The following is a 55,052-nucleotide window of genomic DNA, read 5'->3' as shown; positions in this document are numbered from 1 at the left end:
GCCGATGCGAACGTGAAACTGAAGTCGCTGTTGTCGACAGCCGGCGCGTAGGCGGGTAGGCGCAACGCCCGATGAAAAACAGCCCGCGGCCTTTCGGCACGCGGGCTGTATTGCTTCGTCGATGCGGCGGGCCGCGTCAGTGCGGCACGTGCAGTTGCAGATAGAGCACGGCTGCGAGCGAGCCGCCGATCAGCGGGCCGACCACCGGAATCCACGCATAGCGCCAGTCGCTGTCGCGCTTGCCGGGAATCGGCAGCAGTGCATGCATGAGGCGCGGCCCGAGGTCGCGCGCGGGGCTCATCGCGTAGCCGGTCGGGCCGCCGAGGGAGATGCCGATGCCGAGCACGAGCAGGCCGACGGGCAGCGCGTCGAGCGCGCCGAGGCCGACCTGCGGCGACGCGAGATACAGCACGCCGAGGATCAGCACGAACGTGCAGATCGCCTCGGTCAGCACGTTGTGCCGGACGCTGCGGATCGCGGGCGCCGTGCAGAACACCGCGAGCTTCAGGTCCGCATCGGCTTCCTTCGCGAAGTGCTGGCGATACGTGAGCCATACGAGCAGCGCGCCCGCCATCCCGCCGAGCATCTGCGCGAGGATATAGCCGCCGACCTTCGACCACGCGAACTTGCCCGCGAGCGCGAGGCTGATCGTCACGATCGGGTTCAGGTGCGCGCCGCTGAACGATGCGGTCACGTAGACGGCGACGAATACGGCCATCGCCCAGCCCCACACGATCACGATCAGGTCCGCGCCCTTGCCCTTGGTCTTCGCAAGCAGCACGTTTGCAACCGCGCCGTTGCCGAGCAGCACGAGGATCGCTGTGCCGATGAATTCTGCAATATAAGGTGACATGGTTGTCTCTCGAATGTCGCGGCGGACTCGCGCGCTGCGCGGTCCGCCGGTGTTGTTGTATTTCGTCCGGAGGGCTGACGATTACTGGGTGTCGTCGGCCCACGACTTCGCGGCGCGCACCGCACGCTGCCAGCCGGCCATGCAGCGTTCGACCTGCTCCTTCGGCATCGACGGCGAGAAGCGGCGGTCGAGCTGCCACTGGTCGCGCACTTCGTCGAGGTTCTTCCAGTAGCCGATCGCGAGGCCAGCGAGGTAGGCCGCGCCGAGCGCGGTCGTCTCGGTGATCTGCGGACGCACCGCGTCGACGCCGAGCAAGTCGGCCTGGAACTGCATCAGCAGGTCGTTCGCGCTCGCGCCGCCGTCGACGCGCAGCTCGCCGATGCTGATGCCCGAATCGGCTTCCATCGCGGCCAGCACGTCGAGCGACTGGTAAGCGATCGCATCGAGCGCCGCGCGCGCGAGGTGCGCGGACGTCGTGCCGCGCGTGACGCCGAACACCGAACCGCGCGCCCGCGCGTTCCAGTGCGGTGCGCCGAGGCCGGCGAACGCAGGCACGAGATAGACGCCGTCGGTGTGCGGCACGCTCGCGGCGAGCGCTTCGATTTCCGCGGCCGTCTTGATGATGCCGACGCCGTCGCGAAGCCACTGCACCACTGCGCCCGCGATGAAGATGCTGCCTTCGAACGCGTACTGCACGTCGTCGCCGATCTGCCATGCGATCGTCGTGACGAGGTTGTTCTTCGACTCGATCGGCTTGTTGCCGGTGTTCATCATCAGGAAGCAACCGGTGCCGTAGGTGTTCTTCACCATGCCCGACGTGGTGCACATCTGGCCGAACAGCGCGGCCTGCTGGTCGCCCGCGATGCCCGCGAGCGGGATCTTCGATGCGAACACGGTCGTCTTCGTGTAGCCGTAGATTTCCGACGACGCCTTCACTTCCGGCAGCATGCTGCGCGGGATGTCGAGCAGTTCGAGCAGCTCGTTGTCCCACTCGCGCGTATGGATGTTGAACAGCATCGTGCGCGATGCGTTCGTCACGTCGGTCACATGCAGTTCGTGCTTCGTGAAGTTCCACACGAGCCAGCTGTCGACGGTGCCGAATGCGAGCTTGCCCTGGCGTGCCTTGTCGCGCGCGCCCGGTACGTTGTCGAGGATCCAGCGGATCTTCGTCGCGGAGAAGTACGAGTCGATCGGCAGGCCGGTCTTCGCGCGCACCTTCGCTTCGAGACCCTGCTGCTTCAGCGAGTCGCAGAAATCGGCCGTGCGGCGATCCTGCCAGACGATCGCGTTGTAGACGGGCTGGCCCGTCTCGCGATCCCAGACGATCGTCGTCTCGCGCTGGTTGGTGATGCCGATCGCTGCGATCGACGTACCGTTCAGGCCCGTGCGCGTGACGGCTTCCGCGGCGACGCCGGCTTGCGTCGACCAGATTTCCTGCGGGTCGTGCTCGACCCAGCCGGGTTGCGGGTAGATCTGCTCGAATTCCTTCTGCGCGATCGACACGATATTGCCCTGGCGATCGAACAGCATCGCGCGGGAACTTGTGGTGCCCTGGTCAAGCGCGAGGATGTACTGTTCCTGCATGTCTCTCATCTCCATCCGTGGATTGGCTTAGTTGTGATGCGCGCCGCATGTGGAGCGGCGCGTCGGTGAGTCAACGTCGGTAAGACAACTGCAACTGCATTCGGATCAGGCGTGCGGCGCGTGCGCGGCGGCGAACCACGCGTCGACCGCGGCCGTCACGGCATCGAGCGTGCCCGGCGTGACGTGCAGGCCGAGCTTCGAGCGGCGCCACAGCACGTCCTGCGCGCAGGTCGCCCATTCGGCGTCGCGCAGGTAGCGCAGTTCGGCGTCGTGGATGCCCGGCGCGATTTCGGTGCCGAGATCGGCGAGCGACTTCGCGCCATCGACCACGCGTTCCGCGCGCGTGCCGTAGGCGCGCGCATAACGACGGGCGAGTGCGGCCGGCAGCCACGGATGACGTTTCGCGAACGTGTCGGCGAACACGTCGAACTTTGCGTTCGCGATGTCGCCGCCCGGCAGCGCGACGCCGGCCGTCCAGGTTGTCGCGTCGTTGCCGAGCGCGCGGCACAGCATGTCGCCGGCTTCTTCCGCGAGCTTGCGGAACGTCGTGATCTTGCCGCCGAACACCGACAGCAGCGGCGCGCCGGCGCCGTCGTCCAGCTCGAGGCGGTAGTCGCGCGTGACGGCCGATGCGTTCGCCGCGTTCTCGTCTTCCAGCAGCGGGCGCACGCCCGAATAGGTCCAGTGAACGTCGGCCGGCGAGATCTTGCGCTTGAAGTAGCGGTTGATCGAATCGCACAGGTACTGCGTCTCGTCGCGATCGATCGCGACCTTCGCGGGATCGTTCGTGTATTCGACGTCGGTCGTGCCGATCAGCGTGAAGTCGTGTTCGTACGGAATCGCGAAGATGATCCGCTTGTCCGGGTTCTGGAAGATGTACGCGTGATCGTGATCGAACAGGCGGCGCGTGATGATGTGGCTGCCCTTCACGAGCCGCACGCTGTGCTGCGCGCCGCGGCCGAGCGCGCCGTGCAGCACGTCACCGACCCACGGGCCGGCCGCGTTCGCGATCGCGCGCGCATGCACGACGCGGATCGAACCGTCGGCGTGCTGCAGCCGCGCTTCCCATTCGTCGCCGCGGCGTTCGGCGGATACCAGCTTAGTGCGCGTGAGGATCTCGGCGCCGCGCTCCTTCGCATCCATTGCGTTCAGCACCACGAGGCGCGCGTCGTCGACCCAGCCGTCCGAATACACGAAGCCGCGCTTGATCGAGTCGATCAGCGGCGCGCCGGCCGCATGGCGGCGCATGTCGATGCCGCGCGAGCCGGGCAGCAATTCGCGTTTCGCGAGGTGATCGTAGAGGAACAGGCCGATGCGGATCAGCCAGGCCGGCCGCAGGTTCGGCATGTGCGGCATCACGAAGCGCAGCGGCCACATGATGTGCGGCGCCGCGCGCAGCAGCGTCTCGCGCTCCTGCAGCGCCTTGCGTACGAGCCCGAACTCGTTGTACTCGAGATAGCGCAGGCCGCCGTGAATCAGCTTCGTGCTGGACGACGACGTGTGCGACGCGAGATCGTCCTGCTCGCAGAGCATGACCGACAGGCCACGGCCGGCCGCATCGCGCGCGATCCCCGCGCCGTTGATGCCGCCGCCGACGACGAGCAGATCGTAGCGATTCGGTTGGGTCACCTGCTGTCCTTATCGTCTGATGGAAATGGTTGAACACAAAATGTTCGAATTCGAAATTTAACGAACGAAATCGAAAAAGTAAAGTTCGATAAAGCGGGGCCAGTAGCGCGCGACGAGATCCCGGACGATACTGGCGAAATCGACCGTTTCGCGAGGTGAATCATGCGTATTGGGATGTGGGCCGGCTTATGCGCCGTCCTTCTGGCGGGGTGCAGCGCCGGCACGCCGCCGCTCGCCGGCAACTGGCGGGCGCCGTCGTTCGCCGACCTGCAGGCGTCGTGCGGCGGCACCGCGCGCGACTGGGGCGCGGATGCGCAGCCGGTCTACTCGACGCTGTACGACGCGTACGTGGCGAAACGGTATCGCGGGCTGACCGAAGCGAACTATTGCACGTTCGTAAACGAACTTTCGACGCACTATGCGGCGCCCGACGCGGCGGCGCGCGCCGGCTGGATCGCGTATTTCAACGGTGCGCGCGCGCAGGCCATCAGTTGGCGGGCGGCGGTCGATCCGACGCTGCGCGGCGGCTGAAGCCGGCTGCGGCGAACGGACGGGGAAGCGAAAACGACCGTGCGGCCGGGAGTCCGGCCGCACGGTCAGGTCAGGAACAACGGGCCGGGAATCCGGCCGCGCGGTCAGGTCAGGAACAACGGGGCTTCAGGAATAGCGGTACTTGATGGATCGCAGTGCGGCGTCGCCGGTCTCGGTCACGCAGTATTTGCGCCCCGAGCCGAGCCCTTCCAGGCGGACGAGCTGCTGTTCGAGCAGGATGTCCAGTTCATCCCGATCCATATCGCGCTGGTCAGGCGCGTCCTTCACAAGCAATAGCGTGGCGAATTCATGCGGACTCAGCATCGTTCTCTCCATGGCATCCGGTCTGCCCGCGCGGCCGGCGCAAACGCCGACGCACGATACCCCGGGGGGTATGGCTTGGGGGGAAAGCTGTATTCGCCGGCCCTGAAGTGTTCGCTCACGCCCTGGCACAGGCGGTCGGGCAAACGGACCGGGGAACTGGAGTCTAGTCGAGCACGCAGGCAACGACAAATCGTGCCCCGTTAATTTTCCGTTTGACAGAAGAATGCACCGCAAGCGGTCCGCTCGCGGCGCCAACTTCTTGATTTCACTTGAAGTTTCGGGTGCGGTGCAGCATCGCTGCCGTCATTCCGCGACGTACACCTGGGTGCCGGCGGCCGCCACCGTGTCGGCCATCTCCGGCGGCAGCGGCTTGTCGGTGAAGAGCGCGTGCACCTGGCTCAGGTGGCCCTGGCGCACCAGCGCCGGGCGGCCGACCTTCGAATGGTCGGCCACGAGGTAGACCGTGCGCGCATGCTGCATGATCGCCTCGGCGACGCGCACCTCGCGCGTGTCGAAGTCGCGCAGCGTGCCGTCGGCCTCGATCGCCGACGTGCCGATGATCGCGTAGTCGACCTTGAACTGGCGGATGAAGTCGATCGCGAGCTCGCCGACGATGCCCTTGTCCCACGGCCGCACGATGCCGCCCGTGATCAGCACTTCGCAGTCGGGGTAGCCGCTCATCATCGACGCGACGTTCAGGTTGTTCGTGATCACGTGCAGCCCGTGGTGGCGGTTCAGTGCGCGCGCGACTTCCTCGGTCGTCGTGCCGAGGTTGATGAACAGCGACGCCTGGTCGGGGATGTGCGACGCCGCGAGCGCCGCGATGCGCCGCTTCTCGTCGTGGAACATCCGCTGGCGCGCCGTGTACGACACGTTCTCCGAGCTGGTCGGCAGGCTCGCGCCGCCGTGGTAGCGGCGCAGCAGGTTCAGGTCGGCGAGCCAGTTCACGTCGCGGCGGATCGTCTGCGGCGTCACTGCGAAGTGCGCGGCGAGATCGTCGACGGTCACGAAGCCGTCGCGCTGCACCCATTCGAGCAGTTCCTGCTGGCGCGCGTTGAGGGTGAGGCGGGGATCTCGGGTCATGGCTCGATGGTCGTGTCGTGAGACGGAGCGGGTATTGTAAGGGCGGCAACGGCGTTCGGCCGGCCTGGCCGGCACGGTCGCCTGGAATTCATGCGGAAATCGCATGGATTCATGTGACAAATGAATTTGTACGATTGCGCTGATCGCGCTGCAATGGCGGACTGCCTGCGCAAGCGGGCGCGCGTTCATTTCAGCTTTCGACGAGGTGGCACCGATGACTGGCTTCAACTGGCACAACCCGTATCCGACGACCCGCATCCCGGTATTCGCGCGCAACGTCGTGTCGACGTCGCACCCGCTCGCCGCGCAGGCCGGGCTGCGGATGCTGTGGAAAGGCGGCAACGCGGTCGACGCGGCGCTGGCCGCCGCGGCCGCGATCACCGTCGTCGAACCCGTGTCGTGCGGGCTCGGCGGCGACGCATTCGCGCTCGTATGGGACGGCGAGCGGCTGTCCGGGCTGAACGCGTCGGGCGTCGCGCCGGCCGCGTGGAACGTCGACTATTTCCGCAAGCGCCACGGCGAGGACGCGCACGGCATCGCGAACAAGCCGACGCGCGGCTGGGATACCGTCACCGTGCCGGGCGTGATCGCGGGCTGGGAAGCGCTGCACGCGAAGTTCGGCTCGCTGCCGTTCGCGGACCTGCTCGAGCCGGCGATCGAGATCGCGGAGCGCGGTTATGCGGTGCCGCCGATCGTCGCGCACAAGTGGGCGGCGGCGGTGCCCGCGCTGCAGGGCCTGCCGGGCTTCGCGGAGACCTTCATGCCGCGCGGCCGCGCACCGCTCGTCGGCGAACGCATGTGCCTGCCGGGCCATGCGCAGACGCTGCGCACGCTCGCGAAGGACGGCGCCCGTGCGTTCTATGAAGGCGCGCTCGCCGAGCGCATCGCGGCGTTCGCCCGCGAAGGCGGCGGCGCGCTGACCGAAGCCGACCTGCGCGCATACCGGCCGGAATGGGTCGAGCCGATCGGCAAGCGCTTCGGCCGTCACACGATTCACGAGATCCCGCCGAACGGGCAGGGCATCGCCGCGCTGATCGCGCTCGGGATCGCCGAGCATGCGGGCGTGACCGAGTGGCCGGTCGATTCGGTCGACTCGCAGCATCTGCAGATCGAGGCGATGAAGCTCGCATTCGCGGATGTCTATCGTTACGTCGCCGATCCGCGCGCGATGGAAGTCACGCCCGAGCAGATGCTCGACGATGCGTATCTCGCCGAACGCGCGAAGCAGATCGATCCCGCGCGTGCGACGCACTTCGGCGCGGGCCGTCCGCATTCGGGCGGCACGATCTACCTGTCGGCGGCCGACGAGCGCGGGATGATGGTGAGCTTCATCCAGTCGAACTACATGGGCTTCGGTTCGGGGCTCGTGGTGCCCGGCACCGGCATTGCGCTGCAGAACCGCGGGCACGGCTTCTCGATGGATCCGGCTTCGCCGAACGTCGTCGCGGGCGGCAAGCGGCCGTTCCACACGATCATCCCGGCGTTCGTCACCGAGGAGGTCGACGGCCGCACCGAGGCCGTGATGAGCTTCGGCGTGATGGGCGGCGACATGCAGCCGCAGGGCCACCTGCAGACCGTCGTGCGGATGCTCGGCTACGGGCAGCAGCCGCAGGCCGCATGCGATGCGCCGCGCTGGAAGGTCAACCGCGACTTCACGCTCGACGTCGAAGCGACGATGAATCGCGCGACCGTCGACGCGCTGGCCGCACGCGGCCATACGATCAAGTCGATCGACGATCCTTACATGGATTTCGGTTCGGGGCAGTTCATCTGGCGTCTCGATCGCGACGATCGCGAGCGCGGTTACGTCGCCGCGAGCGACAGCCGGCGCGACGGTCTGGCGGCCGGTTTCTGACGGTTCGCCTCCATTCCATGCGCTCGACGGGCGGCCGAACGGCCGCCCTTTTCGTTTGGTGCGGCCCGTACCATCGCACGGCTGCAAGCGGTTCGAAGGACTCGTCTAACGAACGGCAACAGACCGCGTGGAACTGCGCTTGCCGGCCATGGTCAGTCCTCTGGAGCACGAACATCAAAGTCCGGCTAAGATGCCAGGATGGTTCGGCCGGACCGACTCACTATAAACGCAAGTAAAACGCCGCCTGCGGGACGGCTGGCGCCTGTGCCGAAGGCATGGGCCGGCCCCCGTGCGACGACTGGGAGCGCACCACCATGGACACCAAAACGACGCATGTGATGCCGTGGCGAATCGAGGACATCGACCTGAACCGGATCGATCGTCAGCGTGCCGCCGCGAACGAGGATCTGCTGCTGCTGCTGTGCGCGTCGTCGTTCATCGAAAGCGGCTCGGATCTCTACACGAGCAATCTGAGCCAGTTCTTCAACGACGATCCGGAAGTCTCCGCATGGCTCAACAATGCATGGGAGCACGAAGAATTGCAGCACGGCCGCGCGCTGAAGGCGTACATCGCGCACGTGTGGCCCGAGTTCGACTGGGATACCGCGTTCGCGAATTTCTTCGCCGAGTATTCGAAGACCTGCAAGGTCGAGGCATTCGAGAAGACCCGCGCGCTCGAGATGGTCGCGCGCTGCGTCGTCGAGACGGGTACGGCCACGCTCTACCGCGCGATCAACGAATGCTCCGACGAGCCCGTGCTGAAGGAAATCACCGACCACATCCGCACGGACGAAGTGCGTCACTACAAGCACTTCTTCAAATTCTTCAAGAAGTACAACCAGCTCGAAGGCAATGGCCGGCTCGCGGTGCTCGGCGCGCTGGCGCGCCGCGTGATGGAAATCAAGAACGAGGATTCCGAGATCGCGCTGCGCCACGTGTTCGCGGTCCGCTATCCGGATCGCGTCGGCGACAGCCAGTACAACCGCGAGCGCGCCGCGCGCATCAGTACGCTCGTGCGGCGCAACCTGTCGGCCGACATGTGCGTGAAGATGCTGCTCAAGCCGCTCGACCTGCCCGCGAAGATCCAGCCGGGCGTCCACTATCCGCTCACGAAGATCACGCGGCACGTATTCCTGCGCTGATCGCCGCGGCCCGGCCGGTCGCGCGTATGCTTGCCGCATCGTCTCCGATCCGCACCAGGGCCACGCCACCATGACCGATACCCATCGCCACGCGCTCGAACAATGGACGTTCGACGCGTGGCCGCCGGCCGTCGTATCGCTGTTCGACGGCACCGCGCTCGAGCGTCATGCCGATATCGCCGCATCGCTGATCGTCGCGACCGACGACGGCCAGTTGCGCACGACGCTGCTCGGCGTCGGCGAGATCTATGCGCACGATGCGCGCACGCTGCTGCTGGCGCTATGGCCGCAATCGCGTGCGGCGCGCGCGCTCGCGCAACGGCGCACGGCCGCGCTGACGCTCGTCGCGGACGGCGCGTTCTTTCAGGCGCAATTGAGGATCGAGCCGCTCGAAGGCGACTTCGGCGGACTGGCCGGATTCGCTGCGACGATCGCGCACGGCGATGCGCAGCGGGTCGGTTATGCGCGTCTCGCGACAGGCGTCACGTTCACGCTGGAGGGGGAGCGCGCCGCGGTGCTCGCGCGCTGGCAACGCCAGGTCGAGCACCTGCGGCGCGCGGCCGCGCGGCTTCAGTGACCGCGCTGGCCGCTGCGCGACGAACGATTGCGGTTCGGGTGCGCGGCGTTGCCGCTCGCCGGGCGCGCGCTGTTGCCGCCGCCCGCCGGGCGTCCGCCGCTGCCGCCGGCGCCGCCTTGCGTGCGCGGCTTCGCGGCCTTCGGCTGCGCCGCTTTCGGTTGCGCGTTGCCTTCGCGTTTCGCGGCCGGCTGGCCTGAGCCGCCCGCGCGCGGCTGGCGATTGCCGCCGCCACCGCCACCGCCACCGCCACCGCCACCACTGCGCGGCTGTTGCTGCCCGCGGCGCTGCTGGATCGGCTCCGGCTTCGCATTCGGATCGGGTTCGAAGCCCGCGATCACTTCCTGCGGAATCTCGCGCTTGATCAGCCGCTCGATGTCGCGCAGCAGCAGCTTCTCGTCGACGCACACGAGCGACACGGCTTCGCCGGTCGCGCCCGCGCGGCCCGTGCGGCCGATCCGGTGCACGTAATCCTCGGGCACGTTCGGCAGGTCGAAGTTGACGACGTGCGGCAACTGGTCGATGTCGATCCCGCGCGCGGCGATATCGGTCGCGACGAGCACCTGCAGCGTGCTGTTCTTGAACTCCGCGAGCGCGCGCGTGCGTGCCGACTGGCTCTTGTTGCCGTGGATCGCCATCGCGCTGATGCCGTCCTTCGTCAACTGTTCGGCGAGCCGGTTCGCGCCGTGCTTGGTGCGCGTGAACACGAGCACCTGGAACCAGTTGTGTTCGCGGATCAGGTGCGTGAGCAGCTCGCGCTTGCGGTCGCGGTCGACCGGGTGGATCTTCTGCGCGACGCTCTCGGCGGTCGTGTTGCGGCGCGCGACTTCGATCAGCGCGGGCGAGTCGAGCAGGCTGTCGGCGAGCGCCTTGATCTCGTCGGAGAAGGTCGCCGAGAACAGCAGGTTCTGGCGCTGCGGCGGCAGCTTCGCGAGCACGCGCTTGATGTCGTGGATGAAGCCCATGTCGAGCATCCGGTCGGCTTCGTCGAGCACGAGGATGTCGAGATCCGACAGGTCGATCGTCTTCTGCTGCATGTGGTCGAGCAGGCGCCCCGGCGTCGCGACGACGATGTCGACACCGCGCTTGAGCGCATCGATCTGCGGATTGATGCTGACGCCGCCGAACATCACGGTCGAGCGCAGCTTCAGGTACTTGCTGTAGGCGCGGACGCTTTCCTCGACCTGGGCGGCGAGTTCGCGCGTCGGCGTGAGGATCAGCGCGCGCACCGCGCGCTTCGCGCCGCGATGCTCGGCATAGAACGTATGCAGGCGCTGCAGGATCGGCAGCGTGAAGCCGGCGGTCTTGCCGGTGCCCGTTTGTGCGCCGGCGAGCAGGTCGCCGCCGCCGAGGACGGCAGGGATCGCCTGCTGCTGGATCGGAGTCGGCGACGTGTAGCCGAGCTCGTTGACCGCCTTGACCAGCGGTTCGGCCAGGCCGAGAGATTCGAAAGACATAGATACCACTCTTGAGTTTTATGATCGGCGACACCTCGCGCGGCCCGCGCGGGGACTGGCGTCGCAAAAAGCAAAGGGGCGCGGCTGCGGTTTCCCGCAGCCGCGCCCCGTTTGCGTCACGCGTTATTTAGTCAAGCGGCGCGGAACGCAGGTCACTCACCTGTTGTGGCGAGATCGGCGTACCGTTGTTGCCCCACGACATCCGGATATACGTTACCACTGCTGCGACTTCCTGGTTCGACAGCGACTGCGCGAACGGCGGCATGCCGTACGGACGCGGGTTCTTGAACGTGCTCGGCGGATAGCCACCATTCAGCACCATGCGGATCGGGTTGACCGCCGATTCCATCATGATCGAGTGGTTGCCCGCGAGCGGCGGGTAGGCCGGCGGCTTGCCCGCGCCGGTTTCGGCGTGGCAGGTCGCGCAGTTGTCGGCGTAGATCTTCTTGCCCTGATCGAACAGCGCATTGCCGAACTGCTTCGACGGCTCGTACTGCATGTTCTTCGGCGCTTCGGCCTTCTGCGGGATCGACTTCAGGTACGTCGACATCGCGCGCGTATCTTCGTCGGTCATGTACTGCAGGCTGTTGTGGACCACGTCCGCCATCGGGCCGAATACCGCGCCCTTTTGCGACACGCCGGCCTGCAGCAGGTCGGACAGCTCCTGCACGTGCCAGTCGCCGAGGCCGAGTTCCTTGTCGTTCGTCAGCGACGGCGCATACCAGTTCTGCAGCGGGATCAGGCCGCCGGCGAACGCCGACGAGCTCACCGGGCCGCCCATCATGTTGATCGACGTGTGGCACATCGAGCAGTGGCCGAGGCCTTCGACGAGGTAGGCGCCGCGGTTCCATTCGACCGACTTCGTCGGATCCGGCTTGTACTCGCCTTCCTTGAAGAACAGCGTGCGCCAGCCGATCAGCAGGTTGCGGTTGTTGAACGGGAACTTCAGTTCGTGCGGACGGCTCGGCACCGACACCGGCGCGACCGAGCGCAGGTACGCGAAGATCGCGTCCGAATCCGCGCGCGTGACCTTCGTGTAGCTCGCGAACGGGAAGCCCGGGTAGAGCAGGCTGCCGTCCTTCGAGCGACCCGTGTGCATCGCGCGGTAGAAGTCGTCCGACGTCCACTTGCCGATGCCATCCTTGTCGTCCGGCGTGATGTTCGGCGTGTACATCGTGCCGAACGGCGTCGCCATCGGCAGGCCGCCCGCGAACGACTTGCCGCCGCGCACGGTGTGGCACGCAATACAGTCGCCGACGCGCGCGAGGTATTCGCCCTTCTTGATCAGCGCGGCCTGGTCGGCCGGCGTGGCCGCGACGGCGGCAGCGCCGTGCAGCGTGTCGTTGCCCGGCCACAGGACCGGCACGAGGGCGGCAGCCGCGACGATCGCGACAGCCGAGAGTGCAAACAGGGACTTGCGTTTCATTGTGTCTGTCTCCCTTGCCTTATTGCGGTTCGCTGCCGCAGGCGAGCGGAGTCTTCATCGAGCGCGCCGGGGCCGGCACGGGGTTGGCGGGCGCCGGTTGCGCGGCGAGCCATGCGGTCACGGCCGTCACGTCTTCGTCGGAAAGCTTCGCCGCGATGTCGTGCATGCAATCCGGTGCCTTCGCGTGGCGGTTGCCCGAGCGCCAGGCGCCGAGCTGTGCGCTCAGGTAATCGGCGTGCAGGCCGACGAGGCCCGGGATCGCCGGCTGCATGCCGGTCAGCGTCGCGCCGTGGCAGGCCACGCAGGCCGGCAGCTTGCGGGACGGGTCGCCTTGCGTGACGAGCTGCTTGCCGCGCGCGAGCGTCGCGGCCGGCAGCGTCGGCTTCGCCGGCGTCGGGTACGGCGGGCGTTCGGCCGAGAAGTGCTCGGCGATTTCGCGCAGGTAGTCGTCGTTCAGGTACGTCAGCAGATAGTTCATCGGCGGGTACTTGCGCCGGCCATCACGGAAGTTGACGAGCTGGTTGTACAGGTACTCGGCCGGCTTGCCGGCAAGACGCGGGAAGTAGTCGTTGTCCGTGCCCTGGCCGTGGACGCCGTGGCATGCGGTACAGCCGCGCACGCGCTCGGCCATCGTATCGGGTGCCTTGAGCGGCGCCTGCTGGGCGTGCGCTTGCTCCGTGGGCTTGGTCTGCGCTTGGGCAGCGCTCATAAGGCCCGCTCCGCCGATCAACAGAACGGCGAGCAGCGGACGGAAGAGGCGTCTTGAAGACACACGAGACTCCATGATTATTCGTCGGGGACCTTGTCCGGGCTACGATCGGCTCGGCGCATGGACGGCAGGACAGCCGGGCTGCTGCGACGCGGCATTCTATCATCGATGGGTAATGACGGCTATTTGGCAAAAGGACGTCGGTTCCTGTCTGTTTGCGACTTGCGACAATTTGACGCGTATTGCACAGCAGCGAAGTGAACCGGCGTGCGCTTTCACCATCGAAGACCGTACACTCGCGGGTCGCGCGGCGCCGCCTCCGCCGCAGGTCCAGTCATTTCTCCCGTTTCCGGATTCATCGATGACGCTTTCTACCGTGCAGTTGCCTCGTTCCCGCTGTTTGTCCCGTTGCCGTCGCGCTGCCGGCCGGCCGTTTCCGGGAGGGTGCGCGCAATGAAGTTCGACAGCTTGTGGATCGGGCAGGTCGCGCTCGCGGCGCTGATGGACGCCGCGTTCGCGATGGCGGTCGGCTCGGCGCTGCTCAAGGCGTGGCTCGGCAAGGACGGCGCGCGGCCGGTCGTCTCGCCTTCGCATCCCGCGTGGCTGCGCGCGCAACATTCGCTGGTCGCGGCGGCGCTGGCGCTCGTGCTCGCGGATCTCGGCTGGCTGGTCTACGAAGCCGCGACGATGAGCGGCGCAGGGCTTGGCGGCGCGTTCGCCGCGATCCCGACCGTGCTGATGCAGACGCACGCGGGCTTCGCATGGAGCGTCGCGTTCGCCGGTGCAGTGGTGCTCGCGATCGTCGCGCTCGGCAAGCCGGACGGCCCGGTCGCGCACGCGGTGCTATGGCTCGCGGTGATCGTGGTCGCGGCCGGCAAGGCATCGCTCGGCCATGCGGCCGATACGGGCGCGCTGTCCGCGGCGGTCGGCGTGCAGACGCTGCACCTGCTCGCGACGGCCGTGTGGGGCGGCCTCGTGCTCGCGGGCGGGCTCGCGGTGCTGCCGGTACTCGGTTCGTCGGTCGCACGCGGCGCGCTGATCCGCATCGGCCAGCACCTGTCGCGGACGTCGATCGTCGCGGTCGTATTCGTGCTCGGGGCGGGCGTGCTCAATGCGCTGCGCGGGCTCGGCGGTTCGCTCGCGCCGCTCGACGGCAGCACGTGGGGGCGCGTGTTGCTGCTGAAGCTGCTGCTCGTCGCGCTCGCGCTCGTGCTCGGCGGCCTGAACCGCTGCTCGGCGCTGCCGCGCTTGCGGCGCACCGCGTCGACCGAGGATGCGCACACGTTCCGCAACATCCTGCATCTCGAGGCGATGACGATGATCGGCGTGTTCGTCGCGGCCGCCGTGCTGTCGTCCAGCGTGCCGGGATTCGCGGCGCTCGGTTGACGGCGGGTTCCGCGCGGCGCGACGCAAGGTCGCCGGCGCGTGCCCGGCACGTGCCGCTCGTCGCGCCGCTCACGTAAAAACGGCCGCCTGTCGGGCGGCCGTTCTGAAGTCGATGCGTACCGCGCGGGCCGCAGCCGCGCGCGATGCGCATCGCGCTCACCACTCGGCGACGCTGCCGTCCGCGTGGCGCCACACCGGGTTGCGCCAGCGATGACCTGTCTTCGCCATCTCGCGCACCTTCTCCTCGTTGACGTCGATGCCGAGCCCCGGGCCCTGCGGGATCGCGACGAAGCCGTCCTCGTAGCGGAACACGTCGGGGTTGTGCAGGTAGTCGAGCAGGTCGTTGCCCTGGTTGTAGTGGATGCCGAGGCTCTGCTCCTGGATGAACGCGTTGTAGCTGACCGCATCGAGCTGCAGGCACGCGGCGAGCGCGATCGGGCCGAGCGGGCAGTGCAGCGCGAGCGCGACGTCGTAGCTTTCCGCGAGCGTCGCGATCTTGCGGCACTCGGTGATGCCGCCCGCGTGCGACGCGTCGGGCTGGATGATGTCCACGTAACCGCCCGCGAGGATGTGCTTGAAGTCCCAGCGCGAGTACAGCCGTTCGCCGAGCGCGATCGGCGTGTTGGTCTGGTTGACGATGTCGCGCAGTGCCTCGGCGTTCTCCGACAGCACGGGCTCCTCGATGAACATCAGCTTGTACGGGTCGAGCTCCTTCGCGAGCACCTTCGCCATCGGCTTGTGCACGCGGCCGTGGAAGTCGACGCCGATCCCGACATGCGGGCCGACCGCATCGCGCACGGCCGCGACGTTCGCGATCACCTGCTCGACCTTGTCGTAGGTATCGACGATCTGCAGTTCCTCGGAGCCGTTCATCTTCACGGCCTTGAAGCCGCGCTCGACGACCGCGCGCGCATTGTTCGCGACGTCGCTCGGCCGGTCGCCGCCGATCCACGAATACACCTTGATGCGATCGCGCACCTGGCCGCCCAGCAGCGCGTGCACCGGCACGCCGTGGTGCTTGCCCTTGATGTCCCACAGCGCCTGGTCGACGCCCGCGATCGCGCTCATCATGATCGGGCCGCCGCGGTAGAAGCCCGCGCGGTACATCACCTGCCAGTGATCCTCGATCAGCAGCGGGTCGCGGCCGACGAGGTAGTCGGCCAGCTCCTGCACCGCGGCCTCGACCGTGTGCGCGCGGCCTTCGACGATCGGCTCGCCCCAGCCGACGATACCCTCGTCGGTTTCGATCTTGAGGAACAGCCAGCGCGGCGGGACGACGAAAGTTTCGAGGCGGGTGATTTTCACGATGCGAGTCTCCATGGTTGGCCGGCGCGGGCACTCGGGCGCGGCGCACGGTCGCGTGCTTTCATTGTTATCCTAGCGTAGCCCGATAAAAAATAGTATTAATAGCACTATTGTGCAGATAGTGGGCAGCCGGCACGCCGGCCCAACGGAGAACGATCATTCAACACGACCTGCATGGACAGACGGCCTTCCGGCTTGCGACGGCGATCCTGCGCGGCGACTATCCGCCCGAATCGCTGCTGCCGAGGGAGCCCGACCTGATGGAGATGCACGGCGTGAGCCGCACGGTGATGCGCGAGGCGCTGCGCACGCTGACGTCGAAGGGGCTGGTCGAATCGCGGCCGAAGGTCGGCACGCGCGTGCGGCCGCGCCACGCGTGGAACCTGCTCGACGCCGACCTGCTCGACTGGTACGCGCGCGTCGCGCCGCCGCTCGCGTTCGCGCTGAAGCTGCAGGAGATGCGCGAGATGATCGAGCCGTACGCGGCCGCGCTTGCCGCGCGCGCGCATACGCCGGAAGCGTTCGACGCGATCGACGACGCGGCGCGCGCGATGGCTGCCGCGCGCAACGTCGACGAATGGGTGCGCGCCGACCTGCGCTTTCACCTGAGCGTGCTCGCGGCCGGCGGCAACGAACTGCTGGTGCCGCTCGGCGCGCTGATCGATCGCACGCTCGAGGCGCAACTGCATCTGAATGCGCGCCGCGCGGACGTGTACAACGCGTCGCTTGCCGAGCATACGGCCGTCAGCGACGCGATCCGCGTGCGCGACGAGGACGGCGCGCGCCGCGCGATGGCGGCGCTGCTCGCGGTGACGCGCGCGCGGATCGAGATGTCGTGACGGAAAGGGGCGGGCGGTGCGGCGTCGTCAGGCGTTCGCGCAGCCGCCCGGCTTGTGGATGCGTTCCGTCGATGCCGGGTACTTCGCGAGCAGGCTCGCCGGCCGCCGCGGGCGCATGACCAGGTCGCCGCCGCAGTTCGGGCAGCGGCCTTTCAGCACGTCGTCGGCGCAGGTCGCGCAGAACGTGCATTCGAACGTGCAGATGCGCGCATCCGCCGAATCGGGCGGCAGGTCCTTGTCGCAGCATTCGCAGCCGGGGCGCAGTTCGAGCATGACGGTTTTCCTTGGTTGGGGAGGGTCGGGGCGGGCGCCGCCGGACATTGCGTGCAGCGCATGTGCGCGCTACTGTACCTGCTTGAATCGGCCTGGCCAACGGTGTCCCGTCCGGGCGCCGCCGATGCGCGCGGGCCGCACCGGGAGACGACCATGCTTTATCGCGGAAGCTGTCACTGTGGAGACGTGAAGTTCGAGGTGGAAGGCGACCTGCAGGGCGTGATGGCGTGCAACTGCTCGATCTGTCAGCGCAAGGGCGCGCTGATGTGGTTCGTGCCGCGCGACCACATGAAGCTCCTCACGCCCGACGAGAATCTCGCGACCTACCTGTTCAACAAGCACGTGATCAAGCATCGCTTCTGCAAGCGCTGCGGGATTCATCCGTTCGGCGAGGGCGTTCATCCGAACGGCACCGCGATGGCCGCGATCAACGTGCGCTGCCTCGAGGATGTCGACCTCGACGCACTGCCGGTCACGCACTACGACGGCCGCTCGCACTGAGCGGCGTGTCATCGATTGAACATACGCGCCGCGGTCAGGACGGTTGCGCCGCGGCGGCGCCCGGCGCGGGTGCTTCTGCCTGCGGCGTAGGGCCCGCGGTGCGCGTGCCGGTGCCGGTCGGGCGTTCGATCAGCGGTGCGAGCGCCGGCGCCATCGACTTCAGCAACTGCACGGCCATCGCGCTCGTGAAGTCGTAGCGCGCCGCATACGGTTCGTGTGCGGTCGCCGTCAGGACCCCGAAGAACCGGTCGCCGAGCACGAACACGAACGTGCCGCTGCGATTCACCTTGCGCGACTCGATCAGCCGCGCGCCGCGCGCGTAGACGTTGAAGCGCTGGTCGCCCGTCCCCGTCTTGCCGTATACCTCGAGCGTCTTGCCGTCGGGTAGCGTGAAGCCGCCCGCGAGGCGACGCGCGGTGCCGCTGAGCACGACGTCGCGCAGCAGCGTGCGCGCGACGTTGACGATCTCCGGCGACAGCATCGGCTGCGGCTGCGCGGCCGCGCGCACGAAGCGCGTCTCGTACGGCGTGCCCTTCGCGAAGTCGAGCCGCGTGATCGTCTCGGTCGGCGCTTTCTGGCCGCCGTTCGCGATCAGCCCGATCAGTTTCGCGAGCGCGTCGGGCTGGTCGCCCGATGCGCCGATCGCCGCCGCGTAGGATGGCGTGACTTCCGCGAACGGGTAGCCGAGCGCGCGCCACGACTTCGTGATCTCCGCGTATGCGCGCAGCTCGACCATGCGGCGGATGCGCCGGTCCTGGGTCGCGTGGTAGCGCGTCTTGTACAGCCACGAGTACGTGTAGAAACGCGCATCGCGGCTGTCGCGCTGGACATCGCCGAGCGACGCGGTCGGGTGCGCGCGCAGGTAGTTGAGCGTCCACAGCGCGAGCGGGTGCACGCTCGCGATATAGCCGCGATCGTTGAGGTTGAAGCGGTCGATCGCGTACTTCGCGTAGAGCGCGGCGAGATCGTCGTCGGACAGCGTCGCGGCCGGCGTGCCTTTCAGTTGCGCGCGCATCTGCGCATCGAACCACGCGAGCGACTCGTTCGGCGCGACGCTGCGCAGCACCGTCGCGATCTTCGGCGGCGACTTGCGCACATCCTTCAGCATCAGCGCCAGCGCGACGTCGGGCGCCTTGCCCGCATAACGCGTGTAGTAGCGCTTCACGTAGACCTGGCTTTCACCGTCGACGAACTGCTGCAGGTAATGCCGGCGCTGCTCGGGATCGCCGAGCCACGACGACGACGGGCCGGCCACCTGCAGCGTCTCGTAGTGGACGATGTCGCGCATCAGCCGCACGAACACGAGGTTGACCGAATGCTCGAACGCCGCGTGCAGCGTCAGGATGCGGCCGTTGTCCGACTTCTCGAAGTTCGAGAACACCTGCGCGCCGCCGCCCGTGTAGAACACGTCGGGGCTTGCCGAATACTTGCGTTCGACGGCCGCGTCGAGCATCGCCTGCAGCGAGCGGTCGCGCGTATGCGACAGATAGTCGAGCGCCCAGTGCGACAGCCCGTCGGCCGGGTCGGGCTTCACGCGGGCGAGCTCCGCGTTCGACAGGTTCGCATAGCGCGCATGCAGGTCGGAAACGATCTGCAGGTACGTGATCAGCGTGCGCAGCTTCGCGGTCGAGCCGAGGTTGATACGGCCGCCGCGATTCACGTCGAACGGCTCGTTCACGCTGTCGGTCTGCACGCGCAGCATGTTCGCGCCGTTGCGACGTTCGTACAGCGTGAAGCTGTACGTGAGATGCGACGGGTCGTCCTTCGGTGCGAGCATCTCGTAGCCGTAGAGGCCGGCGGCCTGCGCGCCGTCGCGCGTCGACGCCTTCGCGAGCCGTTCGGCGACGGCCCGCTGCACGCCGTTGTCGAGCGTGCTGGTCGCCTCCAGGTCGAACTGGTCGAGCTGGTACACGTCGCTGATGCCGAGGGCCGACAGCAGCGACGCGCGCGCCGACGTCACGGCCTTGCGCGACACGAACGACTGCACCTGCGCGGCGGCGGGCGGCGCGCTGCGTTCGATCTGCGCGGACAGCGCGGCGTCGCGCAATGCAGGCGAGATCACGCCGCCGTTCGACAGCAGCCGCAGGTAGCTGTCGGTCAGCCGCTGCAGTGCCGGATAGCCGTGGTTGAGGAAGTACGACGGCGCGCGCTGCGCGATGATCAGCGACAGCACCTCGCGGAACGTCTTGCCCTGTTCGTCGACGTTGTCGCCGGTCGTCGGCGCGGACAGGATCCGGTTCACGTCGTTGAAGTCGCGGCCGTACCAGGCGGCGAGACCGTCGCCGATGCCGGTGATTTCGCCGATATGCGGCCGCGCGGCGAGCGGCACCGAGTTCAGGTAATGCACGACGATCGTGCGGCGCGCGAGCATCGTCTGCGGGCCGTTCAGGTACGCGCGGATCGACGCCGACGCGATCTGCCGCAGCTTCTCGGGCGGCGTCGCGGTGCGGCCCTCCGGCGAATGGCGGAATTTCTCGATCTGCGTCGCGAGCGTGCTGCCGCCCGGGCGCGCCTGGTGACGGTTGACGACGTGCAGCGCCTGGTCGGCGACCGCGCGGCTGAAGCGCCCCCAGTCGATCGCCGGGTTGCGGTTCGGTTCGTTCACGTCGAGCAGGTAGCGATCCTCGATGAACAGCAGCGAATCGACGACCACGCGCGGCACCGTGTCGAAGTCGGCGTAGACGCGCTGCGGGAACACCGTCGAAAACAGCGGCGCGCCGGTCGAGTCGAACAGCATCAGGCCCGCCTGGTCCTTCTCTTCATAAGGGAGGAACAACCCGCGATCGCCGAGCGACAGCATCCGCTGCGAATCGCGCGCCTGCTTGCCGACGACGAAGCCGCGTGCGAGCAGCCGCTCCTGGAACGACGGAATCATCGCGTAGCCGAGGCGCTGGTCGTACGGGCCGTTCGCGGGAAAGCGGATGTGATCGCTCGCGCCCGTTTCGACCGTGTAGCCGACATCGCGGGTGAGCTCGGACAGATAGTGCGCCTGCAGCCGGGACGTTTCGATCTCGGTCTGCACGAGTCGCGCAACGATCGCCACCGCGATCACCAGCGCGGCCAGCAAAGACCACTTGATCCACGTCCAGACCGATGCAAGACCGGTCACACGCGGCAGGATACGATTCAGCGGCCGATTCATGGCGGCGTCTCCCTGAAGGCGCGGGCTCCGGCCGCACCCCATTAAGAATTAGTGTAGTCCTCAACCGCGGGCTGCCAAGGGTGGTTCACTACCGAGATGCGCCGACGCAACGCACGTGCCTGTGACGCGCGGCAACCGGCGTTGCGGTGCGGCGGCGCGCGCCGTCGCGGGCTAACGTTTGCGCGTTCCGCGCCGAAGCGTCCGCGTGACAAGGGTGTCGGCGGACAGGCTCGGGCGGCCGGGCAGGCGGTCGATGCACCGGTTTCGTGCGCTGCGGTATCGCGGCAATTCGGGCCGGATCCTGTTCGTGAAATCGTGGGTGGCGCGCGACGACGCTACGGTTTTCCGCGATAGCCGCGCGCGCCGGCCGCGGGTACGATCGCCGGATCTGCGGCGCATTTCCGCTTTCGCCGGGGGGGCCATGCCGATCCATCCCGTCGCGCTCGTTTGTACGGCCATCCTCGGGCTGCTGCTGTTCGGGCTCGGGCTCGTCGTGTCCGTCACGCGCTTTCGGTGCACCACCGGATCCGGGTGTGCGCCAGATCCGACGAACGGGTTGCACAAGGTCGTGCGCGCGCACGGCAACACGGCCGAATACACGCCGTTTCTCGCGGTGCTGTTTCTCTATTTCGGCGCACATGATCCGTCGCGCGCGATCCTGTCGCTGATCGTCGCGGCGACCGCATGCCGCTGCCTGCTCGTGATCGGATTGCTTGCGTGGCCGACGATGGCCAGGCCGAATCCCGTGCGTTTCATCGGTGCGCTCGGCACGTATCTGTGCGGCGCCGCGCTGTGCATTGCGCTGTTCGTCTGAACCGTCGCGACGGCGCGACGGTTCACGCGGTCGCGGCAGGGCTCGATGACTTCCTGTCGAAGCGCACGGACGTGTATCTGACCGCCGTCTGCCAGCGCGCGTCGGGCACCGACTCGACCGCCGTCAGACGCTGCCTTCCGCCTCGATCACGAGGATGCGCGCTTCGCCGAGCGGATGCGCGACGTGCTCGGTGCCGACCGTCGCGTGGAAGACGTCGCCGGTTTCGAGCACCGTTGCGTGCTCGATGCCTGCTACGCGGTAGCGCATCTCGACGCGGCCGTCGAGCACCGCGAACACTTCCTCGCCGTCGTTCACATGCCATCGATACGGCTGGTCGGTCCAGTGCAGCCGGACCGTGATGCCGTTCAGGTTCGCGATGTCGAGCGCGCCCCACGGGCGGTCCGCGGTGAATGCGGCGCTGCGGATGATGTTCATCGATATGTTCTCCGGCGCGAATGCGCGTCGTCTTCCAGTCAATTTCCCCGCGCCCGCATTCAGTGAGACATCGCGCGCAGCGCCTGCTCGATCGCCTGCTTGCGCTTCGCGAAGCTGGCCGCCGAACGTTCGGTGGCAAGCTTCACGACCGATGCCGGTGCGGTGTCGGGCGAGCCGGCGTCGAACGGCGGCGCGGGTGCGTATTCGAGCTGAAGCTGGATCGCCTGCGCTTCTTCATTGCCGGCCAGTTCCGCGGCGATCGTCAGCGCGAAGTCGATGCCGGCCGTCACGCCGCCACCGGTGATCAGGTTGCCGTCGCGCACGACGCGCTCGTGCACGGGCACCGCACCCAGCGGTTCGAGCAGCGCGTGGAACGCCCAGTGCGTCGTCGCGCGCCGCCCGCGCAGCAGGCCGGCCACGCCGAGCAGCAACGCGCCCGTGCAGACCGACGTCACGTAGCGGGCAGTGGCCGCGCGCTGCTGCACGAACGCGGTCGTTTCGGCATCGAGCAGCAGTTCGTTGATCCCGATGCCGCCCGGAATGCAGATCACGTCGAGCGGCGGGCAGTCGTCGAACGTGCAGGTCGGCGCGAGCGCAAGGCCGCTGCTCGACGCGACGGTGTCGCGCGACTTCCAGACCAGATGGACGGTCGCGTCGGGCAGCAACGCGAGCACGTCGTGCGGGCCGGTGAGATCGAGTTGCTGGACGCCGGGAAACACGAGAAGGCCGATATGCAGGGTCATGCGAAGACTCCGGGTGGAAGAGGAACGCGCCGTTGCCGGTACACGATGGACAGATCGATTCTAGGCGCGTAGTGTTTGGCGAAATTGCCATATCACCCACGTTTTCAGCCAATCGCCATGCCTGCCGCCCCGCGCTCGATCCTGATCCTCGCATTCCCTCGCGCGCAATTGCTCGACGTGTCGGGGCCGCTGCAGGTGTTCGCGTCCGTCAACGAACTCGCGCTGGAGCGCGGGCAGCCGGCGCCTTATGCGCCGCGCGTCGTCGCGGCCGACGCCGGGCCCATCGAGACGTCGTCGGGCCTCGTCGTGATGGCCGAGTCGCTGCGCTCGGCCGCGCGCCGTCCCGATACGGTGATCGTTGCGGGCGGCAAGGGCGTGCACGCGGCATCGCAGGATGCCCGGCTGGTGCGCTGGGTGCGGCAGCAGGCGGCGCGCGCGCGGCGCGTTGCGTCGGTCTGCACCGGCGCGTTCCTGCTCGCCGAGGCCGGCCTGCTCGACGGACGGCGCGCGGTCACGCACTGGGCGCGCTGCGACGAATTCGCGGCACGCTACCCGAACGTGCGCGTCGAAGCCGATCCGATCTTCATCCGCGAAGGCGCGCTGTGGACGTCGGCCGGCGTGACGGCAGGCATCGATCTTGCGCTCGCGCTGGTCGAGGAGGATCTCGGGCGCGCGACCGCGCTCGACGCCGCGCGCGAACTCGTCGTGTTCCTGAAGCGTCCGGGCGGACAGGCGCAGTTCAGCGCGATGCTGTCGATGCAGCGCACCGACGACCGGTTCGGCGAACTGCATGCGTGGATGGCCGAGCACCTGGCGGCCGACCTGTCGGTGCCCGCGCTGGCCGAGCGCGTGCGCATGAGCGAGCGCAGCTTCGTGCGCCACTATCGCGCGGGAACCGGCCGCACGCCCGCGCGCGCGGTCGAGCAGATCCGCGTCGAGGCCGCGCAGCGCCTGCTCGGCGAAACGACATGGCCCGTCAAGCGGATCGCCGCGCGATGCGGATTCGGTTCGGAGGAGACGTTGCGGCGCAGCTTCGTGCGTGTGCTGGGCGTGTCGCCGCAGGCGTATCGGGAGCGGTTCGTGCGGTAGGGGCGTGCGATAACGCGCGGCGCGCGATCGGGGCCGGAGCGGTTGTCGTCTGGAGCTGAACGAAAACCGATCATTTTCCAGCGCGAAATGCCGAGACTATTCAGGGTTGGAGAACAATGGGTGGGGGCTTGTGCCGCGCCCGCCGCGCGCTCTATTCTGTCCTGTTGGCGATTCGAAGGGGGGCAGCATGGACCGAATCCAGGCAATGGAAGTTTTTACCCGTGTGGTCGACGCGAACAGCTTTACGCGCGCGGCCGACACGCTCGCGATGCCGCGCGCGTCGGTCACGACCATCATCCAGAATCTCGAGGCGCTGCTCGGCGTGCGCCTGATGCACCGGACGACGCGCCGGCTGTCGCTGACGCCGGAAGGCGCCGCGTACTACGAGCATTGCATGAAGATCATCGCGGAGATCGCGGAAGCCGACGCGAGCTTCCAGACCGGCAACCGCAAGCCGAGCGGCGTGCTGCGCGTCCACATGCCGAGCTCGCTCGGGCGGCGCATCGTGCTGCCGTCGCTGTCGATTTTCCGGCAGCGCTATCCGGACATCACGCTCGAGCTGGGGCTTTCCGATCGCTACGTGGATCCGGTCGAGGAGGGCATCGACTGCATGATCCGGGTCGGGCCGCTCGAGGATTCGTCGATGGTCGCGCGGCGCATCGGGATGCTGAAGCGCGTGACCTGCGCGTCGCCCGATTACGTCGCGCGTCACGGCGAGCCGCACGAGATTGCGGATCTCGCCGACCATCATGCGGTGAATTTTCGTGCGAGCCACGGCGCGCGTGCGATTCCGTGGGTGTTCATGATCGACGGCAAGCCGGTCGAGGTACGGATGAGCGGCGAAGTCACGGTCAACGATTCGGATGCCTACGTGACGTGCGGGCTCGAAGGGTTCGGGATGATCCAGCCGACGCTGTTCATGGTGCTGCCGAACCTGCTCGACGGGTCGCTGGTCGAGGTGCTGCCCGACTGCAATCCGAAGCCGAAGCCGATCTCGATCGTCTATCCGCACAACCGCCATTTGTCGCAGAAGGTGCGCGTGTTCGCCGACTGGATCGCGGAGGTGTTCGAGTCGACACCGGCGCTGGAGGGCGGCGAGAACTGGCGCGGGAAGGTGCTTGCGCATGCGGCGAAGCTGGAGAGAGGGTCGGTGGCGGCGTGATGGGGCGGTGCGGCCTGGTTGTCGGCTGCGCCGGTTTCATAGGAATCATCAAACGCGGTCGATGGGTTTGCCTTACGGCAGAAGCGCTGTGAGTTCCATGCCCGGCATTTCCAGGGTTTCGCCGTCTTTGACTTGCCGCAGGTCTTCGATTCATGAGAATCGCTGAGGGACGTCGTACGATGCCGACCGTGACCGGGAGCGTTTTGCGGAGAGAAGTACTTTGAGGCGCAAAGAAAAAGGGCCCAGCTTGCGCTGGGCCCTTTTTGCATTTGGTGGCGAATCAGGGATTCGAACCCCGGACCTGCGGATTATGATTCCGTCGCTCTAACCGACTGAGCTAATTCGCCGAAGAAATAAATTATGCCGATGAGGCTTCTGGCTGTCAACAGCTTTTTTCATCTTCCGTGAAAAAAGTTGCCGGCAGCCGGTGCCGGCCTCGTCGCGGAGCCGGATGCCGGTCACCGGGGCACGCCCGGCTACCGCCGCCAGCCCGCGCGTCGACATCAATCCTGCGCGTAGATGTTCGAGTCCTTCGTCTCCTTGACGAACAGCAGGCCGATCACGAACGTGGCCAGCGCGATGATGATCGGATACCAGAGCCCCGAATAGATGTTGCCCTTCGCCGCAACGATCGCGAACGCGGTTGCCGGCAGGAAGCCGCCGAACCAGCCGTTGCCGATGTGATACGGCAGCGACATCGACGTATAGCGGATCCGCGTCGGGAACATCTCGACCAGCATCGCGGCGATCGGCCCGTAGACCATCGTCACGTAGATCACGAGGATCGTCAGGATCACGATCGTCATCGGCCAGTTGAGCTGCGCGGGGTCGGCCTTCGCCGGATAGCCCGCCGACTTCAGCGTGGTCGCGAGCGTCTTGTCGAACGCTGCCCCCTTCGCCTTTGCGTCAGCCCCCTTGGCGTCGTACGCGTCGATCACGGTGTCGCCCACCTTGATCTGCGCGGTCGTGCCGGCCGGTGCCGCGACGTTCTCGTAGTTCAGGCCGGCCTTCGCGAGCGCGCTCTTCGCGATGTCGCACGAATCGGTGAACTTCGACGTGCCGACCGGGTTGAACTGGAACGAGCAGGTGGCCGGATCGGCGACGACGGTGATCGGCGCCTTCTGCGTGGCGATCTCGAGCTGCGGGTTCGCGTAGTGCGTGAGCGCCTTGAACAGCGGGAAGTAGGTCAGCGCCGCGATCAGGCAGCCCGCGAGGATGATCGGCTTGCGGCCGATCTTGTCCGACAGCGAACCGAAGAACAGGAAGAACGGCGTGCCGATCAGGAGCGCGATCGCGATCAGGATGTTCGCGCTTGCACCGTCGACCTTCAGCGTCTGCGTGAGGAAGAACAGCGCGTAGAACTGGCCCGTGTACCACACGACGGCCTGGCCGGCCGTCAGGCCGACGAGCGCGATGATCACGATCTTCAGGTTCTTCCACTGGCCGAACGCTTCGGTCAGCGGTGCCTTCGACGTCTTGCCTTCCGCCTTGATGCGCAGGAACACCGGCGATTCGTTCAGCTGCAGCCGGATCCACACCGACACCGCGAGCAGTGCGATCGATGCGACGAACGGCACGCGCCAGCCCCAGCTGCCGAACGCTTCCTCGCCGATGAACGTGCGCACGCCGAGGATCACGAGCAGCGACAGGAACAGCCCGAGCGTCGCGGTCGTCTGGATCCACGCGGTGTAGAAGCCGCGACGGTTCGCCGGCGCATGCTCGGCGACGTAGGTCGCCGCACCGCCGTACTCGCCGCCGAGCGCGAGGCCCTGCAACAGCCGCATCGCGATGAAGATCACGGGTGCGGCGATGCCGATCGACGCGTAGCCGGGCAGGAACCCGACCACGAACGTCGAGATGCCCATGATCACGATCGTCACGAGGAACGTGTGCTTGCGTCCCACCATGTCTCCGAGCCGGCCGAACACGATCGCGCCGAACGGCCGCACCGCGAAGCCGGCCGCGAAGCCGAGCAGCGTGAAGATGAATGCGGCGGTCGGATTGACGCCGGAGAAGAAGCTCTTGCTGATGTAGGCCGCGAGTGAGCCGGCCAGGTAAAAGTCGTACCACTCGAACACGGTCCCGAGCGACGACGCGAAGATCACCTTCTTTTCTTCGCCCGTCATCGGCGCGTGCGAAATTTGCCCGCCTAACGTTGCCATGAATCGTCTCCAAGTCCCTTGATATAGATGTGCGGCCGCCTTGGGTGGGCGGGCCTGTCGACGATTATTGGCACGGAAACTTACGGCGCACTGACTTGCACGGATAAAACGACTGCGTGTTAACCCGCGGCGAATCGGGTGCTTCGCGCGTCGATTGTGGCGCGAACGTCCGGCAAATCGCCGGTTTCGGCGCGATTGCGGCGCGTTGCTGCGGTGCGTGTCAGGGTAAATCCGGGGCGGCTTCCGCCAGCGGCAGGCTGACGCGCACGAGCGTGCCGGCGAGGCGGGGCGCCTGCTGGTAGACGTGATCGTCGAGCGTCAGCGTGCCGCCGTGCTGCGTGGCGATCTCGCGCACGATCGCGAGCCCGAGGCCGCTGCCGTCGCCTTCGCGGCCGAGGATCCGGTAAAAACGCTCGACGACGCGCTCGCGCTCGGCGGCCGGGATGCCGGGGCCCGTGTCCTCGACTTCGAGATGCACGAGCCGCGCCGCGGGCTCGGCATGCGCGCGCACGGTGATGCGGCCGCCCGCCGGCGTGTAGCGGATCGCGTTGTCGATCAGGTTGCCGAGCATCTCGCGCAGCATCACCGGGTTGCCGTCGACGTCGAGCGGCGCGTCGTCCGGCGGGCCTTCGTAACCGAGATCCATCCGCTTCGCGAGCGCGGCCTGCACCCAGTCGCGCACCGCGCGCCGCGCGAGCGCGGCGATCTCGACCGGCTCGAACGTGAGCCCGCTCGCGCGGTTCTCGGCGCGCGCGAGCGCAAGCAGTTGCGTGACGAGCCGCGCGGCCTGCTCGGAGCTCGTCGCGATCTGTTCGAGCGAGCGCTGCACGTCGGGCGGGACCGGGTGGCGCAGCGCGAACTCGGCCTGCGTGCGCAGGCCCGCGAGCGGCGTCTTCATCTGGTGCGCGGCATCGGCGATGAAGCGCTTTTGCAGCGCCATGTTCTGTTCGAGACGCGCGAGCAGGTCGTTGAACGACGTGACGAGCGGTTCGATCTCGGGCGGCGCGCGCTGCGCCTCGACGGGCGACAGGTCGTCGGGCCGCCGCGCGCGGATGTGCGCCTGCAGCGCATTGAGCGGCGCGAGCCCGCGCGACAGCCCGAACCAGACGAGCAGGATCGCGAGCGGCAGGATCACGAACTGCGGCAGGATCACGCCCTTGATGATGTCGTTCGCGAGCGCGTTGCGCTTGTCGAGGGTCTCGCCGACCTGCACGAGCACGGGCTGCACGCCGCTCGCTTGCGGCAGCGCGACCGTCGTATACGCGACGCGCACGTCGTTGCCGCGCAGCAGGTCGTCGCGAAACACGACGACGCCGGGCGGCGGGCGATCCTCGTCGCGCGGCAGCGGCATGTCGGCTTCGCCCGCGACCAGCTCGCCGCGCGTGCCGAGCACCTGGAAGTAAACGCTGTCGACGTTGTCCGCGCGCAGGAAGTCGCGCGTCTGCTCCGGCAGCGTCAGTTCGGCGACGCCGTTCACCGGGTGGATCTGCCGTGCGAGCACGTATGCGTTGGTTTCGAGCGTGCGGTCGAACGGGCTGTTCGCGATCGTCTTCGCGACGAGATAGGTGACGGCGATACTCATCGGCCACAGCAGCAGCAGCGGCGCGAGCATCCAGTCGAGGATTTCGCCGAACAGCGAGCGCGGGCGCGGGGCCTCGGCCGCATCGGCTTCGTCGGGCGGCGCGAACGGGTTCTCGTAGCGCGCGTCGCGCGCCTCGTCGGCGGCCGACGACGGCGCGCCGGTCGGGTGGCGGGAATGGGCCGGCGTGGCCATCGCCGCGACGCCCGGCTTCAGCGCAGCGGCGTGCCGGCCACCGCGGGCAGGGGCGCTGTCGTGTCGGCCGGCGCGGCGGGCGCGACCTTTTCCAGGCAATAGCCGAGGCCGCGCACGGTCGAGATCCGGACGCCGCTCGGTTCGATCTTCTTGCGCAGCCGGTGCACGTAGACTTCGATCGCGTTGTTGCTGACTTCCTCGCCCCATTCGCACAGGTGATCGACGAGCTGCTCCTTCGACACGAGCCGGCCGATCCGCTGCAGCAGCACCTCGAGCAGGCCGAGCTCGCGCGCGGAGAGATCGAGCACGCGTTCGTTCGCATACGCGATGCGGCCGACCTGGTCGAACGCGAGCGAGCCGTGCCGCACGACGGTCGGGCCGCCGCCCGCGCCGCGCCGGGTCAGCGCGCGCACGCGCGCCTCGAGCTCGTTGAGCGCGAACGGCTTGGCCATGTAATCGTCCGCGCCGAGGTCGAGCCCCTTCACGCGCTCGTCGACGCTGTCGGCGGCGGTCAGGATCAGCACGGGGAGGTTGGAATTGCGGGCGCGCAGGCGCTTGAGCACGTCGAGCCCGGACATTTTCGGCAGCCCGAGATCGAGGATCAGCAGGTCGAATGCCTGCATCGACAGCGCGGTATCGGCATCGACGCCGCTCTTCACGTGGTCGACCGCATAGCCCGATTGGCGGAGTGACCGGGTGAGGCCGTCCGCGAGTATGCTGTCGTCTTCGGCGATGAGAATTCGCATGTTGCTGACCGATGGCCGGCAGGGCGTTCACGCCGGCGCGGCTGTCTCCGAAGTTATTCGTGTACAACGCAGCCCGCATTGCGGGCTTGCATAAAATACTGTTTTTTTATACAGTGTCTGCATTCGTGGGCGGCGCTTGAAAGCGGGCGCGCCTTTAACAGACGCTGCTCATCATAGCAAAGGACGATTCATGGAAGAAAGCAAGAAGGGCTCCGGGATGACCGCCGAGAAGAGCAAGGCGCTGGCGGCCGCACTCGCGCAGATCGAGAAGCAGTTCGGCAAAGGGTCGATCATGCGGATGGGCGACGGCGAGGCGGCCGAGGACATCCAGGTCGTCTCCACGGGTTCGCTGGGGCTCGACATCGCGCTCGGCGTCGGCGGCCTGCCGCGCGGCCGGGTGGTCGAGATCTACGGTCCGGAATCGTCCGGTAAAACCACGCTCACGCTGCAGGTCATTGCCGAACTGCAGAAGATCGGCGGCACGGCCGCGTTCATCGACGCCGAGCACGCGCTCGACGTCCAGTACGCGTCGAAGCTCGGCGTGAACGTGCCGGAACTGCTGATCTCGCAGCCGGACACCGGCGAGCAGGCGCTGGAAATCACCGATGCGCTGGTGCGCTCGGGCTCGGTCGACATGATCGTCATCGACTCGGTCGCGGCGCTCGTGCCGAAGGCCGAAATCGAAGGCGAGATGGGCGATTCGCTGCCGGGCCTGCAGGCCCGCCTGATGTCGCAGGCGCTGCGCAAGCTGACCGGCACGATCAAGCGCACGAACTGCCTGGTGATCTTCATCAACCAGATTCGTATGAAGATCGGCGTGATGTTCGGCAACCCGGAAACCACGACGGGCGGCAACGCGCTGAAGTTCTATGCGTCGGTGCGTCTCGACATCCGCCGGATCGGCTCGATCAAGAAGAACGACGAGGTGATCGGCAACGAAACCCGTGTGAAGGTCGTCAAGAACAAGGTGTCGCCGCCGTTCCGCGAAGCGATCTTCGACATCCTGTATGGCGAGGGCATTTCGCGCCAGGGCGAGATCATCGATCTCGGCGTGCAGGCGAAGATCGTCGACAAGGCGGGCGCCTGGTACAGCTACAACGGCGAGAAGATCGGCCAGGGCAAGGACAACGCGCGTGAATTCCTGCGCGAGAATCCGGAAATCGCGCGCGAGATCGAGAACCGCATCCGCGAATCGCTCGGCGTCGTCGCAATGCCCGATGGTGCAGGCAACGAAGCCGAGGCGGTGGACGAAGAAGAGTGATGGTCGGGCGCCGAGGTCAGGCTGGCGAGCCGGAGGAGAGCGACGCGCCCGAAACGGCGGGTCGCTCCGGACGGCGAGCCGGATCCTCGGGCGCCGATCGGCGGGTCGCCGGCAGCAACGCCGCGAACCGCACCGCGACGAGGGCATCCGACGATGCCCTCGTTTCGTTTGAGATTGCCGCGCCGGACGATCCGTTCGACGACGATGAATCGTTCGACGCGCACGACCGGTCCCGCCGTCGTGTGTCCGGTGTCAGCTTCCCGGGCGGTCGCGCATCCGATACGTCAACGCCTGCGACGGAAGATGTCTATACGCGCAGCAGCCAGCATCCGCGCCGCACGCGCCGTGCGTCGGGTGGGGCTTCAAGCGCTGCTTCCGGAAACGATCCGGGCGCCGGCGAGCGCAAGTCGTCGAAGCCGACGCGTTCGTTGAAAGGCCGCGCGCTCGGCTATCTGTCGAGGCGCGAATACAGCCGCACGGAACTCGCGCGCAAGCTCGCGCCGTATGTCGGCGAAGACGAGTCCGTCGAACCGGTGCTCGATGCGCTGGAGAAGGATGGCTGGCTGTCCGACGCGCGCTTCGCCGAGAGCCTCGTGCATCGTCGCGCGTCGCGCGTCGGTGTCGCACGCATCGTCAGCGAGCTGAAGCGCCATGCGGTCGGCGACACCCTCGTCGAGGAAGTGAACGCGCAGTTGCGCGAGACCGAATGGGCGCGCGCGCAGGCTGTCTGGCGCAAGAAATTCGGTGCACTGCCGCAAACACCGGCCGAGCGTGCGAAGCAGGCGCGTTTTCTCGCCGCGCGCGGCTTCTCGAGCTCGACCATCGTGAAGTTGCTGAAGGTCGGCGACGATTTTCCGATCGACGACTGATCGCTCCGATCGCGCGCGTGGCGCGCGATTTTGCTGCAACGCAACCGCATCCGGACAGGCGGGAATACCCGCCGTCGCGTCAAACTGTCCCAAATACCCAATATGCTAAAATCCTTGGGTTTTCCTCTTCGGCCTCAACCTCCAGCATGCCGCTATCCGAGCCCGTGCCCCGTCAGTTGCGACATCGACGCGCAATCCGAGCGGAAGCTTACGAGCGCGGCGACGGCTTGTGGGACATCGAAGCCTGCCTGACCGACCACAAGCCGCGCGATGTCGCGCTTGCGTCGGGCATCCGGCCCCAAGGCCTGCCGATCCACGAACTCTGGCTGCGCGTGACTATCGATCGTGAACTCAATGTCGTCGACGCCGAAGCGTCTTCGGAATGGGTGCCCTATCCCGGTCAGTGTCAATCCGCCCCTCCCGCCTATCGGGCCCTCATCGGGCTCAATCTCTTCCGCCACTTCCGCCGCGATGCGAACCGACTTTTGTCCGGTGTCGCAGGCTGCTCCCATCTCACCGAACTGTGCGCCGTGCTGCCGACGGCAGCGATCCAGGCGTTCGCCGGTGACGTGTGGAACGTGCGCGAGGAGGGCGGCGAAGGGCCGGATCACGACGGCGCACACGACGAACCGCCGTTCCAGCTCGGCCGCTGCCGTGCGCTGCGGTTCGACGGCGAGGTCGTGCGGCAGTACTACCCGCGCTGGTATGGCGCGGAGCGGCCGAACGTGCCCGGTGAAGGCAGCACGAAGGAATGAACGGAAATCATTCGAAGAAGCGTCTTAAGCGACTTTTCATCCAACTCTCAGACTGAAGGGAATCACGCATGAAGATTCACGAGTACCAGGGTAAGGAAATCCTGCGGAAATTCGGAGTCGCGGTACCGCGCGGCAAGCCGGCGTTCTCGGTTGACGAGGCCGTCAAGGTGGCAGAAGAGCTGGGCGGCCCGGTGTGGGTCGTGAAGGCTCAGATTCACGCGGGTGGCCGTGGCAAGGGCGGCGGCGTGAAGGTGGCGAAGTCGATCGAGCAGGTTCGCGAATACGCGAACCAGATCCTCGGCATGCAGCTCGTCACGCACCAGACCGGTCCGGAAGGCCAGAAGGTCAACCGTCTGATGGTCGAAGAAGGCGCCGACATCAAGCAGGAACTGTATGTCAGCCTCGTCGTTGATCGCGTGTCGCAAAAGATCGTTCTGATGGGTTCGAGCGAAGGCGGCATGGACATCGAAGAAGTTGCCGAAAAGCACCCGGAACTGATCCACAAGGTCATCGTCGAGCCGTCGACCGGCCTGCTCGACGCCCAGGCCGACGACCTCGCCGCGAAGATCGGCGTGCCGGCTGCTTCGATTCCGCAAGCGCGTGCCATCCTGCAAGGCCTGTACAAGGCATTCTGGGAAACCGACGCGTCGCTGGCTGAAATCAACCCGCTGAACGTCTCCGGCGACGGCAAGGTCATCGCACTCGATGCGAAGTTCAACTTCGACTCGAACGCGCTCTTCCGTCATCCGGAAATCGTCGCGTACCGCGATCTGGACGAAGAAGATCCGGCTGAAATCGAAGCGTCGAAGTTCGACCTCGCGTACATCTCGCTCGACGGCAACATCGGCTGTCTCGTGAACGGCGCAGGCCTGGCAATGGCGACGATGGACACCATCAAGCTGTTCGGCGGCGAGCCGGCGAACTTCCTGGACGTCGGCGGTGGCGCTACGACCGAGAAGGTCACGGAAGCGTTCAAGCTGATGCTGAAGAACCCGGACCTGAAGGCGATCCTCGTGAACATCTTCGGCGGCATCATGCGCTGCGACGTGATCGCGGAAGGCGTGATCGCCGGTTCGAAGGCCGTGAACCTGAAGGTGCCGCTCGTCGTGCGCATGAAGGGCACGAACGAGGACCTCGGCAAGAAGATGCTGGCCGACTCGGGCCTGCCGATCATCTCGGCGGACAGCATGGAAGAAGCCGCGCAGAAGGTCGTCACGGCTGCCGAAGGCAAGTAACGCTATCGAATACGCATGGCGGCGCGGCAGATACGCGACGCCAATCGAACAGAGGTCAAAATACATGTCGATTCTGATCAACAAGGACACGAAGGTCATCACGCAGGGCATCACCGGCAAAACCGGTCAGTTCCATACGCGCGCCTGCCGTGAATATGCAAACGGCCGCGAAGCATTCGTCGCGGGCGTGAACCCGAAGAAGGCCGGCGAAGATTTCGAAGGCATTCCGATCTACGCAAGCGTCAAGGAAGCGAAGGAAGAAACCGGCGCGACCGTGTCGGTCATCTACGTTCCGCCGGCAGGCGCTGCCGCTGCGATCTGGGAAGCGGTCGAAGCCGATCTGGATCTCGCGATCTGCATCACGGAAGGCATCCCCGTCCGCGACATGATCGAAGTGAAGGACCGCATGCGCCGCGAAGGCCGCAAGACGCTGCTGCTCGGGCCGAACTGCCCGGGCACGATCACGCCGGACGAGCTGAAGATCGGCATCATGCCGGGTCACATCCACCGCAAGGGCCGCATCGGCGTCGTGTCGCGTTCGGGCACGCTGACGTATGAAGCCGTTGCACAGCTGACGGCACTCGGCCTCGGCCAGTCGTCGGCAGTCGGTATCGGCGGCGACCCGATCAACGGTCTGAAGCACATCGACGTGATGAAGATGTTCAACGACGATCCGGATACGGACGCGGTCGTGATGATCGGCGAAATCGGCGGTCCGGACGAAGCCAATGCGGCCGAGTGGATCAAGGCCAACATGAAGAAGCCGGTCGTCGGCTTCATCGCGGGTGTCACGGCGCCTCCGGGCAAGCGCATGGGCCACGCCGGCGCGCTGATCTCGGGCGGTGCGGATACGGCCGAAGCGAAGCTGGAAATCATGGAAGCGTGCGGCATCACCGTCACGCGCAACCCGTCGGAAATGGGCCGCCTGCTGAAGGCAGCGCTGTAATATTTCCGCCTGGGTTCGTCCTGCAGAAAACGCCGGCTTTGCCGGCGTTTTTTGTTATGCTCGCGCAATGAATTCGTAAGCACCGGGCATGCATCGCGCATGTGCCGGCGATGAACCGGGCCGCCCGCCGGGTGGCCATATCCTGCACATCACCCCCATGCTCGAATTCCTGACGTCGCTGCACTGGGGCGCCGTCCTCCAGATCGTCATCATCGACATCCTGCTCGGCGGCGACAACGCGGTCGTGATCGCGCTCGCTTGCCGCAACCTGCCGGCGAACCAGCGGCTGCGCGGCGTCGTCTGGGGCACCGCGGGGGCGATCCTGCTGCGCGTCGCGCTGATCACGTTCGCGGTCGCGCTGCTCGACGTGCCGTTCCTGAAGATCGGCGGCGGGCTGCTGCTGCTTTGGATCGGCGTCAAGCTGATGGCGCCGGCCGCCGATGCACACGACCACATCAAGCCGGCCGACCGGCTGTGGGACGCCGTGAAGACCATCGTGATCGCCGATGCGGTGATGAGCCTCGACAACGTGATCGCGATCGCCGGCGCGGCCGAGCAGGCCGACCCGTCGCACCGGATGGCGCTCGTGATCTTCGGGCTCGTCGTCAGCGTGCCGATCATCGTGTGGGGCAGCACGCTGGTGCTGAAACTGCTCGATCGCTTCCCCATCGTCGTCACGCTCGGCGCCGCGCTGCTCGGCTGGATCGCGGGCGGGCTGATCGTGAACGACCCGGTCGGCGATCGCTGGCCGGTGCTCGATACGCCACCCGCGATCTACGGCGCGAGCATGGCCGGCGCACTGTTCGTCGTGGCGGCCGGTTACGCGCTCAGACGGCGCCGCGGCGCACCGGGCGCGCACTGAGGTTGGCCATCCGGCCGACTGCCGGAATCGCGGCCCGCTGGCTACGATCGAGACGCCTGCCTTTATCGGCAGGCGTTTTTCGTTTCCGGAGCCTGCCATGTTCGAAGCCTTTTCCGTTTCCCTGTTCCGTCGCGTGGCCGCCGATCTGCGGCGCGCGAACCGGCCGTCGCCGCGCTGGCGGCCAGCCGGCTTCACGCTGATCGAGCTGATGATCGTGCTGGCGATCGTCGGCGTCGTCGCCGCCTATGCGATTCCCGCGTACCAGGATTACCTCGCGCGTTCGCGCGTCGGCGAGGGGCTCGCGCTCGCGTCGTCCGCGCGGCTCGCGGTTGCCGACAACGCGGCGAGCGGCGCGAGCCTCGACGGCGGCTACAGCCCGCCGGCCGCGACCCGCAACGTCGAATCCGTTGCCATCGACGGCGAGACCGGCCAGATCACGGTTGCGTTCACGACCCGCGTCGCCGCGGCCGGCACGAATACGCTGGTGCTCGTGCCATCCGCGCCCGACAAGGCCGACGCACCCACCGCGCGCGTGGCGCTCAAAAAAGGCGCGATGCAAGCAGGCGCGATCGCATGGGAGTGCTTCGCCGCCGGCAAGGATGCGTCGTCGCTGCCGGCGCCGGGGGCCGGGCCGCTGCCGGGCGCCGCCGCGACGCTGCCCGCGAAATATGCACCCGCGGAGTGCCGCGCATAGCGCCGGCGGAGGAGGAGGGCGGCACGCCGGCCGCGGCTTTGGCCGGCCGGGCCGGTCGCGCGGCGCCGGGTGGCCGCGCGACGGCCCCGCACAGAGGGGGGAAAGTTTTGTATAGTGCGCCGGTTGCTGACATCCGGTTCGCTCATGCCTTCTACTTTTTCCCGTTCGTTGTCGCTCGTTGCGCTGGCTGTCGCCCTGATCGTGCCGTATGCGATCACGAATCACACGTATCCGATCCCGACCTTCTATTCCGAGTTTTCCGCGCTGGTGTTGTATCTGCTGGTGGGGCTGTCGGTCGTCCTGCTCGCGCGGACGGGCCGTGCGGCCGAGCCGTTTGCCGCGCCGGCCGCGTTCGTCGTGCCGCTCGGGTTCGCCGTGGTGCTGATCGCGCAGGTTGCGCTGATGCAGCTCAAGGTACCGTCGATGAACTGGCTGGCGGTCGGTTATCTCGCCGCCGCGCTGGTCGCGATGCAGGCCGGCTACGCGCTCGCGCGCGACGGGTTGGCCGAAATCGTCTCGCGGATGATGGCCGGTGCGCTGCTCGTCGGCGGCGTGTTCGCGGTCGGAACGCAGATCGTGCAGTTGTTCCACCTCGAGTCGGCCGTATCGCCGTTCGTCGTGATGTACAACGTCGCGGTCGATCGCCGCCCGTACGGCAACATGGCGCAGGCGAACCATCTGGCCACCTACATCGCGTTCGCGCTCGCGGGCGCGCTGTATCTCGTGCAGACGCGCAGGCTCGCGGTATGGGCGTGGTTCGTGCTGTCGATCGTGCTGTCGGTCGGTCTCGCGCTGACGGTGTCGCGCGGGCCGTGGCTGCAGGTTGCGGTGATGGTCGTCGCGGGCTTCTGGATGGCGTGGCTCGAATCGCGCCGCGCGCCGGGCAATATGCGTGCGTGGCTGATGCCGGTCGTGCTCGCGGTCGCGTTCATCGCGGTGAACGTCGCGGTGCGCTGGGCCAACGTGCACTATCACCTGAATCTCGCGGAGTCGGCGGCCGACCGGATGCGCGACGCGGGGCAGATCGCGCCGCGCCTCGCGCTGTGGAAGTACGGGCTCGCGATGTTCCGCGAGCATCCGCTGCTCGGCGTCGGCTGGGGCGAATTCCCGTCGCACCAGTTTGCGCTCGTGCGCACGATGGGGGGCGTCGAGATCGCGAACAACTCGCACGACATCTTCATCGACCTGCTCGCGAAGTCCGGTCTCGCCGGCCTTGGCGTGCTCGTCGTCACGCTCGTGATGTGGTTCGTGCGTGCGCTGCGCGCGCCGCAGTCGAGCACGCGCGTGTTCGGCTTCGCGCTGATCGGCATCCTGCTGATGCATGCGCTCGTCGAGTATCCGCAGCAGTACATGTTCTTCCTGCTGCCGGCGATGTTCGTGATCGGGTTGCTCGACGTGAAGCCGCTGCGCATCCTGCGGGGTCGCGCGGCGTTCGGGCTGTTCGCGGTGCTGTCGTTCGGCGGCGTGCTGGCGGCGGTGCCCGTGCTGCGTGACTACCAGCGCGCGGAAGTGCTGTATTACGGCAACGACCCGGCCGCGCAGTATCGCGACGCGCCGTCGCTGCTGTTCGGCGCGTGGGGCGATTACGGCGCGGCGACGCTGCTGGCGATTTCGCCGGAAGACCTGCCGGCCAAGCTCGTCGCCCATGAGCGCGCGATCGCGCTGCTGCCCGGCGAGACGGTGCTGCGCCGCTATGCGGCGCTGCAGGCGCTGGTGGGCCGCGAAGCCGATGCGCTCGATACCGTCGCGCGCCTGCATGTGTTCGCGAAGGAGCTGAAGGACTGGCCGCAACAACTGGCCCTGCTGTACAAGCTGTGCGACCAGCAGCCGGCGCTGAAGACGTTCAAGGCGGCCGTCGTCGCGAAGTACGGCGAAGTGCCGGCCGATGCGGCCGACGACTCGGACGACGACGACTCGGATTAAAACGCGCAGCGGCCGCCGGAACGGGGAATTCCGGCGTTTGCCGCGCAGCGATGCGCGACGGGGTTAGCCGTCGGGCAGATCGGCCCTGCGTGAACCGTGCGAACTCGGCCGGGCGTCGATTACCTCGTGAATCGAGCGGATTCCGGCCAAAGGCGCGTCGATTCGCGTCAATCATTGTCAAATCGGCGCCGCTGGCCGGGTGGCGCGTGCACAATGCGCGCAAGCGCTCGTATGCCGGCCCGCGTGGGGCTCGGGGCCGGCGCGAACAGTTGCCACACCCCGGCTATCCGGGAAGCCCGTCAGGCAGGATCGCGGCCGAGCATCGATCGGCCGTGCGGCCGTAACGGGGCGCCGGTCCGATGGCCGCGGCGCAGTGCGACGCGCGTGATGCGGAGGCGAGGTCTTCCGGTGCGCGGCGCGTTCGTCCAGAACAGTGCTGAAGAACGATATTCGACCATGGCTATTCGCTCGACCTACCTGATCCTGCCCGCCGTCGCGATGCTGTTTTCCGGCTGCGCGATGCTGTCGTCGTCGCAGGAAAGCAAGCTGACCTGCCACATTCCGCGCGCCGTCTATCCGGACACCGCGAAGCCGCTCACGCGTCCGGCGACCGTGCTCGTGCGTGCGCTGATGACGACGTCCGGCGAAGCGCAGAACGTCACCGTGACGACGAGCAGCCGCAATGCGGCGGCCGATCGCGCGGCGGTCGACGCGATGACGCACGCGACCTGCGCGCAGACGGGCGCGACCGCGAATCCGTTCCTGCTGACCCAGCCGTTCGTGTTCGAGCCGCGACGCGGCGAGTGATGCGCGGATGGCGCGCCTTGCGCGCCGCTTTCCGGCCGGTTTTGTCTCCGTCCGGCCGTACCGTTTAGCGCGGCCGTCGAAAGTCGATACGCGCGGTCATTGCGCCGCGCGTGCCCGATGTTCAGTGTTGCGGCATCAGGTTCGCGCCGCGGCAGGCCTGTTCGGCCGAATTGCGCAGCCCGAGCATCGTGAATCCGTTGCGCTCCTGGCGAATCAGCGCATAGCGCCGCGCGACGGTTTCCCCGCTCTTGCCCGTCAGATCCAGCTCGACCTGAAAGCGGTCCTTGCTGTCCGAGCAGCCGCGCACGGGGCCGTACGCGAAGCCGGTGTCGGGCGCCTTGCTTTCCGCGTTGTACGCTTGCCGGGCTTTCAGCGCGGCCGCTGCGGCGGCGGGCTCGCTCCATTCGCGCGCAAGCGCATCGTCCACCTTCAGCCATTCGTCGACGAAATCGCGGCCGTTGAGCGCCGCGGGCTGCACGCGCTGCACGGTGTCGCCGTCGACGCGGTAGCGAAAGATGCCCGGCCGAGTCATGACTTCGCTGTCGATCGAGCCGACCGTCGTGCGCAGTTCGAAGCCGTCGGGGCGCACCTTGAAGCGGATCGCGTCGTCGTCGATCACGTAGCCGTGTTCGGTATGGAACAGCGTGCGTTGCGCGGTCGGGCCGTTTGCCGGTGCAAGGACGTCCGCGCCGAACCGGCTCCAGCGCGACGAGCACCACGGCGTGCCGTGCACGACCGCGACCTGCCCGCCGGGCAGCGCCGAGAACCAGAAGCCGCCGCCGTAGGCGCCGCCGATGTCCTTGTAATCGTCGGACTGCCAGCGCAGCACGCGCCGCCAGCCGCCGTTTTCCCATGCATATGCGGTGAGCAGGTTGTCGTCGCCGCACGCGATGTCGAAGCCGGCGCGCACGAAGAGAAGCGGGCGGGACGTGCCGCCGCGTTCGACGTCGACGTCCGGATTGCGGCCGAACGCCGATTCGCCGTTTTTCAGCGCGGCCGATCGGGTCGATTGGGCAGATTGAGCCGGCACGCCGAGCGCGGCCGCGAGCGTGCGTTTCAGTGCAGCCGGTTCGACGTGCTCGTCGCTGCACGCGAGCCGCGCGTCGATCGCGCCGACGAGCGCCTGCTTGTACACGCGAAGCGCGTCGCGCAGCGGCGGCGAGATGTCGACGTTGCCGCCACCGTCGCCTTGCGGATTGCGGACCTGTTGCACGCGGTGCTGCGCGTCGATTGCCGCGCGCCCGGCGGTGTCGGCGGCGGGGCACGCGCCGGCGGCCGATGCGACGGCCGGCAGCAGGGAGAGCGCGCACAGCAGCGGCGCGGCGTACTTCAGCGTGGTGTTCTTCATCGATGACTTGTTGTTCTGATTCTCTATCGTTCGAACGGGGAATCGTTACGGCCGACGATTCTCCGCGATCTGCGCGCACGTGCGCAGCGGCGGGCGCTTCAACCCGCGACGTCTTCCGCTTTCCAGTCCCCCGACTTCCCGCCGCGCTTTTCCCGCACGCTCACGTCGGTGATCACCATCCCGCGATCGACGGCCTTGCACATGTCGTAGACGGTCAGCAGCCCGACCTGCACGGCGGTCAGCGCTTCCATCTCGACGCCGGTCCGGCCGAACGTCTCGACTTGCACGGCGCAGTGCACGCCCGGCAGCGCATCGTCGAGTTCGAAGTCGACGGCCACGCGCGTCAGCGCAAGCGGGTGGCACAGCGGAATGAGGTCGGCGGTGCGCTTTGCGCCCTGGATGGCCGCGATGCGCGCGACGCCGAGCACGTCGCCTTTCTTCGCCTTGCCGTCGCGGATCAGCGCGAACGTGGCCGGCAGCATCCGGATCGTGCCGCGCGCGATCGCGATGCGCCGGGTTTCCTGCTTGCCGCCGACGTCGACCATGTGCGCATGGCCGGCGGCATCGAAATGGGTGAGTCCTGACATGTCATGCTCCGTCTCAACGGGCGCTTATCATAGCAGTGGCGTTCGCGTCGCCGGGAGCGCAGATGACGCATGCGCGGTACGAGACAGTCGCGCCGCCGCCGGTACAATGACCCGAATATTCAGACCAAACGCCGCGATGCGCGCCCGGCGCGCGGGACGGCGTCGTTTTCATCCTGCCATGCGTGTCAAACAGTTGCTTGCCGTGTCGCTGTCGGTCGCGCTCGCGTTGCCGCCGAGCGGCCATGCGCAGAGCGCGTCCGCGCCGCCGCTCGAGCCGGCGGCCGGCGATTCCCCGTCGATTTCGACCGTGCCGGCCGGCATCGCGACCGGCGTGTTCGGTACGTACGGCGGCGCGGAGAGCCGGTTTGCGGGCACCGGCGGCGTGTCGGCGCCGGCCGCGAGCCTGCGCGCGCCGTTGCGCGCACTCGAGCTGCCCGACCTCGGCGACGGCTCCGGCGGTTCGTTGACGCCGCGGGCCGAGCGCCGGCTCGGCGAGCGCGTGATGCGCGAAGTGCGGCGCGACCCCGACTATCTCGACGACTGGCTCGTGCGCGACTACCTGAACGCGATGGCGGCGCGCCTCGCGGCCGCGGCGGCCGCACGCTATATCGGCGGCTACATGCCGGACTTCGACCTGTTCCCGGTGCGCGATTCGCAGATCAACGCATTCTCGATGCCGGGCGGTTTCATCGGGATCAACAGCGGGCTCGTCGTGACGACGCAGACGGAATCGGAGCTCGCGTCGGTGGTCGGCCACGAGATGGGCCACGTGCTGCAGCGGCACATCGCGCGGATGATCGGCGCAAGCGAGAAGACCGGCTACACGGCGCTCGCGACGATGCTGCTCGGCGTGCTGGCCGGCGTGCTCGCGAGAAGCGGCGATCTCGGCAGCGCGATCGCGGTGGGCGGGCAGGCGTATGCGGTCGACAACCAGCTGCGCTTCTCGCGTTCGGCCGAGCGCGAGGCCGATCGCGTCGGCTTCCAGTTGCTCGCCGGCGCGGGCTACGACCCGTACGGGATGCCGGGCTTCTTCGAGCGGCTCGACCGCGCGTCGATGGGCGATGCGGGCGTACCGGCCTATGCGCGCACGCACCCGCTGACCGGCGAGCGGATCGCCGACATGGAGGATCGCGCGCGCCGCGCGCCGTACCGGCAGCCGCGCCAGTCGGCCGAATACGGGTTCGTGCGCGCGCGGCTGCGCGTCCTGCAGAACCGTGCGCCCACCGACATCTCGGCCGAGGCGCGCCGGATGCAGCTCGAGATCGACGATCGCACGGCACCGAACGTCGCCGCGAACTGGTACGGCGTCGCGCTCGCGAACACGCTGCTCGGCCAGTACGACGCGGCGGACAAGGCGCTCGCATCGGCGCTCGGCGCGTTCGATGCGCGCGAGCGGCGTGAGGGCGACCCGGCGACCAGTTCGCCGAGCCTCGACGTGCTGGCCGCCGACATCGCGCGGCGTGCGGGCCGGACCGACGATGCGGTGCGGCTCGCGGCGCTCGCGCAGCGGCGCTGGCCGGCGTCGCACGCGGCGATCGTCGCGCACCTGCAGGCGCTGATCGCCGCGCGCCGCTTCGCCGACGCGCAGGCGCTCGCACGCGCGCAGGCGAAGGCCGATCCCGAGCAGCCGGACTGGTGGGACTACCTCGCGAAGGCGAGCGACGGCAAAGGCGACGTGCTCGCGCGGCGCCGCGCGCTCGCCGAGAAATTCGCGCTCGACGGCGCATGGCCGTCGGCGATCCGCCAGTTGAAGGAAGCGCGCGATGCGAAGGACGTGTCGTTCTACGAGCAGTCGATCATCGGCGCGCGGCTGCTGGAATTCGAGGCGCGCTACAAGGAAGAGCGCGAGGACGAGAAGAACGGCCGCGGGTAGCGGCCGGCGCGCGGCGAACGCGGCCGGGGCGGTTGCGGGTCAGTTGCCGCTGTCGGCCGCGTCGCGTGCCTGTCGCGCCGGACTCGCGACGTAGCCGAACCGCGCGGGCACGTCCGCGCACACGATGTGGCCGAGCGGCAGCGCGCGGCCGTCGCGCCAGCGCAGCACGGGCGGCGCGGCGTCGAAGTCCGCGTGATCGGCGAACAGCCCGAGGTCGTGATCGTGCAGCGCCGCGATGCGCGGCGGCGCGCCCGCATCGCGAAACAGCACGCCGCCTCCATCGTCGAGCCAGGCTTCGTCCGGTTCGAACGGTGCGCCTGTCTGGTCGGCGAGCGTGAGCTGCCCGTCGCGCTCGGCGAGCCGGACGACCCACGGCGTATAGGCGAGCTCGACGTACACGCGCTGCGGCCCGTTCTGGAAGAACCACTGGCCCTGCGCGTCGCATGCGTAGTTGCGGCCGATGAACGCGTTCAGCGCCGCATGCCGGACCGGCGAGCCGAGCTCGCCGGCCGCCTGCGCCGCGTCGTCGCGCAGCCGCCATTCGCCGCGCCGGTCGAGCAGCAGCCAGCCGGTGCAGTGCGGCACGTTCGGCCATTTGGCGAGCGCCTGCCTGACGATGTCATCCATGGTCGACGAATTTCGAGCAATAGCCGAACACCCGCGCCGACAGCCAGTCGAGGCGGCCGGGGAACGGCCCGGTCATGAATCCCGCGTGCCCGCCGGCCGCGGGCTGGTCGAGCTCGACGGCCGGCGATACGTCGGCCGGGCCCGGTAGCGCCGATTCGGGCAGGAACGGGTCGTTGCGGGCGTTGAGGATCAACGTCGGCACGTCGATCGCGGGCAGCAGCGGCCGCGTCGTCGCCTTCGTCCAGTAGTCGTCGGCGTCCGCGAAACCGTGAAGCGGCGCGGTCACGGCCTCGTCGAAGTCGCGCATCGTCACGGCCTCCAGCATCGCGTCGCGGTCGAACAGCCCCGGATACTGGTCGAGCTTCGCAAGCGCCTTGCGCTTGAGCGTCTTCAGGAAGCTGCGCGTATAGATCATCGCGAACCCCTGCGACAGCGCGCGGCCGCCAGCATGCACGTCGATCGGCGTCGAGATCGCGGCGGCCGCCCGCAGGATCGACGTGTCGCTGCGATGCTCGCCGAGCCAGCGCAGCAGCACGTTGCCGCCGAGCGACACGCCGGCTGCAACCAGCGGCCCGCGATGCTGCGCGGCGAGCCGGCGCAGGATCCAGTCGACCTCGGCGCTGTCGGCGAGATGATAGAAGCGCGGCTGGCGGTTGATCTCGCCGCTGCAACTGCGAAAGTGCGGCACGACGGCGTGCCAGCCCTTCGCGCGCGCGGCGGCCATCATCGCGAGCGCGTAGTGCGAGCCCGAGCTGCCTTCGAGGCCATGGAACAGCACGAACAGCGGTGCATCGGGCGGCGGCGCCGCGCTGTCGAGATGCGCGACCCAGTCGAGATCGATGAAGTCGTGATCGGGGGTTTCCCATCGCTCGCGCCGGTATGCGACGGCCGGTCGTCGCGCGAACAGCGCGGGCACGATGGTTTGCGCATGGCTGTTCGGCAGCCAGCGTGGCGCGTGATAGCGCAGTGTGTCGTCGTCCGGGGCCGGAGCCCCGGCGAGCGGCGAGGTGGGCGGAGAAGCCGTACTCATGATCGCCCCGCGTATGCGTTGCTTCGTCTTTTCGTCAGTGCAGCGGGCCCTGCCCATGACGGATCTTCGCGGCGAACTGCCCGGCCGCTTGTTCAGGAATCGGGCTCGCGTGGATGTGCGCGATGCGCCACTCGCCGCGTTCGTGAATCATCACGTACGTCGCGAAAACCATGTCGGGTTCGGCCGTCAGGTCGGCCTGCTGATGCGCTTCGGCGATCGTGTAGACGACCGTGCCGAGGCTGTCGTAGACGCGGATGTCGAGCGGTTCGATCGTCACCGGGCGCGTCGCGAGCCGGTTGGCGAGCCCGCTGCGGATCTGGTCGAGGCCGTGCAGATGCTCGCCGTCCGCCCACACGCAGCTGGCGAAATCCTCGTCGATCCACAACGCCAGCAGCGCGTCGAGATTGGCATCGGCGACGGCCTGGTAGTAGGCGTTCAGCGTATCGGCAGCGGCTTCGAAGAGGCGGGCAAAACGTGGCATCGGGGTTGTCTCTCGCGCGCGTCGCGCGCCGTATTCAGCACGGCGGCCCGGATGGGGCCGCCGCACACCGGTGAATCGGATTGCCCGGCGCGCCGTGCGACGCTGCCGGCCAGGGTCAGCGTTGCCCGACGAGCATGCCGCGCAAATCGCCGAATACCTGCTCGGGACCGAGTTCGCGCAGGCACTTCAGGTGGCCGAGCGGGCACTCGCGTTCGAAGCAGGGACTGCATTCGAGATGCAGCCATTGTACCTTCGCCAGGTCCGACAGCGGAGGGGTGTGGCGCGGATCGGTCGATCCGTACAGCGCGACGAGCGGCCGGCGCAGCGCGGCGGCGACGTGCATCAGCCCCGAATCGTTGGTGACGACCGCGTTCGCGCGCGCGATCAGCGCGCACGCCTCGGACAGCGACGTCTGCCCGCACAGGTTGCGCACGTTCGGCGCGTGGTCGGCGATCGCCTGCGCGGCCGCGGCGTCCTTCTGCGAGCCGAGCGCGACGATCTGCGTGTACGGGAACGACTGGTGCACGATCGTCGCGAGCGTTGCGAAGTGCTCGGGCGGCCAGCGCTTGGCCGGGCCGTATTCGGCGCCCGGGCAGAACACGACGAGCGGCTTGCGCGTATCGAGATTGAAGCGCGCGGACACGCGCGCCGTCTCGTTCAGGTCGGCGTCGAGGCGCGGCGCCGGCAGCGTCTTCATCGATTCGGGCAGCTTCGCGCCCGGCGCGTACGCGAGCGCCGCGTAGTGCGTCGTCATCGGCGGCCGCTCGCCCGACTTGGTCGGGTTCGCGTGCCGCACGTTCAACAGCCCGTAGCGGTGCTCGCCCGTGTAGCCGATCCGCAGCGGGATGTTCGCGAGCCACGGGATCACCGCGGACTTCAGCGAATTCGGCAGCACGTACGCCGCGTCGTAACCGACGTCGCGCAGGTCGCTCGCGAGCTGCCAGCGGCGCAGCAACTGCAGCTTGCCGTGCGCGAGATCGGTCGCGTAGACATCGTGGATCTCGGGCATCCGCTCGAGCACCGGCGCGACCCACGAGGGCGCGACGGCATCGATCGCGATGCGGGGATGGAGCTTCTTCAGCAGCGCAAAAAGCGGCTGCGCCATCAATGCGTCACCGATCCAGTTCGGTGCGATAACCAGCGCTCGACGCATCAGGTGGACTTCCGATGTCGTAATGAAGCACGGCGCGCGGGCGCCGCGTTCGGGTTGCCAGAATGGGGAAGGGCGGCGCGCCGGGCATCCGGCTGCGCCGCCTCGCGAGTGGCGGGCCCGCGGGCCCGGCCGCCCGGGCTCAGTGGCCCTTGACGACCTCGCCGTCGCGCAGCTTGTAGCGCGTGCCGCAGTACGGGCAGCGTGCCTCGCCGTGCGAGACGTCGATGAAGACACGCGGGTGCGCGCTCCAGCGCGCCATGGCCGGGTTCGGGCAGTAGGCGGGAAGATCCTTGGCCGTCAGCTCGACCAGCGGCATTTCCTTGATTTCACTCATGAGACTTTCTCTTATCACTCTTTTGTGGGGCGGTCGGTGGCGCGGCGCGCTCAGACCTTCGTCAGCCAGTGCGCGTACTTCGCGTTCTTGCCGGACACGATATCGAAAAACGCCGACTGGAGCTTTTCCGTGACGGGGCCGCGCGCGCCGCTGCCGATCGTGCGGTTGTCGAGCTCGCGGATCGGCGTGACTTCGGCGGCCGTGCCGGTGAAGAACGCTTCGTCGGCCGTGTAGACCTCGTCGCGCGTGATGCGCTTTTCGATCACCTCGATGCCGGCGTCCTTCGCGAGCGTGATGACGGTGTCGCGCGTGATGCCGTCGAGGCACGACGACAGGTCGGGCGTGTACAGCTTGCCGTTGTTCACGAGGAAGAAGTTCTCGCCGGAGCCTTCCGACACGTAGCCGTCGACGTCGAGCAGCAGCGCTTCGTCGTAGCCGTCGGCCGTCGCTTCCTGGTTCGCCAGGATCGAGTTCACGTACCAGCCCGACGCCTTCGCGCGCACCATCGACACGTTCACGTGGTGGCGCGTGAACGACGACGTCTTCACGCGGATGCCCTTCGCGAGGCCTTCCTCGCCGAGGTACGCGCCCCACGGCCATGCGGCGATCGCGACGTGGATCGTGTTGCCCTTCGCCGACACGCCGAGTTTTTCCGAGCCGACCCAGATGATCGGGCGCAGGTAGCACGACTCGAGCTTGTTCTCGCGCACGACTTCGAGTTGCGCGGCTTCGAGCGTTTCCCGGTCGAACGGCACGTCCATCTGGAAGATCTTCGCGGAATTCAGCAGACGTTTCGTGTGCTCGCGCAGGCGGAAGATCGCGGTGCTGCCGTCGGCCGTCTTGTACGCGCGCACGCCCTCGAAGACGCCCATGCCGTAATGCAGCGTATGGGTCAGGACGTGGATCTTGGCGTCGCGCCAGTCGATCAGCTTGCCGTCCATCCAGATCTTGCCGTCGCGGTCGGCCATTGACATAGGATTCTCCTGGGATGCGGTTGTGTGCAGCGTTGAGCCGGAAAGACGCTTATTTTAGCGTCATTTGGCGACGATCCGGTCGGCGGGCGTGGGGCCGGCGCTATAATCGCCCGGTACCGATTCCAATAACGACGGGTCGTGCCGGCAGGAGGCGCCGGCGTCCCGACGAACCGCCCGCTGCGGCCCGCTTTCCCATGCTCGCTCGATTGTCCGCCACCGACCGCTTCGCGCTGATCCAGGGCGCGCGCGACTATTCCCCGACACTGATGGCGATCCTCTCCTGGGGGCTCGTCACCGGCATCGCGATGAGCAAGTCGGTCATGACGCTCGGGCAGGCGAGCGCGATGTCGCTGCTCGTCTACGCGGGCTCGTCGCAGCTCGCGGTGCTGCCGCTCCTCGCCGCGAAGCTGCCGATCTGGACCGTGCTGCTCACGGCCGCGATGGTCAACACGCGCTTCGTGATCTTCAGCGCCGGGCTGGCTCCCCATTTTTCCTACCTGCCGCTGTGGCGGCGCCTCGCGATCGGCTATTTCAACGGCGACGTGATCTACCTGCTGTTCCAGAAACAGGGCTTCGCGAACGGCCACGTGCCGGGCAAGGAAGCGTATTTCTGGGGGATGGCGCTCGCGAGCTGGCTGTCGTGGCAGGTGTCGTCGCTCGCCGGCATCCTGCTCGCGAGCTTCTTTCCCGCGAGCTGGGGGCTGGAACTGGCCGGCACGCTCGCGCTGATCCCGATCATGGTGTCGGCGGTCGCGAACCGCTCGACGCTCGCGGCCGTCGCGGTCGCGGGCATCGTGGCGCTCGTCGCGTTCGACCTGCCGTACCGGCTCGCGCTGCCGCTCGCGGTGCTGGCCGCGCTCGCGGCCGGCAGCATGGCCGATTTCTTCGTCGAACGGGCCGACTGGCGGCGCATCCGCACCGAAACCGTGCACGAAAAGGAAATCGAATGAGCGCGACGGAGATCTGGATCGTCATCATCGGGATGACGATCGTCACGGCCGTCACGCGCGCGCTGTTCCTGATCGGCGGCGAGCGCACCGTGCTGCCCGAACGCGTACAGCGCGCGCTGCGCTACGCGCCGGCCGCCGCGCTCGTCGCCGTCGTGCTGCCCGACGTGCTCGAAACGCCGGCCGGGCTGTCGTTCGCGCTGTCCAACTATCCGTTCTACGCGGCGCTCGCCGGCCTCGGCTGGTTTTTGTGGCGGCGCAGCATGCTCGGCACGATCGTCGTCGGGATGCTCGTGTTCACCGCGCTGCGCGTGATCTTCTGATGGGCCGCCGTTCCGGCCTGCCGGGCGCCGGCCGCGCGTGCGCGTGCATTGCTGCGTTGCAGCAATATGTGCGTTGCCGCGCGCGATCCCAAATAGGCGGAATTCGCCGCCGCACGGGTCAGTCTGCCGGGTGGATCGGCTAGAATGCCCGTTCGAGATTTTTTACCCGTGCGCGTCATGCGAACCGCCAGCCACGGCCGCATCCGGCGCCCTTTCGCGGCAGCCCGCGCACGTCCAGCGTGAACCCCCTTTCCCCATCCACTACTTCAATCTGTTCAACATGAGCCAAGTCAAGCGTCTTACCGACCTGATCGCCGCCGGCCAGCTCGCCGGCAAGCGGGTGTTCATCCGCGCCGACCTGAACGTCCCGCAGGACGATCAGGGCAACATCACCGAGGACACGCGCGTGCGCGCGTCCGTGCCGGCCATCCAGGCCGCGCTCGACGCCGGCGCGGCCGTGATGGTCACGTCGCACCTCGGCCGTCCGACCGAAGGCGAATTCAAGCCGGAAGACTCGCTCGCGCCGGTCGCGAAGCGTCTCGCCGAGCTGCTCGGCCGCGACGTGCCGCTCGTGTCGAACTGGGTCGAGAACGGCGTGAACGTCGCGCCGGGCCAGGTCGTGCTGCTCGAGAACTGCCGCGTGAACAAGGGCGAGAAGAAGAATTCGGACGAGCTCGCGCAAAAGATGGCGAAGCTCTGCGACGTGTACGTGAACGACGCGTTCGGCACCGCGCACCGCGCGGAAGCGACCACGCACGGGATCGCGAAGTACGCGCCGGTCGCGTGCGCGGGCCCGCTGCTGGCCGCCGAACTCGATGCGCTCGGCAAGGCGCTCGGCAACCCGGCGCGCCCGCTGGTGGCGATCGTCGCCGGCTCGAAGGTGTCGACCAAGCTGACGATCCTGAAGTCGCTGGCCGGCAAGGTCGACCAGTTGATCGTCGGCGGCGGCATCGCGAACACGTTCATGCTTGCGGCCGGTCTGTCGATCGGCAAGTCGCTCGCGGAAGCCGACCTCGTCAACGAGGCGAAGGCGATCATCGACGAAGCGCGCGAGCGCGGCGCGTCGGTGCCGATCCCGAGCGACGTCGTGACGGCCAAGGAATTCTCGCCGACGGCCGCGGCCACGGTGAAGCAGGTCGCCGACATCGAAGCGGACGACATGATCCTCGACATCGGCCCCGATACGGCCAAGGCGCTCGCGAGCCAGCTCGAGAAGGCCGGCACGATCGTGTGGAACGGCCCGGTCGGCGTGTTCGAGTTCGACCAGTTCGGCAACGGCACCAGGACGCTCGCCGAAGCGATCGCCAAATCGTCCGCGTTCTCGATCGCGGGCGGCGGCGACACGCTCGCGGCCATCGCGAAGTACGGCATCCACGACCAGGTCAGCTACATCTCGACGGGCGGCGGCGCCTTCCTCGAGTTCCTCGAGGGGAAGAAGCTGCCGGCGGTGGAAGTGCTCGAAACGCGGGCGGCCTGAGCGTGGCGGCGCGCGCAGGGGTGACGAAGGCCGCGCGCTCCGCGAAAGCGGAGCAGCCGGCCGGCGCGGGCAAGCGCAAACGCGCGCCCGCGCGGGCGAACTCCACCCCGCGCGCACCGGCGGCCGCCGGCGACGCGGCCGTGCAGCACCACGAGATTCAGAACAAAGCGATGCCGGGCGCAAGCACCGGCACGCCCCCCGGAACGGCCGCCGCTGGGCCCGCCGTGTCCGGCTCTCGCAGCGTTTCACCCAGCGCATCCACCTTGATCCAGATGAGGAGTTTCATGCAGCGCGCCACCAAGATAGTCGCCACGATCGGCCCGGCTTCCAGTTCGCCGGAGATTCTGCTGCAGATGATGCAGGCGGGCCTCGACGTCGTGCGGCTCAATTTTTCGCACGGCACGGCCGACGATCACCGCCAGCGCGCCGAGATGGTGCGCGAGGCCGCCCGCAAGGTTGGCCGCGAGATCGCGATCATGGCCGACCTCCAGGGCCCGAAGATCCGCGTCGGCAAGTTCGAGAACGGCAAGACGACGCTGACGCCGGGTCAGCCGTTCATCCTCGACGCGGCCTGCGAACTCGGCAACGACGAGCGGGTCGGCCTCGACTACAAGGAACTGCCGCGTGACCTGAAGCCGGGCGACCTGCTGCTGCTGAACGACGGCCTGATCGTGCTGACCGTCGAGCGCGTGCTCGGCGACGAGATCCACACGATCGTCAAGGTGGGCGGCGAGCTGTCGAACAACAAGGGGATCAACCGCCAGGGCGGCGGCCTGTCGGCGCCCGCGCTGACCGCGAAGGACATGGAAGACATCCGCACCGCGATGTCGCTCGGCGCGGATCTGGTGGCGGTGTCGTTCCCGAAGAACGCGACCGACATGGAAATGGCGCGCCAGCTCGCGAACATCGCGGGCGCGCCGTACGGCATCAAGCCGAAGATGATCGCGAAGATCGAGCGCGCGGAAGCGATTCCGGCGCTGCAGAGCATCCTCGATGCGTCCGACGGCATCATGGTCGCGCGCGGCGACCTCGCGGTGGAAGTGGGCAACGCGGCCGTGCCGGCGCTGCAGAAGCGGATGATCCGGATGGCGCGCGAGTCGAACAAGCTCGTGATCACCGCGACGCAGATGATGGAATCGATGATCTACGCGCCCGTGCCGACCCGCGCGGAAGTGTCGGACGTCGCGAACGCCGTGCTGGACGGCACCGACGCGGTGATGCTGTCGGCCGAGACGGCCGCCGGCAAGTACCCGGTCGTCACGATCGAGACGATGGCGGCCGTGTGCGTCGAGGCGGAAAAGTCGGAACACGTCGAGCTGGACAAGGATTTCCTCGATCGCACGTTCACGCGGATCGACCAGTCGATCGCGATGGGCGCGCTGTTCACCGCGTACCACCTGGGCGCGAAGGCGATCATCGCGCTGACCGAATCGGGCGCGACCGCGCTGTGGATGTCGCGTCACTACACGCACGTGCCGATCTTCGCGCTGACACCGCGCGTCGGCAGCGAGCGCACGATGGCGCTGTACCGCAACGTGACGCCGCTGCATGTCGAATTCAACAGCGACCGCGACTCGGCGCTGCAGGCGGCGCTCGAGATCGTCGTCAAGCAGGGCTACGTGCAGCATGGCGACATGGTCGTGCTGACCGTCGGCGAACCGATGGGGCAGGCGGGCGGCACCAACACGCTGAAGATCGTGCGGGTCGGCGAGCACTACTGAGTCGGGCGTTCGCCGAGCACCTGGCCGGCCTGCGGGCGGCGGTCCGGGTCGGTCGAATTCGATCCGTCACCGTTTTTCGCGCGAAAGCCGCGCGGGGTCCGAAGCCCCGCGCGGCTTTTTTTCTCTTTTTTGCCCGCATTGTGCCGTGCGAACGTAACAAATTGCGAGTGGGCGCCACCGGGCGGTCGGAATCGGAGGCGCTTCGCGATAAAATGCCGCTATTCGACGCTCAGCCGTGCCGTGCCACCCCGGTTCGAACGGGGGCGAGTGCCGCGCCGGCGTCAGGGCGCACCGGTTTTCATTCCAAGGAGTTCCACAATGCCTCTCGTATCAATGCGTCAATTGCTGGACCACGCGGCAGAGCACGGTTACGGCCTGCCGGCCTTCAACGTGAACAACCTGGAGCAGGTCCAGGCGATCATGGCGGCAGCGGACCAGGTCGGCGCGCCCGTGATCATGCAGGCATCAGCAGGCGCGCGTAAGTACGCGGGCGAGCCGTTCCTGCGCCACCTGATCGAAGCGGCAGTCGAGTCGTACCCGCACATCCCGGTCGTGATGCACCAGGATCACGGCCAGTCGCCGGCGGTCTGCATGGGCGCGATCCGCAGCGGCTTCACGAGCGTGATGATGGACGGTTCGCTCGAAGCCGACGGCAAGACGGTCGCGTCGTACGAGTACAACGTCGACGTGTCGCGCAAGGTCGTCGAGATGGCGCATTCGATCGGCGTGACGGTCGAGGCCGAACTCGGCGTGCTCGGCTCGCTCGAGACGATGAAGGGCGACAAGGAAGACGGCCACGGCGCGGAAGGCACGATGACCCGCGAGCAGCTGCTGACCGATCCGGAGCAGGCGGCCGACTTCGTGAAGCTCACGCAGTGCGATGCGCTCGCGATCGCGATCGGTACGTCGCACGGCGCGTACAAGTTCTCGAAGAAGCCGACGGGCGACATCCTGTCGATCCAGCGCATCAAGGAAATCCACGCGCGCATCCCGAACACGCACCTCGTGATGCACGGTTCGTCGTCGGTGCCGCAGGAACTGCTGGCCGAGATCCGCGAATTCGGCGGCGACATGAAGGAAACCTACGGCGTGCCGGTCGAGGAAATCCAGGAAGGCATCAAGCACGGCGTGCGCAAGATCAACATCGACACCGACCTGCGCCTCGCAATCACCGGCGCGATCCGCCGCTACCTGTTCGAGAACCCGGGCAAGTTCGATCCGCGCGACTACCTGAAGCCCGCGCGCGAAGCCGCGAAGCAGGTCTGCGTCGACCGCTACCTCGCGTTCGGCTGCGAAGGCCAGGCCGGCAAGATCAAGCCGGTGTCGCTCGACAAGATCGCCGAGCAGTACAAGTCCGGCGCGCTCGCGCAGGTCGTGCGCTGAGACTGTAGTACGATTGCCCCGCCCGATTCTGTCGTTTGGCAGGGGCGGGCCGCCAGGCCGGATCTGATCCGGCCCCAGGCAGCCGTTCCGTCCGGCCGAACAAGGGCCGGCCGGCAACCGCCCGGGCGTTGCCCGGCCGGCTCGCCGACGTATTGCAAGACCGCCGTTCCCGCCTGCCGCGGGGAACGGCGTTTCCCTTTTTGTTTGGCTCCTTATCTGCGAAAAGACGATGTCTACCCTTTACGAATCCACGCTCCGCTCGCTGCCGCTCCTCGGTCGCGGCAAGGTCCGCGATAACTACGCGGTCGGCAACGACAAGCTCCTGATCGTCACGACCGACCGCCTGTCGGCATTCGACGTGGTGATGGGCGAGCCGATTCCGAACAAGGGCCGCGTGCTGAACCAGATGGCCAACTTCTGGTTCGACAAGCTCGCGCACATCGTGCCGAACCACCTGACGGGCGACGCGCCGGAAGCGGTCGTCGCGGCCGACGAGGTCGAGCAGGTGAAGGGCCGTGGGGTGGTCGTCAAGCGCCTCGAGCCGATCATGATCGAAGCGGTCGTGCGCGGCTACCTGGCCGGCAGCGGCTGGAAGGAATACCAGGCGTCGGGTGCCGTGTGCGGCGTGCAGCTGCCGGAAGGCCTGCAGAACGCGCAGAAGCTGCCCGAGCCGATCTTCACGCCGGCCGCGAAGGCCGAGATGGGCGAGCACGACGAGAACATCACGTTCGAGGAAACCGAGCGCCGCATCGGCACCGAACTGGCCGCGACGATCCGCGACATCTCGATCCGCCTGTACAAGGAAGCGGCCGATTACGCGGCGACGCGCGGCATCATCATCGCCGATACGAAGTTCGAATTCGGCCTCGACAACCACGGCAAGCTGTACCTGATGGACGAAGTGCTGACGGCCGATTCGTCGCGCTTCTGGCCGGCCGACCAGTACGAAGTCGGCACGAACCCGCCGTCGTTCGACAAGCAGTTCGTCCGCGACTGGCTCGAGGCGCAGCCGTGGGGCAAGACGGCGCCGGCGCCGGCGCTGCCGGCCGACGTCGTCGAAAAGACGGCCGCGAAGTACCAGGAAGCGCTCGAGCGCATTACGGGCCAGTCGCTCGCCTGAGCGAGCTTTGCATGGGACCGGAGCAAGCGCTGAAGCGCTAACTCGGGTCGACCGCTTTGCATGGGACCGGAGCAAGCGCTGAAGCGCCAACTCTGGTCGACCGCTTTGCATGGGACCGGAGTAAGCGCTGAAGCGCTAACTCTGGTCGACAGGAAATGACGAAATGAGTGAAGTCCAGACTGCCCACACGCACAGCGCGCCGCTCGTCGGCGTGCTGATGGGTTCGAGTTCCGACTGGGACGTGATGAAGCACGCGGTAGCGATCCTGCAGGAATTCGGCGTGCCGTACGAAGCGAAGGTCGTGTCCGCGCACCGGATGCCCGACGAGATGTTCGACTACGCGGAGAAGGCGCGCGAGCGCGGGCTGCGCGCGATCATCGCGGGCGCCGGCGGCGCCGCGCACCTGCCCGGCATGCTGGCCGCGAAAACCACGGTGCCGGTGCTCGGCGTGCCGGTCGCGAGCAAGTATCTGAAGGGTGTCGATTCGCTGCACTCGATCGTGCAGATGCCGAAGGGCGTGCCCGTCGCGACGTTCGCGATCGGCGAGGCCGGTGCCGCGAATGCCGCGCTGTTCGCGGTGTCGATCCTGTCCGGCACGTCGGTCGACTACGCGAACCGGCTCGCCGCGTTCCGCGTGCGCCAGAACGAAGCCGCGCACGCGATGGTGCTGCCGCCGCTGGAATGACGGCGCACCGGCGGCCGCGCGTCGCGGCTGCCTGACCTCCCCACTGCGGCGGGCAGCGCCCGCCGCGACCGACCACTGACATGACCGCAACTCCTGATT

At 67.6% G+C, this 55,052-nt stretch carries 54 protein-coding genes, 1 tRNA gene and 1 pseudogene (2 of these 56 running past the window's edge); 30 read left to right on the top strand and 26 right to left on the bottom strand.

Features of this window, described 5'->3' with window-relative positions; translation table 11 throughout:
* A protein-coding gene (locus ABD05_RS03430; protein WP_047898961.1) for an NAD(P)/FAD-dependent oxidoreductase crosses the window boundary here: on the top strand, positions 1–51 show its 3' portion. It extends 1,197 nt beyond the left edge of the window; only the last 51 of its 1,248 coding nucleotides appear in the window; its start codon lies off the left edge, out of view; its stop codon occupies positions 49–51.
* An 85-nt stretch (positions 52–136) separates the two neighbouring features.
* Here ABD05_RS03430 and ABD05_RS03425 read toward each other — a convergent pair whose 3' ends face one another.
* The 3 genes from ABD05_RS03425 to glpD all read right to left on the bottom strand — a co-directional run bounded on the left by ABD05_RS03425 (position 137) and on the right by glpD (position 4,066).
* Entirely contained in the window at positions 137–853 is a 717-nt protein-coding gene (locus ABD05_RS03425) for an MIP/aquaporin family protein (RefSeq protein ID WP_047898960.1), read from the bottom strand.
* Between the two features lie 81 nt (positions 854–934).
* Positions 935–2,437, bottom strand: coding sequence for a glycerol kinase GlpK (glpK, locus tag ABD05_RS03420; protein ID WP_047898959.1), 1,503 nt, complete (start codon positions 2,435–2,437; stop codon positions 935–937).
* Positions 2,438–2,542: 105 nt separating this feature from the next.
* Positions 2,543–4,066, bottom strand: coding sequence for a glycerol-3-phosphate dehydrogenase (gene glpD / locus ABD05_RS03415; protein WP_047898958.1), 1,524 nt, complete (start codon positions 4,064–4,066; stop codon positions 2,543–2,545).
* Positions 4,067–4,228: 162 nt separating this feature from the next.
* On the opposite strand from glpD, the gene ABD05_RS03410 reads away from it, so the two are divergent.
* Positions 4,229–4,597 carry a hypothetical protein gene (locus tag ABD05_RS03410; RefSeq protein ID WP_047898957.1) on the top strand — a complete coding sequence of 123 codons (369 nt, stop codon included), beginning with the start codon at positions 4,229–4,231 and terminating at the stop codon, positions 4,595–4,597.
* Between the two features lie 126 nt (positions 4,598–4,723).
* Here ABD05_RS03410 and ABD05_RS03405 read toward each other — a convergent pair whose 3' ends face one another.
* On the bottom strand, positions 4,724–4,921 hold the full coding sequence (locus tag ABD05_RS03405; protein WP_006477892.1) for a hypothetical protein: 198 nt from the start codon (positions 4,919–4,921) through the stop codon (positions 4,724–4,726).
* A 303-nt stretch (positions 4,922–5,224) separates the two neighbouring features.
* Positions 5,225–6,004, bottom strand: a complete 780-nt coding sequence (locus tag ABD05_RS03400; RefSeq protein ID WP_040141834.1) for a DeoR/GlpR family DNA-binding transcription regulator — start codon at positions 6,002–6,004, stop codon at positions 5,225–5,227.
* 214 nt (positions 6,005–6,218) lie between these two features.
* Here ABD05_RS03400 and ABD05_RS03395 point away from each other — a divergent pair, with 214 nt between their 5' ends.
* The 3 genes from ABD05_RS03395 to ABD05_RS03385 all read left to right on the top strand — a co-directional run bounded on the left by ABD05_RS03395 (position 6,219) and on the right by ABD05_RS03385 (position 9,578).
* Positions 6,219–7,859: a gamma-glutamyltransferase family protein gene (locus ABD05_RS03395; protein ID WP_047898956.1), complete on the top strand. Its 1,641-nt coding sequence runs from the start codon at positions 6,219–6,221 to the stop codon at positions 7,857–7,859.
* Between the two features lie 314 nt (positions 7,860–8,173).
* The gene (locus tag ABD05_RS03390) at positions 8,174–9,001 is read left to right on the top strand and encodes a ferritin-like domain-containing protein (protein ID WP_047898955.1); all 828 of its coding nucleotides are present in this window, start codon (positions 8,174–8,176) and stop codon (positions 8,999–9,001) included.
* A gap of 70 nt (positions 9,002–9,071) precedes the next feature.
* Positions 9,072–9,578 (top strand): hypothetical protein, encoded by a 507-nt coding sequence (locus ABD05_RS03385; protein WP_047898954.1) that lies wholly within the window; start codon positions 9,072–9,074, stop codon positions 9,576–9,578.
* Here the strand turns inward: ABD05_RS03385 and ABD05_RS03380 are convergent.
* The 3 genes from ABD05_RS03380 to ABD05_RS03370 form a co-directional block, all read right to left on the bottom strand.
* Positions 9,572–11,032, bottom strand: coding sequence for a DEAD/DEAH box helicase (locus ABD05_RS03380; protein WP_047898953.1), 1,461 nt, complete (start codon positions 11,030–11,032; stop codon positions 9,572–9,574). The two genes, ABD05_RS03385 and ABD05_RS03380, sit on opposite strands and share 7 nt — an antisense overlap.
* Positions 11,033–11,159: 127 nt before the next feature.
* A complete protein-coding gene (locus ABD05_RS03375) occupies positions 11,160–12,458 on the bottom strand; it encodes a c-type cytochrome (RefSeq protein ID WP_047898952.1) in 1,299 nt (432 codons plus the stop codon).
* A gap of 19 nt (positions 12,459–12,477) precedes the next feature.
* Positions 12,478–13,242, bottom strand: coding sequence for a c-type cytochrome (locus tag ABD05_RS03370; protein WP_047898951.1), 765 nt, complete (start codon positions 13,240–13,242; stop codon positions 12,478–12,480).
* A gap of 378 nt (positions 13,243–13,620) precedes the next feature.
* Between ABD05_RS03370 and ABD05_RS03365 the strand changes: the two genes are divergently transcribed.
* Positions 13,621–14,553, top strand: a complete 933-nt coding sequence (locus tag ABD05_RS03365) for a CopD family protein (protein WP_047898950.1) — start codon at positions 13,621–13,623, stop codon at positions 14,551–14,553.
* A 156-nt stretch (positions 14,554–14,709) separates the two neighbouring features.
* Here ABD05_RS03365 and dgoD read toward each other — a convergent pair whose 3' ends face one another.
* Positions 14,710–15,858, bottom strand: a complete 1,149-nt coding sequence (gene dgoD / locus ABD05_RS03360) for a galactonate dehydratase (protein WP_047901054.1) — start codon at positions 15,856–15,858, stop codon at positions 14,710–14,712.
* 155 nt (positions 15,859–16,013) lie between these two features.
* Between dgoD and ABD05_RS03355 the strand changes: the two genes are divergently transcribed.
* Positions 16,014–16,697 (top strand): FadR/GntR family transcriptional regulator, encoded by a 684-nt coding sequence (locus tag ABD05_RS03355; protein ID WP_047898949.1) that lies wholly within the window; start codon positions 16,014–16,016, stop codon positions 16,695–16,697.
* Positions 16,698–16,724: 27 nt separating this feature from the next.
* Here the strand turns inward: ABD05_RS03355 and ABD05_RS03350 are convergent, their stop codons facing one another.
* Positions 16,725–16,970 (bottom strand): DUF1272 domain-containing protein, encoded by a 246-nt coding sequence (locus ABD05_RS03350; protein ID WP_047898948.1) that lies wholly within the window; start codon positions 16,968–16,970, stop codon positions 16,725–16,727.
* Between the two features lie 153 nt (positions 16,971–17,123).
* On the opposite strand from ABD05_RS03350, the gene ABD05_RS03345 reads away from it, so the two are divergent.
* The gene (locus ABD05_RS03345; RefSeq protein WP_047901053.1) at positions 17,124–17,471 is read left to right on the top strand and encodes a GFA family protein; all 348 of its coding nucleotides are present in this window, start codon (positions 17,124–17,126) and stop codon (positions 17,469–17,471) included.
* A 34-nt stretch (positions 17,472–17,505) separates the two neighbouring features.
* Here the strand turns inward: ABD05_RS03345 and ABD05_RS03340 are convergent, their stop codons facing one another.
* The gene (locus tag ABD05_RS03340; RefSeq protein ID WP_047898947.1) at positions 17,506–20,613 is read right to left on the bottom strand and encodes a biosynthetic peptidoglycan transglycosylase; all 3,108 of its coding nucleotides are present in this window, start codon (positions 20,611–20,613) and stop codon (positions 17,506–17,508) included.
* Positions 20,614–21,034: 421 nt separating this feature from the next.
* Between ABD05_RS03340 and ABD05_RS03335 the strand changes: the two genes are divergently transcribed.
* Both ABD05_RS03335 and ABD05_RS39615 read left to right on the top strand, forming a co-directional pair.
* A complete protein-coding gene (locus ABD05_RS03335; RefSeq protein ID WP_047901052.1) occupies positions 21,035–21,427 on the top strand; it encodes an MAPEG family protein in 393 nt (130 codons plus the stop codon).
* A pseudogene (locus ABD05_RS39615) lies at positions 21,427–21,546 on the top strand (porin); the annotation flags it as partial. The gene ABD05_RS03335 and the pseudogene ABD05_RS39615, both read left to right, overlap by 1 nt.
* A 4-nt stretch (positions 21,547–21,550) precedes the next feature.
* On the opposite strand, the gene ABD05_RS03330 reads toward ABD05_RS39615, so the two are convergent.
* Entirely contained in the window at positions 21,551–21,862 is a 312-nt protein-coding gene (locus ABD05_RS03330) for a cupin domain-containing protein (protein WP_047898946.1), read from the bottom strand.
* A gap of 59 nt (positions 21,863–21,921) precedes the next feature.
* Positions 21,922–22,605 carry a DJ-1/PfpI family protein gene (locus tag ABD05_RS03325; RefSeq protein WP_047898945.1) on the bottom strand — a complete coding sequence of 228 codons (684 nt, stop codon included), beginning with the start codon at positions 22,603–22,605 and terminating at the stop codon, positions 21,922–21,924.
* A 117-nt stretch (positions 22,606–22,722) separates the two neighbouring features.
* On the opposite strand from ABD05_RS03325, the gene ABD05_RS03320 reads away from it, so the two are divergent.
* Together ABD05_RS03320 and ABD05_RS03315 are read left to right on the top strand one after the other, a co-directional pair.
* On the top strand, positions 22,723–23,694 hold the full coding sequence (locus tag ABD05_RS03320) for a GlxA family transcriptional regulator (protein ID WP_047898944.1): 972 nt from the start codon (positions 22,723–22,725) through the stop codon (positions 23,692–23,694).
* A 187-nt stretch (positions 23,695–23,881) separates the two neighbouring features.
* A complete protein-coding gene (locus ABD05_RS03315) occupies positions 23,882–24,856 on the top strand; it encodes a LysR family transcriptional regulator (protein ID WP_047898943.1) in 975 nt (324 codons plus the stop codon).
* Positions 24,857–25,126: 270 nt separating this feature from the next.
* On the opposite strand, the gene ABD05_RS03310 is transcribed toward ABD05_RS03315, so the two are convergent.
* The 4 genes from ABD05_RS03310 to ABD05_RS03295 form a co-directional block, all read right to left on the bottom strand.
* Positions 25,127–25,203 (bottom strand) — tRNA-Met (locus ABD05_RS03310).
* A gap of 156 nt (positions 25,204–25,359) precedes the next feature.
* The gene (locus tag ABD05_RS03305; protein ID WP_047898942.1) at positions 25,360–27,018 is read right to left on the bottom strand and encodes an MFS transporter; all 1,659 of its coding nucleotides are present in this window, start codon (positions 27,016–27,018) and stop codon (positions 25,360–25,362) included.
* Positions 27,019–27,238: 220 nt separating this feature from the next.
* Positions 27,239–28,792 (bottom strand): sensor histidine kinase, encoded by a 1,554-nt coding sequence (locus tag ABD05_RS03300; protein WP_047898941.1) that lies wholly within the window; start codon positions 28,790–28,792, stop codon positions 27,239–27,241.
* A gap of 17 nt (positions 28,793–28,809) precedes the next feature.
* A complete protein-coding gene (locus tag ABD05_RS03295) occupies positions 28,810–29,538 on the bottom strand; it encodes a response regulator transcription factor (protein ID WP_047898940.1) in 729 nt (242 codons plus the stop codon).
* A 190-nt stretch (positions 29,539–29,728) separates the two neighbouring features.
* On the opposite strand from ABD05_RS03295, the gene recA reads away from it, so the two are divergent.
* The 9 genes from recA (at position 29,729) to ABD05_RS03250 (ending at position 38,890) form a co-directional block, all read left to right on the top strand.
* Positions 29,729–30,799, top strand: coding sequence for a recombinase RecA (gene recA, locus ABD05_RS03290; RefSeq protein ID WP_047898939.1), 1,071 nt, complete (start codon positions 29,729–29,731; stop codon positions 30,797–30,799).
* Complete coding sequence (recX, locus tag ABD05_RS03285) at positions 30,799–31,668, top strand: recombination regulator RecX (RefSeq protein ID WP_047898938.1); 870 nt, start codon at positions 30,799–30,801, stop codon at positions 31,666–31,668. The genes recA and recX overlap by 1 nt, the downstream gene beginning before the upstream one ends.
* Positions 31,669–31,814: 146 nt before the next feature.
* A complete protein-coding gene (locus ABD05_RS03280) occupies positions 31,815–32,423 on the top strand; it encodes a DUF2889 domain-containing protein (protein ID WP_047898937.1) in 609 nt (202 codons plus the stop codon).
* Between the two features lie 68 nt (positions 32,424–32,491).
* On the top strand, positions 32,492–33,658 hold the full coding sequence (sucC, locus tag ABD05_RS03275) for an ADP-forming succinate--CoA ligase subunit beta (protein WP_047898936.1): 1,167 nt from the start codon (positions 32,492–32,494) through the stop codon (positions 33,656–33,658).
* Positions 33,659–33,722: 64 nt separating this feature from the next.
* A complete protein-coding gene (gene sucD / locus ABD05_RS03270) occupies positions 33,723–34,604 on the top strand; it encodes a succinate--CoA ligase subunit alpha (protein WP_034178933.1) in 882 nt (293 codons plus the stop codon).
* Between the two features lie 157 nt (positions 34,605–34,761).
* The gene (locus ABD05_RS03265) at positions 34,762–35,466 is read left to right on the top strand and encodes a TerC family protein (RefSeq protein WP_047898935.1); all 705 of its coding nucleotides are present in this window, start codon (positions 34,762–34,764) and stop codon (positions 35,464–35,466) included.
* 97 nt (positions 35,467–35,563) lie between these two features.
* Positions 35,564–36,160: a pilin gene (locus ABD05_RS03260; protein ID WP_047898934.1), complete on the top strand. Its 597-nt coding sequence runs from the start codon at positions 35,564–35,566 to the stop codon at positions 36,158–36,160.
* Positions 36,161–36,304: 144 nt separating this feature from the next.
* Positions 36,305–38,083 (top strand): PglL family O-oligosaccharyltransferase, encoded by a 1,779-nt coding sequence (locus tag ABD05_RS03255; RefSeq protein WP_047898933.1) that lies wholly within the window; start codon positions 36,305–36,307, stop codon positions 38,081–38,083.
* A gap of 456 nt (positions 38,084–38,539) precedes the next feature.
* Entirely contained in the window at positions 38,540–38,890 is a 351-nt protein-coding gene (locus ABD05_RS03250) for a TonB family protein (protein ID WP_034178929.1), read from the top strand.
* A 121-nt stretch (positions 38,891–39,011) separates the two neighbouring features.
* On the opposite strand, the gene ABD05_RS03245 is transcribed toward ABD05_RS03250, so the two are convergent.
* Positions 39,012–40,238 carry a hypothetical protein gene (locus tag ABD05_RS03245; protein WP_047898932.1) on the bottom strand — a complete coding sequence of 409 codons (1,227 nt, stop codon included), beginning with the start codon at positions 40,236–40,238 and terminating at the stop codon, positions 39,012–39,014.
* 98 nt (positions 40,239–40,336) lie between these two features.
* Complete coding sequence (moaC, locus tag ABD05_RS03240) at positions 40,337–40,825, bottom strand: cyclic pyranopterin monophosphate synthase MoaC (protein WP_047898931.1); 489 nt, start codon at positions 40,823–40,825, stop codon at positions 40,337–40,339.
* Positions 40,826–41,003: 178 nt separating this feature from the next.
* Between moaC and ABD05_RS03235 the strand changes: the two genes are divergently transcribed.
* On the top strand, positions 41,004–42,698 hold the full coding sequence (locus ABD05_RS03235; RefSeq protein WP_047898930.1) for a M48 family metalloprotease: 1,695 nt from the start codon (positions 41,004–41,006) through the stop codon (positions 42,696–42,698).
* 39 nt (positions 42,699–42,737) lie between these two features.
* Here ABD05_RS03235 and ABD05_RS03230 read toward each other — a convergent pair whose 3' ends face one another.
* The 6 genes from ABD05_RS03230 to ABD05_RS03205 form a co-directional block, all read right to left on the bottom strand.
* Positions 42,738–43,325 carry a DUF2946 family protein gene (locus tag ABD05_RS03230; protein WP_047898929.1) on the bottom strand — a complete coding sequence of 196 codons (588 nt, stop codon included), beginning with the start codon at positions 43,323–43,325 and terminating at the stop codon, positions 42,738–42,740.
* A complete protein-coding gene (locus ABD05_RS03225) occupies positions 43,318–44,355 on the bottom strand; it encodes a hydrolase (protein WP_047901051.1) in 1,038 nt (345 codons plus the stop codon). The genes ABD05_RS03230 and ABD05_RS03225 overlap by 8 nt, the downstream gene beginning before the upstream one ends.
* Before the next feature lie 34 nt (positions 44,356–44,389).
* The gene (locus tag ABD05_RS03220) at positions 44,390–44,836 is read right to left on the bottom strand and encodes a nuclear transport factor 2 family protein (RefSeq protein WP_034178922.1); all 447 of its coding nucleotides are present in this window, start codon (positions 44,834–44,836) and stop codon (positions 44,390–44,392) included.
* Positions 44,837–44,951: 115 nt separating this feature from the next.
* A complete protein-coding gene (waaF, locus tag ABD05_RS03215) occupies positions 44,952–45,989 on the bottom strand; it encodes a lipopolysaccharide heptosyltransferase II (protein ID WP_047898928.1) in 1,038 nt (345 codons plus the stop codon).
* A 139-nt stretch (positions 45,990–46,128) separates the two neighbouring features.
* The gene (locus tag ABD05_RS03210) at positions 46,129–46,323 is read right to left on the bottom strand and encodes a zinc-finger domain-containing protein (protein WP_006749970.1); all 195 of its coding nucleotides are present in this window, start codon (positions 46,321–46,323) and stop codon (positions 46,129–46,131) included.
* A 50-nt stretch (positions 46,324–46,373) separates the two neighbouring features.
* Complete coding sequence (locus ABD05_RS03205) at positions 46,374–47,297, bottom strand: branched-chain amino acid transaminase (RefSeq protein WP_047898927.1); 924 nt, start codon at positions 47,295–47,297, stop codon at positions 46,374–46,376.
* A gap of 194 nt (positions 47,298–47,491) precedes the next feature.
* Here ABD05_RS03205 and ABD05_RS03200 point away from each other — a divergent pair, with 194 nt between their 5' ends.
* The 3 genes from ABD05_RS03200 (at position 47,492) to ABD05_RS03190 (ending at position 50,044) form a co-directional block, all read left to right on the top strand.
* Positions 47,492–48,247, top strand: coding sequence for an AzlC family ABC transporter permease (locus tag ABD05_RS03200; RefSeq protein WP_047898926.1), 756 nt, complete (start codon positions 47,492–47,494; stop codon positions 48,245–48,247).
* Positions 48,244–48,567 (top strand): AzlD domain-containing protein, encoded by a 324-nt coding sequence (locus ABD05_RS03195; RefSeq protein WP_047898925.1) that lies wholly within the window; start codon positions 48,244–48,246, stop codon positions 48,565–48,567. The genes ABD05_RS03200 and ABD05_RS03195 overlap by 4 nt, the downstream gene beginning before the upstream one ends.
* Positions 48,568–48,847: 280 nt before the next feature.
* Positions 48,848–50,044, top strand: coding sequence for a phosphoglycerate kinase (locus ABD05_RS03190; RefSeq protein ID WP_047898924.1), 1,197 nt, complete (start codon positions 48,848–48,850; stop codon positions 50,042–50,044).
* Between the two features lie 157 nt (positions 50,045–50,201).
* Here the strand turns inward: ABD05_RS03190 and ABD05_RS39280 are convergent, their stop codons facing one another.
* Positions 50,202–50,330, bottom strand: coding sequence for a hypothetical protein (locus ABD05_RS39280; protein WP_261309823.1), 129 nt, complete (start codon positions 50,328–50,330; stop codon positions 50,202–50,204).
* Here ABD05_RS39280 and pyk point away from each other — a divergent pair.
* The 5 genes from pyk to ABD05_RS03165 form a co-directional block, all read left to right on the top strand.
* Entirely contained in the window at positions 50,329–51,765 is a 1,437-nt protein-coding gene (pyk, locus tag ABD05_RS03185; protein ID WP_047898923.1) for a pyruvate kinase, read from the top strand. The genes ABD05_RS39280 and pyk overlap by 2 nt on opposite strands.
* Positions 51,766–52,083: 318 nt before the next feature.
* Positions 52,084–53,148, top strand: coding sequence for a class II fructose-bisphosphate aldolase (gene fba / locus ABD05_RS03180; RefSeq protein WP_047898922.1), 1,065 nt, complete (start codon positions 52,084–52,086; stop codon positions 53,146–53,148).
* Positions 53,149–53,377: 229 nt separating this feature from the next.
* Positions 53,378–54,268, top strand: coding sequence for a phosphoribosylaminoimidazolesuccinocarboxamide synthase (locus ABD05_RS03175; protein WP_027785305.1), 891 nt, complete (start codon positions 53,378–53,380; stop codon positions 54,266–54,268).
* Between the two features lie 163 nt (positions 54,269–54,431).
* On the top strand, positions 54,432–54,953 hold the full coding sequence (purE, locus tag ABD05_RS03170; RefSeq protein ID WP_006413303.1) for a 5-(carboxyamino)imidazole ribonucleotide mutase: 522 nt from the start codon (positions 54,432–54,434) through the stop codon (positions 54,951–54,953).
* Between the two features lie 80 nt (positions 54,954–55,033).
* Positions 55,034–55,052, top strand: the 5' portion of a protein-coding gene (locus tag ABD05_RS03165) for a 5-(carboxyamino)imidazole ribonucleotide synthase (protein WP_047898921.1). 1,178 nt of this gene lie beyond the right edge of the window; 19 of the gene's 1,197 nt are visible here — the first part of the coding sequence; the start codon lies at positions 55,034–55,036; the stop codon falls past the right edge of the window.

It is taken from the genome of Burkholderia pyrrocinia (genome assembly GCF_001028665.1).
GTDB lineage: Bacteria > Pseudomonadota > Gammaproteobacteria > Burkholderiales > Burkholderiaceae > Burkholderia > Burkholderia pyrrocinia.
The sequence above is the reverse complement of the archived record's forward strand: the minus strand, read 5'-3'. Positions and strand labels throughout refer to the sequence as shown.

What these genes read in the sequence shown, in the direction of transcription:
- ABD05_RS03280 (WP_047898937.1), top strand. Translation starts at nt 31,815, where the DNA reads ATGCCGCTATCCGAGCCCGTGCCCCGTCAGTTGCGACATCGACGCGCA.
- ABD05_RS03390 (WP_047898955.1), top strand. Translation starts at nt 8,174, where the DNA reads ATGGACACCAAAACGACGCATGTGATGCCGTGGCGAATCGAGGACATC.
- ABD05_RS03235 (WP_047898930.1), top strand. Translation starts at nt 41,004, where the DNA reads ATGCGTGTCAAACAGTTGCTTGCCGTGTCGCTGTCGGTCGCGCTCGCG.
- sucC (WP_047898936.1), top strand. Translation starts at nt 32,492, where the DNA reads ATGAAGATTCACGAGTACCAGGGTAAGGAAATCCTGCGGAAATTCGGA.
- ABD05_RS03230 (WP_047898929.1), bottom strand. Translation starts at nt 43,325, where the DNA reads ATGGATGACATCGTCAGGCAGGCGCTCGCCAAATGGCCGAACGTGCCG.
- ABD05_RS03225 (WP_047901051.1), bottom strand. Translation starts at nt 44,355, where the DNA reads ATGAGTACGGCTTCTCCGCCCACCTCGCCGCTCGCCGGGGCTCCGGCC.
- ABD05_RS03400 (WP_040141834.1), bottom strand. Translation starts at nt 6,004, where the DNA reads ATGACCCGAGATCCCCGCCTCACCCTCAACGCGCGCCAGCAGGAACTG.
- ABD05_RS03385 (WP_047898954.1), top strand. Translation starts at nt 9,072, where the DNA reads ATGACCGATACCCATCGCCACGCGCTCGAACAATGGACGTTCGACGCG.
- ABD05_RS03195 (WP_047898925.1), top strand. Translation starts at nt 48,244, where the DNA reads ATGAGCGCGACGGAGATCTGGATCGTCATCATCGGGATGACGATCGTC.
- ABD05_RS03365 (WP_047898950.1), top strand. Translation starts at nt 13,621, where the DNA reads ATGAAGTTCGACAGCTTGTGGATCGGGCAGGTCGCGCTCGCGGCGCTG.
- ABD05_RS03405 (WP_006477892.1), bottom strand. Translation starts at nt 4,921, where the DNA reads ATGCTGAGTCCGCATGAATTCGCCACGCTATTGCTTGTGAAGGACGCG.
- ABD05_RS03320 (WP_047898944.1), top strand. Translation starts at nt 22,723, where the DNA reads ATGCCTGCCGCCCCGCGCTCGATCCTGATCCTCGCATTCCCTCGCGCG.
- ABD05_RS03315 (WP_047898943.1), top strand. Translation starts at nt 23,882, where the DNA reads ATGGACCGAATCCAGGCAATGGAAGTTTTTACCCGTGTGGTCGACGCG.
- ABD05_RS03370 (WP_047898951.1), bottom strand. Translation starts at nt 13,242, where the DNA reads ATGGAGTCTCGTGTGTCTTCAAGACGCCTCTTCCGTCCGCTGCTCGCC.
- ABD05_RS03345 (WP_047901053.1), top strand. Translation starts at nt 17,124, where the DNA reads ATGCTTTATCGCGGAAGCTGTCACTGTGGAGACGTGAAGTTCGAGGTG.
- pyk (WP_047898923.1), top strand. Translation starts at nt 50,329, where the DNA reads ATGCAGCGCGCCACCAAGATAGTCGCCACGATCGGCCCGGCTTCCAGT.
- ABD05_RS03175 (WP_027785305.1), top strand. Translation starts at nt 53,378, where the DNA reads ATGTCTACCCTTTACGAATCCACGCTCCGCTCGCTGCCGCTCCTCGGT.
- ABD05_RS03305 (WP_047898942.1), bottom strand. Translation starts at nt 27,018, where the DNA reads ATGGCAACGTTAGGCGGGCAAATTTCGCACGCGCCGATGACGGGCGAA.
- moaC (WP_047898931.1), bottom strand. Translation starts at nt 40,825, where the DNA reads ATGTCAGGACTCACCCATTTCGATGCCGCCGGCCATGCGCACATGGTC.
- ABD05_RS03375 (WP_047898952.1), bottom strand. Translation starts at nt 12,458, where the DNA reads ATGAAACGCAAGTCCCTGTTTGCACTCTCGGCTGTCGCGATCGTCGCG.
- ABD05_RS03410 (WP_047898957.1), top strand. Translation starts at nt 4,229, where the DNA reads ATGCGTATTGGGATGTGGGCCGGCTTATGCGCCGTCCTTCTGGCGGGG.
- ABD05_RS03425 (WP_047898960.1), bottom strand. Translation starts at nt 853, where the DNA reads ATGTCACCTTATATTGCAGAATTCATCGGCACAGCGATCCTCGTGCTG.
- recA (WP_047898939.1), top strand. Translation starts at nt 29,729, where the DNA reads ATGGAAGAAAGCAAGAAGGGCTCCGGGATGACCGCCGAGAAGAGCAAG.
- sucD (WP_034178933.1), top strand. Translation starts at nt 33,723, where the DNA reads ATGTCGATTCTGATCAACAAGGACACGAAGGTCATCACGCAGGGCATC.
- ABD05_RS03200 (WP_047898926.1), top strand. Translation starts at nt 47,492, where the DNA reads ATGCTCGCTCGATTGTCCGCCACCGACCGCTTCGCGCTGATCCAGGGC.
- ABD05_RS03325 (WP_047898945.1), bottom strand. Translation starts at nt 22,605, where the DNA reads ATGACCCTGCATATCGGCCTTCTCGTGTTTCCCGGCGTCCAGCAACTC.
- ABD05_RS03205 (WP_047898927.1), bottom strand. Translation starts at nt 47,297, where the DNA reads ATGTCAATGGCCGACCGCGACGGCAAGATCTGGATGGACGGCAAGCTG.
- glpK (WP_047898959.1), bottom strand. Translation starts at nt 2,437, where the DNA reads ATGCAGGAACAGTACATCCTCGCGCTTGACCAGGGCACCACAAGTTCC.
- ABD05_RS03190 (WP_047898924.1), top strand. Translation starts at nt 48,848, where the DNA reads ATGAGCCAAGTCAAGCGTCTTACCGACCTGATCGCCGCCGGCCAGCTC.
- ABD05_RS03295 (WP_047898940.1), bottom strand. Translation starts at nt 29,538, where the DNA reads ATGCGAATTCTCATCGCCGAAGACGACAGCATACTCGCGGACGGCCTC.
- purE (WP_006413303.1), top strand. Translation starts at nt 54,432, where the DNA reads ATGAGTGAAGTCCAGACTGCCCACACGCACAGCGCGCCGCTCGTCGGC.
- ABD05_RS03250 (WP_034178929.1), top strand. Translation starts at nt 38,540, where the DNA reads ATGGCTATTCGCTCGACCTACCTGATCCTGCCCGCCGTCGCGATGCTG.
- ABD05_RS03350 (WP_047898948.1), bottom strand. Translation starts at nt 16,970, where the DNA reads ATGCTCGAACTGCGCCCCGGCTGCGAATGCTGCGACAAGGACCTGCCG.
- ABD05_RS03220 (WP_034178922.1), bottom strand. Translation starts at nt 44,836, where the DNA reads ATGCCACGTTTTGCCCGCCTCTTCGAAGCCGCTGCCGATACGCTGAAC.
- fba (WP_047898922.1), top strand. Translation starts at nt 52,084, where the DNA reads ATGCCTCTCGTATCAATGCGTCAATTGCTGGACCACGCGGCAGAGCAC.
- ABD05_RS03255 (WP_047898933.1), top strand. Translation starts at nt 36,305, where the DNA reads ATGCCTTCTACTTTTTCCCGTTCGTTGTCGCTCGTTGCGCTGGCTGTC.
- ABD05_RS39280 (WP_261309823.1), bottom strand. Translation starts at nt 50,330, where the DNA reads ATGAAACTCCTCATCTGGATCAAGGTGGATGCGCTGGGTGAAACGCTG.
- recX (WP_047898938.1), top strand. Translation starts at nt 30,799, where the DNA reads ATGGTCGGGCGCCGAGGTCAGGCTGGCGAGCCGGAGGAGAGCGACGCG.
- ABD05_RS03245 (WP_047898932.1), bottom strand. Translation starts at nt 40,238, where the DNA reads ATGAAGAACACCACGCTGAAGTACGCCGCGCCGCTGCTGTGCGCGCTC.
- ABD05_RS03340 (WP_047898947.1), bottom strand. Translation starts at nt 20,613, where the DNA reads ATGAATCGGCCGCTGAATCGTATCCTGCCGCGTGTGACCGGTCTTGCA.
- ABD05_RS03210 (WP_006749970.1), bottom strand. Translation starts at nt 46,323, where the DNA reads ATGAGTGAAATCAAGGAAATGCCGCTGGTCGAGCTGACGGCCAAGGAT.
- ABD05_RS03395 (WP_047898956.1), top strand. Translation starts at nt 6,219, where the DNA reads ATGACTGGCTTCAACTGGCACAACCCGTATCCGACGACCCGCATCCCG.
- ABD05_RS03335 (WP_047901052.1), top strand. Translation starts at nt 21,035, where the DNA reads ATGCCGATCCATCCCGTCGCGCTCGTTTGTACGGCCATCCTCGGGCTG.
- ABD05_RS03300 (WP_047898941.1), bottom strand. Translation starts at nt 28,792, where the DNA reads ATGGCCACGCCGGCCCATTCCCGCCACCCGACCGGCGCGCCGTCGTCG.
- waaF (WP_047898928.1), bottom strand. Translation starts at nt 45,989, where the DNA reads ATGCGTCGAGCGCTGGTTATCGCACCGAACTGGATCGGTGACGCATTG.
- ABD05_RS03265 (WP_047898935.1), top strand. Translation starts at nt 34,762, where the DNA reads ATGCTCGAATTCCTGACGTCGCTGCACTGGGGCGCCGTCCTCCAGATC.
- ABD05_RS03260 (WP_047898934.1), top strand. Translation starts at nt 35,564, where the DNA reads ATGTTCGAAGCCTTTTCCGTTTCCCTGTTCCGTCGCGTGGCCGCCGAT.
- ABD05_RS03380 (WP_047898953.1), bottom strand. Translation starts at nt 11,032, where the DNA reads ATGTCTTTCGAATCTCTCGGCCTGGCCGAACCGCTGGTCAAGGCGGTC.
- ABD05_RS03330 (WP_047898946.1), bottom strand. Translation starts at nt 21,862, where the DNA reads ATGAACATCATCCGCAGCGCCGCATTCACCGCGGACCGCCCGTGGGGC.